Raw genomic sequence first — 57,671 nt, 5'->3', positions numbered from 1 at the left:
GTCGCTTTCGCTTGTGCCAACTCCAGGTCTTTTACCGCACGATCAGCATCAGCTAGACCGTCAGCAATCCTTTTTTGGCGCTCTTCGATGGCATTCATCAAAGGGGGCCATACAAACTTCATGCAAAACCACACGAAGATGATAAAGGCGACCGTCTGACCGATTAGGGTAGCGTTGAAATTCACAACAGCCTCCTATTTAGAGTTAAGACAGAAGCGTTTTTTACAGCATTGCACCCAGTGGGTTGGTAAATAGCATAAATAATGCGATACCAACACCGATCATAGTTACGGCGTCAAGAAGACCCGCTACGATGAACATTTTAACTTGTAGCATAGGAGCCATTTCTGGTTGACGCGCAGCGCCTTCCAAGAACTTACCGCCTAATAAGCCGAAACCGATTGCAGTACCAAGAGCACCCATACCAATCAGCAGAGCAACAGCGATAGCTGTCATGCCTAAAATCGTTTCCATCTGTATCTCCAGTATCTAAATCTATATTAGTTGATGATTTAGTTTAAAATTTCTTCAGCAATCCTTAATGATCTTCATGCGCCATGCTTAAATAAACAATGGTCAACATCATGAAGATAAACGCCTGCAGCGTGATAACCAAAATGTGGAATATTAACCAGCCCAGTTGCAGAGTCACACCTAGGGTAGATAATAACAAGTTGGTACCATACATCAGCGCAATAAGGATGAAGATCAACTCACCTGCGTACAAGTTACCAAAGAGTCGCAATGCCAATGAAATTGGCTTAGCAATCAAAGTAACAGTCTCTAATAGGAGGTTGACGGGTATCATTGCCTTATGGTTAAAGGGCTGTAGTGTCAATTCTTTAACAAACCCAGACACACCTTTGACCTTAATGCTGTAAAAAATAATCAGCACGAACACACCAATAGCTAAGCTAAAAGTAATGTTAACGTCAGTCGTCGGAACCGCTTTTAGATAGGGAATACCCATTAAACTTGCTGCGTGAGGCAGCCAATCTACAGGGATCATATCCATGAAGTTCATCATGAATACCCATACAAAAATGGTCAGAGCTAAAGGCGCGATCAGAGCATTGCGACCATGAAAACTTTCTTTCACGCTGTTATTTACGAACTCGACGATAATCTCAACAAAACATTGCAGTTTGCCAGGAACACCGGAAGTCGCTTTTTTACCAACGCTGCGGAAAATCCACAGGAACAGAACACCAAGACCAACCGAAAAGAACAACGAATCAATGTGCCATGTCCAAAAGCCTTCACCAACACTTAAGTTGGTAAGGTGATGTTGGATATAGCCCTGCGGTGTTAACGCTTCACCAGTTGCAGCCATGATTCATCCCACTTAACTTTGCTTGAAGTATAAAGGAGCTGTCCAATGCACGATTAGCGTCAGCACATAACAAACAAAAAGCGGCATAAAAGCGACCTTAAGATTGATAAACACAAACGAAAACATTGCGATGGTTAACAGCAACTTTACCGCTTCCCCCCAGTAAAAAGTCTTTATGACTTTTGCAGCTGAACTTGCTCCCGTGTGGGAGAAAGCGAGGGTTGCGAATACAAAATTAGGGAGCACAGCGATTGAACCACCTGCTAATGCAGAATAGCCAAACTGAACTCCCCACACGGCGAAAAAGAGAATTGAAGCACCCCCAGCGACCGCCGCCTGCATCATCACCAATTTATAGGCTGACCACCGGCCACGACGCGCTAAAACCTTACTCAATTCATCCTCTCCGCATTCATACTTTTTGTTTCGATGACCGGATGACAAATACCCGTATTTATGTCGATGCACAAAAAGCTTGCGAAAGTATACCTTTTCACGCCTTCATTGCAACTTTGAGATAAGGAAAAACAACACTTTTAACGTGATCTCGCGCCAAACGAGTTAAAACGTAAGATTAGCATCTGTCACAAATTTACATTAAAAACTGTTAATCTACAGACATTAATGAATTTTACTAAGAATTCCGTCTAATTCAGCCAGATTCTGATAGTTAATTACAATTTTACCCGTGCCCTTACTGCTATGAGCGATCGAAACCTTGGCACCTAATCTTTCAATTAACTGCTGCTCTAAACGACAAACATCTTGATCTTTAGTCGTAGTTTCGGCTTGTTTAGGCGGATTTAAGGTTTGATTAATTAATCGTTCAGTTTCGCGAACGGTTAATTCCTTAGCGGCCACTAATCTCGCAAGATTTGTTTGTTCTTCTCCCTCAATTGCCAACAAAGCGCGAGCATGACCCATATCAATGTCGCCATACTCGAGTAGACGCTTAACCGGCTCATTTAAGCCGTTTAAACGTAACAAGTTAGATACACTCGCTCTGGATTTTCCCACAACATCGGCAACCTGTTGGTGAGTCAGTTCAAACTCTTGCATTAAACGTTGCAATGCAATGGCTTCTTCCATGGCATTTAAGTCTTCACGCTGGATGTTTTCAATCAAAGCAATAGCAACAGCGGCTTCATCAGGTACTTGCTTTACTATGCAGGGGATTTTATTCAAGCCAGCAAGTTGCGCAGCACGCCAACGACGTTCACCCGCAATGATCTCATACATGTTATTCGTCACTTGTCTCACAACGATAGGCTGAATAATGCCTTGGTTGCGGATAGAGTGTGCCAGTTCTTCCAACGCTTCGGGGGACATGTCTTTACGAGGTTGATACTTACCTGGCTGTAATAAGTCTAAATCGAGATGGATAAGCTCTTCTTTTTTATCGACAACATCAGCTTCGTCAGTGTGCTTTTTACTGGCGGCATGACTGTTACTCAGTAGGGCATCTAACCCTTTGCCTAATCCTCTTTTTTTCAACGTCATGGTGATCCTTTACGCTTGCTTAGCCTGAGTTTGTTGTTCTGAACGACGGATCATTTCACCCGCAAGCGCTAGATACGCCTTAGCGCCAGCACTCGATTTATCGTAATACATAGCAGGCGCTCCAAAACTTGGTGCTTCTGCTAGCCTCACATTACGTGGGATAACGGTACGATAGACTTTGTCACCAAAATGTTGTTTTAGCTGATCGGACACATCATTAGACAAACGATTACGCGGATCATACATAGTACGTAAAATGCCTTCGATGCCAAGTCCAGGATTAACCATAGCAGCAAGCTTAGTGATGGTATCAATCAGCGCAGTTAAGCCTTCGAGGGCATAATATTCACACTGCATAGGCACGAGTACAGAGTCGGCCGCAGACATAGCGTTTACGGTCAACATGTTCAATGAAGGAGGGCAGTCGATAAAGATATAATCATATTGATCTTTGATCGGTGCGAGCGCGTTACGCAAACGGATCTCTCGGGCAAAAAACTCCATCAATTTGATTTCTGCCGCAGTGACATCGCCATTACTGGCGATCAGATCATACTTACCCGCAGTGTTTTTAATGACGATCTCGTCGAAGGATTTTTCTTCAACCAATAATTCATAGGCTGTATTAGCTACGTCATACTTATCGACACCGCTCCCCATGGTGGCATTACCTTGAGGATCGAGATCGATCAATAATACTTTACGTTTTGTTGCTGCTAACGAAGCGGCGAGGTTAACGCAAGTAGTTGTTTTTCCTACGCCACCTTTCTGGTTAGCCACGGCAATCACTTTACCCACAATATCACCCTGTATGTAAATGCTGGTTTATTGCCCTTGCTTATAAATGATTTATTTATCACTTTTAAGCCTGTTATCCTTTGATTATCTTCAATAAATGTCTTTTTTCATCGAGTTTAGGCACCTTAAGCTCGATAACTTCTTTCACCACAAATCCACTTGGAATATGTTGCATCTCTTCATCATTCAACTGGCCTTTAAGTGCATAAAACTGTCCGTGTTCAGCGGGGAGATGATGGCACCAAGTCAGCATATCTTGGATTGAGGCAAATGCACGACTTAATACGCCGTCGAATTTATCCTCCGGTTGATAAGCTTCTACGCGGCTTTCAACTGAGCTGATGTTATGTATGCCTAATTCAAAAGACACTTGTTTTTGAAAACGAATACGTTTACCTAAGCTATCCAATAACACAAATTTTTTATCGGGATTCATAATGGCTAACGGGATCCCAGGTAAACCCGGTCCAGTGCCTACATCGATAAAACGTTCACCTTGCAGGTGTTTTGAAACCACTAAACTGTCCATGATATGACGGATCAGCATAGCTTCGGGATCTCTCACCGATGTCAGGTTATAGGCTTTATTCCATTTGTTGAGCATACCAACAAAATCAATTAGTTGTTTTTTCTGCTCGACGGTTGCGGGCAAATTAATTTCGGCTAAATAAGCCTCTAACTGGGCAGATAACACTGAGCAACCTCAACAAAGATACGATTATGAACGTGAAGGCTATTATGAAGCCCGAAAACGATGAAGGGAAGCCTGAATGCTTCCCTTCTATGACCTAAGCAGCGATTAAGCTAGCTTTTACGCACTCTTACGTAATAAACCACGCTTTTTGAGGTGAACCAACAAAATTGAAATAGCCGCAGGCGTAATACCAGAGATCCGTGAGGCTTGGCCTATGGTTTCTGGTTTATGGTTATTTAACTTAGCAATCACCTCGTTCGATAAGCCCGGTACTTCTTTATAATCGAGCGTCAAAGGTAAACCAGTGTTCTCATTACGCACAGCTTTGTTGATCTCTTCCTGCTGACGTTGAATATAACCAGAATACTTAACTTGGATCTGAACTTGCTCAGCCGCCTGTGGATCTTCAAGCCCAGGACCAAAACCTTCGATCTGCATCAACTTGCTGTAATCCATTTCTGGACGACGCAGTAATTCTTCAAATGATGCTTCGCGAGAGATCGGCGTATTCAAGTGTGGATTTAACGCATGGATCAAAGGTGAATTTGGATGCACCCATTGGGCGCGCAAACGTTGTAACTCAAGTTCGATCGATTCTAACTTCTCACTAAATGCCGCCCAGCGAGTATCGTCAACTAAACCTAATTCGCGACCTTTTGCCGTTAAGCGAATATCAGCATTATCTTCACGGAGTAACAAACGGTATTCGGCACGGCTAGTAAACATGCGATATGGTTCTTTGGTACCCAGAGTTGATAAATCGTCAACTAGTACTCCAAGATATGCTTCGTCACGGCGTGGACACCAGGCTTCTTTGCCTTGTACTTGCAGTGAGGCATTCATGCCTGCTAATAAACCTTGAGCACCAGCTTCTTCATAACCTGTAGTGCCGTTTATTTGGCCTGCAAAGAATAAACCGTTGATCGCTTTGGTTTCTAATGAGTTTTTCAGATCTCTCGGATCGAAATAATCATATTCTATCGCATAACCTGGACGCATGATTTCTGCGTTTTCCATGCCTTTGATCGAACGTACTAAATTCAACTGTACATCAAAAGGTAAGCTAGTAGAGATCCCGTTAGGATAGATCTCATTGGTATTTAAACCTTCTGGTTCGATGAAGATCTGATGCGAAGATTTATCCGCAAAGCGGTGGATCTTGTCTTCAATCGATGGACAATAACGTGGACCAATACCTTCGATGACGCCTGAATACATAGGGCTTCTGTCTAAACCACCACGAATAATTTCATGGGTTTTTTCATTGGTGTGAGTGATCCAGCAAGATATTTGTTTTGGATGATGACTGACATCCCCCATAAATGACATGACAGGTAACGGAGAATCGCCTTTCTGTTCAGCCATTAGAGAAAAATCGATCGTGTTTGCATCGATACGTGGCGGTGTACCTGTTTTTAAACGTCCGACTCGGATCGGTAATTCACGTAATCGATTTGCTAAAGCAATCGCTGGTGGATCGCCTGCACGACCACCGCTGTAGTTTTCTAAGCCTATATGAATTTTGCCGCTTAAGAATGTACCTGTTGTTAATACAACAGCTGGAGATTCAAAAGCTAAACCCATTTGGGTAACTACACCAACTACTTGATGATTTTCAACAATTAAGTCATCTACGGCTTGTTGGAAAATACGTAAGTTAGGTTGGTTTTGTAATATATTTTGGATTTTTTGACGATACAGTGCACGGTCAGCTTGTGCACGTGTTGCTCGTACTGCTGGGCCTTTACTTGAATTTAAGGTTCTAAATTGGATCCCTGCATAATCGGTTGCGATTGCCATTGCACCACCTAAGGCGTCAATTTCTTTCACTAAATGGCCTTTGCCTATGCCACCGATCGCTGGATTACATGACATTTGTCCTAACGTATCGATATTGTGCGTTAGTAATAATGTTTTTGATCCCATTCTTGCTGCTGCCAACGCGGCTTCAGTTCCGGCATGACCACCACCAACAACAATAACATCAAACCGTTCATGAAAATGCATGCCACTACCTTCAATTGCTAAGAGACTCAGTACGAGCCGAGCATTTTAGCATTTGCTTCGTCTTAGGTGAATGATCATTTTACGCTGTTCGATCGAGATGATCCGGACTAATAGATCTTAAGATCTTTATATAGATCTTCTTATTATGTTTACTATTAGGATCGCGTTTTTCTGTGCATAACCCAAATTCATTATATAAATCATTAATTAGCGCGATCTTGATCCTGTGATCTGATCGCGATCTAATGTCATTAAACATGGGGATAGATCGCCTACTTATCCACAAGGCGGATCATTAAGCAGATCGGACTGTGAATAGTACAGAGGTTAATCAGATCTAAATAATAGCTTATCCACATGTTTATACTTTAAATAAGTAAATTGTGGATAAATAGGATCTAAACTGTACATAGATCGGGACCTTATCCAATAAGCGATCTTAAATGTCCTGTTGCCATTGTGCTAACCATGCAAGGGCTGGGTCTTCCGGCACAGGATCAAGCTGTACATCGATCTGGATCTTATCCACAAAGGCTTTTGCATCGCAGTCTTGAATGGCCGAAATTAATTTTTCTGGGCCTTGGCAAAAGGTATCGTAACTTGAGTCACCAATTGCACATAAGGCAAAGTTTACTTGGCTGAGATCCGGTTTTTGCTCGGTAATTTCGTTGAAAAAAGGCTGAATATTATCTGGAAGATCACCAGCTCCATGAGTTGATGACACGATAATCCACAGTGCATGGGTGTCTATTTCGCACAATGTTGGGGTTAAATGAACTTGAACTTGGTGTCCTTGCTCCGTTAATTGGGCCATCATTTCGTCGGCAACATACTCTGCACTGCCCAATGTTGTACCAACGATTACTTCAATCTTTGCCATTATGATTTCTCAGTGTGTTGTTGTTTTTAAAACTAATTTCAATTAAATAGATAGCTGAATGGCTATTATTATGTTCATCATAAAGGAAATGTGGATAGGACCACAGAAGCAATACGTGATTTTTGCAGTTTTTGCATCCTTTATATAAGGTTGGTTTCGCTTACATGTTACCTTTAGCTTCTTGATACATAATTAATATATTTAAAAAGTTAATTTCATTTAAAATCAAATAATTATAATAGGATGGTCCATGACAACACCCGTAAATGCGCCCCAGTGGCCACGGCAAATTCCTTACATCATAGCCAGTGAAGCTTGTGAACGTTTTAGCTTTTACGGTATGCGGAATATTCTTACCCCATTCTTGATGACAGCACTTTTGTTGTCTATTCCAGAAGAACTGCGCGGAACTATGGCTAAGGATGTGTTCCATTCCTTTGTCATTGGAGTGTATTTTTTCCCGTTACTCGGTGGTTGGATTGCCGATCGTTTTTTCGGTAAATACAATACTATCTTATGGTTAAGTTTAATTTATTGTGTTGGCCATGCATTTCTCGCTATTTTTGAACACAGTATTCAAGGGTTTTATACGGGATTATTTTTAATTGCGCTCGGATCGGGTGGGATTAAGCCCTTGGTTTCTTCCTTTATGGGAGATCAATTTGATCAAACCAATAAAACATTGGCGCAGAAAGCGTTTGATCTGTTTTATTTTACGATTAACTTTGGCTCCTTCTTTGCCTCGTTATCTATGCCATTACTATTGAAATATTATGGTGCTGCGGTCGCATTTGGGATCCCTGGTGTCTTAATGTTTATTGCAACTGTGTTCTTCTGGTTAGGTCGAAAACGTTATGTGCATATGCCACCCGAGCCGAAAAATCCCCATGGTTTTTTACCCGTTATTCGTACCGCATTGCTCACTAAAATCGCTGGTCAAGCCAACATAGGTTTAGTGTTAGCTTTAGTTGGGATAATTTCTGCAGCGTATGCCTTAGTGAATATTCCAACCTTAGGTATCGTTGCTGGTTTGTGTTGTGCGTTAGTGCTAGTGATGGGATTTGTTGGCGCTGGGGCTTCATTGCAACTCGAACGCGCTAGGGGGATCCATCCGGATATCGCCGTTGATGGGGTGCGTTCAGTACTACGGATCTTAATCTTATTTGCGTTAGTGACTCCTTTTTGGTCTTTGTTCGATCAGAAAGCGTCCACTTGGATATTGCAAGCCAATGACATGTCTAAACCGGAATGGTTTGAACCCGCTATGATGCAAGCTTTAAACCCATTATTAGTTATGTTACTGATCCCATTTAATAACTTTGTGTTATATCCGGCGATTGAGCGCATGGGTATAAAGTTAACTGCTTTGCGTAAAATGGGGGCAGGGATTGCCATCACGGGCGTGAGTTGGATAGTCGTTGGTAGCATTCAATTGGTGATGGATGGCGGCTCGGTATTATCAATCTTTTGGCAGATTGTGCCCTATGCTTTGCTCACCTTTGGTGAAGTATTAGTCTCTGCCACTGGGCTAGAGTTTGCCTACAGCCAAGCGCCTAAAGCCATGAAAGGCACTATCATGAGTTTTTGGACCTTATCAGTGACCGTCGGTAACTTATGGGTGTTACTGGCGAACGTCAGTGTGAAAAGTCCGGCTGTGACCGAACAAATTGCCCAGACGGGGATCAGCATTACCGCATTTCAGATGTTTTTCTTCGCAGGTTTTGCCATCTTGGCGGCATTGATGTTTGCGCTTTATGCAAGATCCTATCAAATGCAAGATCATTACCGCCACGTCGAATCATGAGGATGGGTGGAAATATTCGGTTGTAGATAAAAAATCAGCCCATATCGTATGGGCTGATTTATATGAAAATAATATTAAGGTTAGTTATTTTCCAATACAGAAAGAGCTAAAAATTTTGCCTAAGAGATCATCTGAGGTGAAGCGGCCAGTGATTTCTGATAGTGCTAATTGGCACATGCGTAACTCTTCTGCCAGCAGTTCTCCTGCTAGATATACTTCTAATTGTTCTTTACCCAATTGCAGATGGTTTGCGGCGAGTTCAAGGGCTTCTAAGTGACGACGCCGGGCGATAAAGCCACCTTCGAGGTTACTCTGGTAGCCCATGAGTGATTTTAAATGCTGCTTTAACTGTTCAACACCTAAGCCTGTTTTCGCCGAGATCCGGTAAACACTATAACCTTGTTCCTCTGTCATCATTAAGTCTTCGCCAGTGAGATCGGCTTTATTGCGGATCACTGTCACACCTAAATTTGAGGGCAGGCGATCGACAAAGTCAGGCCAAATATCATGGGGATTAACGGCGGCTGTGGTGGTGCCATCAACCATAAATAACACCCGATCGGCACTGTTTATTTCATTCCAAGCGCGTTCTATACCAATTTGTTCAACGGTATCTGTCGTATCACGTAGACCTGCGGTATCGATAATGTGCAGTGGCATGCCATCTAAGTGGATGTGCTCGCGTAATACATCCCTTGTTGTACCGGCAATTTCGGTAACGATAGCCGATTCTTTACCGGCTAAAGCGTTTAATAAGCTGGATTTTCCGGCGTTAGGACGACCCGCGATCACGACTTTCATGCCTTCGCGGATGATAGAACCTTGTTTAGCACTGGCTTGCACTAGGTCAAGTTTGTCGATGATTTTGTAGAGTGCATTGGCAATTTTACCATCACTTAAAAAGTCGACTTCTTCATCGGGGAAATCAATCGCAGCTTCTACATATAAACGTAGGTTAGTGACTTGATCCACCAGCTCATGGACTTCCTTAGAAAATTCACCCTGGAGTGATTGCAGCGCGCTTTTAGCCGCTTGCTCACTGGTGGCATCGATAAGATCGGCAATCGCTTCGGCTTGGGTTAAGTCTAGCTTGTCGTTCATAAAGGCTTGTTCGCTGAACTCACCGGGTTTGGCTATTCGAATACCACCGACTTCCATTACACGTTTGATCAGCATGTCTAGAACGATTTGGCCGCCGTGGCCTTGAAGTTCCAATACATCTTCGCCGGTAAAGGAATTGGGTCCTTTAAAAAACAGCGCTATGCCTTGGTCGATTACTTGGCCTGTTGCACTTTTAAAGTCGCAATAATCGGCATATCTCGTTTTAGGAAGATGACCCAATACGGCCATAGCGACATCACTGGCCTTGTTGCCTGAAATTCGGATGATGCCAACGCCGCCACGTCCGGGCGCGGTGGCTTGAGCCACGATAGTGTCAGTTGTCACGGAAATACCCACCAAACTAATATCTACCAAATCATGTAAAGGAAAAGGCGGCTAATTAAGCCGCCTTTAGTATTATTTTCACTTTATGCTTTGCTAAAGGTAGGGCTTATTTTAAGCCTTTTTTCTCAAGACCTGCATAAATAATCTTCTGCTGCGTGATGGCAACTATGTTACCTACTAACCAGTACAGTACTAGACCTGATGGGAACCACAGGAAGAATACGGTAAAGATTACTGGCATCCATTGCATCATTTTCACTTGCATTGGATCCATTGTCGGCGCAATTGGTTGCATCTTCTGCATTACAAACATAGAGACGCCCATCAGCAGCGGCAGTATGTAGTAAGGATCTTGTACCGATAAATCGTGGATCCACAGCATAAATGGTGCATGACGTAATTCGAAGCTTTCTAGCAATACCCAGTATAAAGCAATGAAGATTGGCATCTGTAAAATAATAGGTAAACAGCCACCCATAGGGTTAACTTTTTCTTTCTTATACAGTTCCATCATGGCTTGACCCATCTTTTGACGGTCATCACCAAAGCGTTCTTTTAAATCTGTCAGCTTAGGTTGCAGATTACGCATCTTCGCCATTGAGGTGTACTGTGCTTTTGTCAGCGGGAACAGTAAACCACGAACGGTTAACGTGATTAGAATAATTGCCACACCCCAGTTACCGACGAATGATTGATAGAACATCAATAGCCAGTGAATAGGAACCGCTAACCACCATAAGAAACCGTAATCGACCACTAGGTTTAAGGTTTCAGAAATCGCTGACAGTGCCGCTTGATCCTTAGGACCTACATAGAACTGTGAGCTAATTTCTTGGCTGGCACCAGGTGCAATATCGTATACCGCGCCGCGGAAACCAATATTAGCTAGACCGCCAGCACTGACACTAGAAAAAATGGTGTTACTGTCAGTTGCGGGTGGCACCCAAGCTGAAACGAAATAGTGTTGTAACATGGCTGCCCAACCGCCTAAAGTGGCTTGGTTCAGGTTACTTTTGGCCATGTCGTCAAAGTTGTATTTTTCATAGCGCACATCATTCGTTGAGAACGCACCACCACGATAGGTAGGCATCATCATGCTGCTTTCAGATGGCTTGATCGTTTGTTTAATCTGACCGTACATTTGAACTTGCAGTGGTGCTGCTGAAGTGTTGTTGATTTTATAGTCAACATCTATGTTGAACTTACCGCGATGGAATACGAACACTTTAGTGTAAGTCACACCATTGTCAGCGATATAAGTTAACGGTACTTCTAAGGTATCTTGGCCTTCGGCTAAGGTATATTCAGTTGCCGTTGTGCTAAATGCGGCACGGCCTTTTGCGCTGCTATCAATACCATCGCGACCAATTAGGCCACTTTGAGCGATATAAGTGAAATCATTCGTTTGCTCAAGCAATACGAATGGTTGATCTTTCTCTAGTTCTTTTTTGTGCGAAACTAACGCAGCAAAAACGATGTCACCACCCACTGGATTGATCTGAATGTCTAACTGATCTGTTTTTACCGTAATCAGTTTGCTGTTTGCAGTAACTGCTGCAGCAGGAACACCTGTATCAGCTTCTGGAACATCGGCACTGTGCGAGCTTGCCGCGTTCGCCACTAAGGACGATTCGGTTGCAACGGGTTTAGGAGCTTTGTCTGCTTGCCACTGTTGCCACAGCAAAAAGCTGACAAACAGTAGTCCTATGAGCAATATATTGCGTTGAGATTCCATAGCCTATTTATTACACCTATCATTTTTAGGGGGGACGGGATCACTACCGCCGGGATGTAAAGGGTGACATTTTAATATGCGTTTCAATGCAAACCAACAACCTTTCGCGGTTCCATGCACTTTTATTGCTTCAATAGCGTAGTGAGAGCAGGTGGGATTGAAACGGCATCGAGGGCCCAGTATAGGGCTTATGAATACTTGATAGCCACGAATTAACGTGGTCGCTAGCCATTGTAGCGGCGACTGAGTTTGCGCCATAGCTTTTCTATCAATTTGTTGATTTCAGCGTTTTCCATTTCCATCACGCCATTTCTGACAAGCACAACAATATCAAGATGAGGAATGTCGTGTTGATTTAAGCGAAAACTATCTCTGATCACGCGCTTAATACGGTTACGTTGATTGGCGCGTTTTACATAGCGTTTAGCAACAGTAAGGCCCATACGCGGATGTTGTTCCGTGTTAGGAATAGCGAGCAAGGTAATTTCAGCAGAAGATGCTTTGATGGGATTGGAAAATACAGATTTAAATTGCGCGGGAGTTAACAAACGTAACTCCCGCGAAAAGGTATAGCTAGTCAACTAGTTACCCACTTATTAAGCAGATAAACGAGCGCGACCTTTCGCACGACGACGTGCAAGCACCTTACGGCCGCCTACAGTAGCCATACGAGCGCGGAAGCCGTGAGAACGCTTGCGCTTCAGGTTGCTAGGTTGAAAAGTACGTTTACTCATGATGGCAATCCGTCTTTGTTATTAGTGAACATATCCTTATCTCTAGGATAGAGGTAAGGGCAAAAAAGAGGCCGAATTGTAATCACAATACTTAGTCACGTCAACAACGAAAGTAAGTAAGTGCTTTATTTCTGCCAGCGTATCCTTAGATCAATCCCCAGAATACACCATAAGATGTGGATAACTCTGTGCACGGACACTACATGTAGTAGTGCAGGGGATCTTCGAGCCGATCGAAGGGGCGCCATTATAGATCAATGTGGATCGCTTAATAAAGCAGGATTTGCGGTTAGTGCTGAATAAAAGGATCGTTTTGGATCTTTGATGATCGAGGATATCCACATAGAATGATCTCGCTGGGGATAAATATTTTTTAAGGATAGCGATCCTTGAGATCTCGCTATAGAATACACCTCTTTTTTGATGATCTTTTGGGGATAACTAAGTGGCTGTTTCACTTTGGCAACAATGTATCGGACGACTGCAAGATGAGCTTTCTGCTCAGCAGTTCAGTATGTGGATCAGACCGTTACAAGCCGAAATGGATGGAGATACTCTGGTGCTTTATGCGCCCAACCGCTTCGTGCTTGATTGGGTCAGAGATAAGTACATCAATATCATTAATCAGTTCTTTACTGAGCAAATGGGTAGCGACGCGCCTAAATTGCGTTTCGATATCGGTAGTCGTCCTTCGGCGAAAAAGCCAAGTGTACCGGCACCGATTGCGCCAACTCGAGCACCCAATACCCAAACGAAAGCGACGGTAGGCACGACGTTTAATGTCCAAGCCGAGCCTATGGCGAACGCGAATCACCGCAGTAACATCAATCCTAGCTACCAGTTTGATAACTTCGTAGAAGGTAAGTCTAACCAATTAGGTAAGGCTGCGGCGTTACAAGTGGCTGAAAATCCGGGTGGTGCTTATAATCCACTATTTTTATATGGCGGAACAGGTCTAGGTAAGACTCACTTGTTGCACGCTGTAGGTAATGGGATCATTAAAAATAATCCGAATGCCAAAGTGGTTTACATGCATTCCGAGCGTTTTGTTCAGGACATGGTTAAAGCGCTGCAAAACAACGCGATCGAAGAATTTAAACGTTATTACCGTAGCGTCGATGCCTTGTTTATCGATGATATTCAATTTTTTGCCAATAAAGACAGATCCCAAGAAGAATTCTTCCATACCTTCAATGCGTTGCTTGAAGGGAATCACCAAATTATTTTGACTTCAGATCGTTATCCAAAAGAGATCGACGGTGTTGAAGACAGATTGAAATCGCGTTTCGGTTGGGGTTTAACTGTGGCGATTGAGCCACCAGAGTTAGAAACCCGCGTGGCGATTTTGATGCGTAAAGCTCAAGAGAGCGGCATTAATTTACCCGATGAAGTGGCTTTCTTTATTGCTAAGCGTTTACGCTCAAACGTGCGTGAGCTAGAAGGGGCGTTAAACCGCGTTATCGCCAACGCAAACTTCACGGGTCGGCCAATTACCATTGATTTTGTTCGTGAAGCCTTACGTGACCTCTTGGCACTTCAAGAAAAATTAGTCACTATAGACAATATTCAGAAAACCGTAGCTGAATACTACAAGATCAAGATGGCTGATATGTTGTCTAAGCGTCGTTCACGCAGTGTCGCGCGCCCAAGGCAAGTGGCAATGGCGTTATCCAAAGAATTAACTAACCAAAGCTTGCCGGAAATTGGTGATGCTTTTGGTGGTCGAGATCACACCACAGTGTTGCATGCCTGTCGTAAGATTGCTCAGCTACGGGAAGAGAGCCACGACATTAAAGAAGATTATGCTAATTTGATTAGAACCTTATCTTCTTAAAACAAGGAATTTGGACACTATGAAATTCTCAATTGATAGGGATGCCCTATTAAAGCCGTTGCAATTGGTGTGTGGTGCGGTAGAAAGACGCCATAATTTGCCCATTTTGTCTAACCTCCTTGTAGAAGTAAGTGGTCACTCACTTAAGCTGACCGGAACAGATTTAGAAGTCGAACTCGTGGGCCAAGTTGTGGTTCACGGTGATATCGAAGAAGGTCGTACTACGGTTCCGGCTAAAAAGCTGCTCGATATTGTTAAGTCTTTGCCAGAACAAAGCGAACTGAAAGTCGAACAACAAGATAATAAATGGTTGCTGCGTTCAGGCCGTAGCCGTTTTTCCTTAGCGACGTTGCCCGCAGAAGAATATCCCAACGTTGAAGCCTTCCAAGCTGAGATTGAATTTAGCTTGAAGCAGGGCGTATTGAAGTCGATTATCGACTCAACGCAATTTTCTATGGCTAACCAAGATGTGCGTTATTACCTCAACGGTTTATTGTTTGAAACTGAAGGTAATGTGTTGCGCGCTATTGCGACCGACGGCCACCGTTTAGCCTTAAGTCACCGTACGATTGAAGCACAATTACCTGAAAAACAAGTCATTGTTCCACGCAAAGGCGTAATGGAAATGGCGCGTTTATTGGAGTCGGATGATCTTGATATCGCGATTGCCATTGGTGATAATGCCATTCGTGCCACTACGGCTAACACTGTATTTACCAGCAAATTAGTCGATGGCCGCTTCCCTGATTATCGCCGTGTATTGCCAAAGGGCGGTGATAAAATAGTGATTGCGAGTCGTAATCACCTGAAGCAAGCGCTGACCCGCGCATCGATTTTATCGAACGAAAAATTCCGTGGTGTGCGTATTCAACTCGAAAATGGTCTGCTCAAGATCACCGCTAACAATCCTGAACAGGAAGAAGCGGAAGAGATCATCGATGTGGAATACAACAACCAAGCCTTAGAAATTGGTTTTAACGTCAGTTATTTACTCGACGTGCTCAACAACCTTAAGTCCGATGATGTGCGTATCACGCTCATTGATGGTAACTCCAGCGCCCTAATCGAAAACCATTTGGAAGAAGATTCCATGTATGTGGTTATGCCGATGCGCTTATAAACTATCGATTTTTACCTTACCCGTGTTTGTACCTCTGTCTTCGATGTCTATGCCGCTTAACGGCGGCATAGTGTTTAATACGCAGCATTGGCCATTCCTTCACTCATTTACCGATAGCCTTAGCCTGTTAAGTGTTATGAATCCTTGCCTTCGCCGTTTACGCGGCTTAATGAGTAATGCATGAGCCTGACCCGTCTTAATATCGAAGCGTTTCGCAACATTCAGTCCGCACAGTTAATCCCTGCACCTGGGATTAACTTGATTTATGGCCAAAATGGCAGCGGCAAAACCAGTATTCTTGAGGCGATTTATTTCCTCGGTATGGGACGTTCGTTTCGCAGCCATTTATCCCAACGAGTGATTAATAACGATGACGATAAGTTAACACTCTTTGCGACCTTAAATTTAGCGCGCGGTGACAGCAAAATCGGTTTGCGCCGATTTCGTAGTGGTGAGACTGAAGTGAGAATCGACGGCGAAAAAGTCAAACGTCTGTCGACATTAGCCGAAACCTTACCTATTCAAGTGATCACGCCTGAAAGCTTTTCTTTACTGTTTGAAGGTCCAAAATCCCGCCGACAATTTATCGATTGGGGCGCATTTCATGCTGACCCACAGTTTTATGGCGCTTGGACGAATGTTCGCCGCGTTCTTAAACAAAGAAATCAATTACTTAGAAATGGCTCAGCCTACAGTAATATTCAATTTTGGGACCAAGAGTTTGTGCGTTATGCCGAGCAGGTTACAGAAATACGAAACCATTATGTAGACTCGTTAAATGAGCTACTTAAGGGTATAATCGGGGAGTTTTTACCGAGTGTAGATGTGAAGGTTTCATTTACGCGCGGCTGGGATAGTAAAACGGATTTTGCAGAACTACTCGAAAACCAATATTCCAGAGATTTGGCCACAGGTCATACCGTCAGCGGTCCCCATAAAGCTGACCTTAGACTTCGTGTAGGCACTTTGCCGGCGCAGGATGCCCTGTCCCGTGGTCAATTAAAATTATTAGTCTGTGCACTGCGTATTGCACAGGGAAAGTTGCTCAAACAACAAATAGATAAACACAGTATTTATCTTGTGGATGATCTTCCGTCCGAGTTGGATGCACAGCATAGGCAGCTATTGCTTAAGCAGTTAACGGATACCGGAGCACAAGTTTTTGTGACCGCCATCGATCCTGCTGCAATAGTCGATTCGTTACACACGCCTCCCAGTAGGATGTTTCATGTGGAACAGGGACGTGTAACGGTAATTGAATAACCATTGAGAGAATAATATGTCAGAGAATAGTTACGATTCTTCGAGTATTAAGGTCCTTAAGGGCCTTGATGCAGTACGTAAGAGACCTGGGATGTATATTGGTGACACCGACGACGGTACGGGTCTACATCATATGGTGTTCGAAGTAGTCGATAACTCTATCGATGAAGCCTTAGCCGGCCACTGCAGCGATATTACCATTACTATCCATGTCGATGGTTCGGTTTCTGTTAAGGATGACGGCCGTGGTATTCCGGTCTCTATCCATGAGGAAGAAGGCGTATCGGCAGCAGAAGTTATCATGACGGTATTGCATGCCGGCGGTAAGTTCGACGATAACTCCTATAAAGTGTCTGGCGGTCTCCACGGTGTGGGTGTATCGGTTGTAAACGCTTTATCTAAAAAGCTGCAAATGACTATTCGTCGTGCAGGCAAAGTGTACGAGCAGTTTTATACTCACGGTGTGCCTGATGCGCCAATCAAAGAGATTGGTGATGCGACTAAAACCGGTACCGAAATCCGTTTTTGGCCAAGTGAAGATACCTTTAGCGATGTTGAGTTTCACTTTGAAATTCTGGCAAAACGCGTGCGCGAACTGTCATTCCTTAACTCAGGCGTAGGTATTCGTCTGGTTGATGAACGTGACAACAAGAATGAATTCTTTAAATACGAAGGCGGTATTAGCGCGTTCGTAGATTATTTGAACCGTAATAAAACCCCCGTCAACAAAGACGTATTCCACTTTATGCAAGAGCGTGAAGATGGCATTACCGTTGAAGTGGCTATGCAGTGGAATGACGGTTATCAAGAAAATATTTTCTGTTTTACCAACAACATTCCACAGCGTGATGGTGGTACTCACTTAGTCGGTTTCCGTAGTGCGTTGACACGTAACCTCAACAGCTACATGGAAAACGAAGGCTATAACAAGAAAGGCAAAACTAGCGCGACTGGCGACGATGCCCGTGAAGGTTTGACTGCCGTTATCTCTGTTAAAGTGCCTGATCCTAAGTTCAGCTCGCAAACCAAAGATAAACTGGTTTCTAGTGAAGTGAAAACCGCGGTTGAACAAACCATGGGTGAGAAGCTGAACGATTATCTGCTGGAAAACCCAGCCGATGCGAAGTTGATTGTCGGTAAGATTGTCGATGCAGCCCGTGCCCGTGAAGCGGCGCGTAAAGCCCGTGAAATGACCCGTCGTAAAGGCGCACTCGATTTAGGTGGTTTGCCAGGTAAGCTGGCCGATTGCCAAGAAAAAGATCCTGGTCTTTCAGAAATTTACATAGTGGAAGGTGACTCTGCTGGCGGTAGCGCTAAGCAGGGACGTAACCGTAAGAACCAAGCGATTCTGCCATTGAAAGGTAAAATTCTAAACGTTGAGAAAGCCCGCTTCGATAAGATGTTGTCTTCTCAAGAAGTGGCCACACTGATCACGGCGCTTGGCTGTGGTATTGGTCGCGACGAATATAACCCAGATAAAACTCGTTATCACAACATCATCATCATGACGGATGCTGACGTCGACGGCTCGCACATTCGTACCTTGCTGTTGACCTTCTTCTTCCGTCAAATGCCTGAATTGATTGAACGTGGTTATGTGTATATTGCTCAGCCACCACTATTTAAAGTGAAAAAGGGCAAGCAAGAACAGTATTTGAAAGACGAGCCAGCATTGACTCAATATCTCACGACTCAAGCATTGGATGGCACTGTTGTGTACCCAACGCAAGGTGCGATTGGTATGTCAGGTGAGCCGTTAGAGCGTTTAGTGACTCAGTATCGTGAAGTGGAAGCCATTGTTGCCCGTTTAGAGCAACGTTATCCGACACACATTACTAACCGTATGCTTTACCATCCAATGATCACCAACGATATGTTGGCCGATGAAGGCAAGATGAAAGAGTGGATCGATGCCTTTATCCATGAGCTGGTGGAAATGGAAAGCAGCGGCGTACTGTATTCTGCTGAGCCGATTCTCGATCCTGAGCGTAAAGTGTATCTGCCTAAGATCACCATTCGTAAACACGGTATCGATACTAACTATCTGTTTACTTATGACTTCTTCCAATCAAGCGATTATCAACGTATCGGTAAGTTAGGTGCGGCCTTGGATGGCATGATTGAAGAAGGCGGCTATGTACAACGCGGCGAACGTGTTAAAGAAGTCGGTAGCTTCCTTGAAGCGCTAGATTGGACGATTTCTGAAGCCAAACGCGGCTTATACATTCAACGTTATAAAGGATTGGGTGAGATGAACCCTGAGCAATTGTGGGAAACTACAATGGATCCTGAATCACGCCGTATGTTGCAAGTCACGATTGATGACGCCGTGGGTGCCGATCAGTTGTTCACTTGTTTGATGGGTGATCAAGTTGAACCTCGTCGTGAGTTCATCGAAGCGAACGCATTGAACGTGGCTAACTTAGACGTATAGTGCTAGATGTATAATATTAGACGTGTAATGCGCGTTAAGTGACTCGCATTAGTATGTGAATGATTAAGGGAAAGCCAAGGCTTTCCCTTTTTATCTCTATGATTTATCTCTTCTATCGATCAATACCCGCTTCATCCGCTGCAACAATTTCAGTCTCAGCTTTAGCCGCACTCATCCACGCCTGCATTTCCGGACAGCTGATCACATGCTGCATATAGGCACTGCTTGCCTGCGAGACTTCAACACCGTAGGTGAGAAAGCGCATGACCACAGGCGCAAACATCATGTCGGCAATCGACCATTGGCCAAATAACCAAGTACCTTCAGCATGTGATGGGGCAAACTCGGCCATTTGTGCTGACCAAATTGCATCGATGCGCTCAATGTCTTTGCGGACCGCATCAGTGAGCTCAACATAACGGCTCGCGCGTATGTTCATTGGTAGAGCGTTACGCACGGCATTAAAGCCAGAATGCATTTCACTGGCAATCGATCTGGCTTTGGCTTTTTGTTTAGGATCTTGCGGCCATGCACTACCGGCAAGATAGGTGTCGTTGAGGTATTCGCAAATCGAGAGTGAATCCCATACCGTGATATCGCCATCGACTAATGTCGGTACTTTTAACGTCGGCGAAATGGCTTTGAGTTGCTGATAAAAGCTGTCGGTATCGAGTTGCAGTAATACTTCGTTGAACTGCACGCCAGATTTCGCGGCCATTAACCAAGCCCGCAGTGACCAGCTAGAGTAGTTTTTATTGCCAATATAAAGATCCATTGTTTGTCCTTGAGTGAAATGCCGAGTGTTTCTGCAAAGCTACTATATGGACTCATTTCACCTATGACTAATGAATATTTTACCCTTTCTACATCCGCTAATACGCGTCATTTCTCTTGAGCTTATGAGTCACTTTTATTGAATTTAAACCACTAACCGCATTGGGATAATTTAAGCATATCTTAATTACTTCGTTCGATGGAACTCGTCGGGATGAAGACTAACTGATGAGAACAGTGGATGTGGCTGCGAGTGATCTATCCGGCGAGCGTGCTGATATTAATGTTACCAGCTGTGGTAAACGCCGATGAGGCTAATAAGTTATTGAACATGTGTAAGGCCTGCCATGGCGAGTCTGGCATGAGTCGTTTTGAGCATATTCCTAATATTGGATGGCAAAACTCGGATTACCTGTTGAAGCAGCTTCGAGCCTTTAAGACGGGAAATCGCCAAGATCCCACTATGACTAAAGTCGCCCTATTGTTGAGCGAGGCTGATATGCAGCAGATGGCGGATTACTTTTACCTCGTAAAGGACAAATAACATGGATCTTAATCGTCGGATTTTTATTAAAGGAGCGGTAGCGACGTCTGTGTTATCAGCTTTACCCGTTAAGTGGGTATTTGCCGATCAGCTTCCCGCAGCCGTTACTCCTCTGGATATATCAGCATTAACTTGGACTAAAGCTGAGGACTTGCCGCGTTATTTCAAAGTGTTAAACACTCATCCACTGAATGCGTTTCCGCCGGAGCATAAACTTGCTCCTGCTGTGACGCCAGCAGATGCCTCATTTATCCGCTGGAATGGCATAGTGCCTGATTTTAAGGCGCTGGATGCTAAGACTTGGACTTTTAAAGTGGATGGCGAGTCCGTTGCTACCCCGAAAACCTACACAATCGATGAGCTCAAGCGCCGCTTTAAGCATTACACATTACAGTTACTGATTGAATGTGGTGGCAATAGCCGTTCAGGCTTCTTTCCTAGCACTAAAGGCAATCAATGGAATAATGCTGGGGTATTTTGCTCCGAGTGGACGGGTGTGTTAGTGAGTGACGTGCTTAAGGATTGCGGTATTAAAGCTGATGCTATTTATACGGGTCATCACGGTGTTGATCGGCATTTGAGCGGTAAAGGTGAGGCGATTTCACGCGGTGTGCCAATAAAGGCGGCGCTCGAAGAGCTTGGACTCATTGCATGGTCGATGAACGGTGAGGACATTCCGTATCTACATGGATATCCCTTACGTATTGTGTTTGGTGGCCGGCCAGGATCCGTTTCGCAAAAAGCCGCTACGGGGATCAGTGTGCGCAATAAAGTGCATGATGGACATAAAATGCAAGCGCCAGCATATCAACTCCCTAAGTATCCAATAGCGCCAGGTGAGTCCGTTGACAATAAGGACTACCGAATCATTGAAGAAATGATAGTGAAGTCCTTGATTACCGAGCCTCAATCCGGAACCGAATTAGCTGTGGGTCAGAAGATAGCCATCGCAGGCCATGCTTGGGCGGGATTGCGGGAAGTCGTTAAAGTGGAAGTGAGTTATGACTATGGAACCCGCTGGTTTACCGCTGAGTTAGAAAAACCTAAAAACGTAGCGGCATGGCAGCAGTGGAAGATTGAATTGCAATTACCGTCGCAGGGATATTATGAAATCTGGGCCAAAGCGACCGATAGTGAAGGTGATAGTCAGCCTGTCGTACAACCGCAATGGAATCCTAAGGGATATATGTTTAATGGTTGCCATCGTATTGCCGTTAGAGTGGTGTAATGAGAGTACTGAACAAGCTATTTATTATTCTTGGGCTAGTGGCATCCAGTATTTCGCTAGCCGCTGAGTATCCAGTGGACCCTAAATCGGGTTTGATCATGGCTCCTGGCTGGGAGTTAGTGAATTATCAGTGTAATGCTTGCCATACCAGCATGATAGTCGTGCAAAATCATGGCGATAAAGCCTTTTGGAAAGAGACTCTGCAGTGGATGGTTGACACTCAAGGCCTGTGGGACTTGTCGGATACTTGGGAGCCAACCTTGAGTTATCTAAGCACTTATTATGGCCAAGTTGAAATGGATATGACGCTTTTTAGGCGTCTTCCCTTAGAACCTAGCCTGCAGCCTGCGCTAGTTAAACCTTTCCCTAAGGAGCCAAAATGAAAGCAATTATCATAAGTTTGATTGCGCTATGTGGCTTATCCACAGAGGTCTTTGGAGAGGTTTATCAAGCAGATATAGAGCAAGGTCAGGCATTGGCTACGGCACAGTGTGAGTCATGCCATGGCAATGCGGTGATCGCTATGGCCAAGCAATTCCCAAACTTAAAGGGACAGAAATTAGCTTATCTCAATAAACAGCTTGTCGATTTTAAAGCAGGTTTACGACTCGATCCTTTGATGCAAGCACAGGTCAGCGCGTTAAGCTCTGAGCAATTGCAAGATGTGGCACTATTTTATAGCCAGCAAGTTACACCGAACCTAAGTGCGAATTAGCGTTATTGTGGGGACTATTTGAATGAAGTCGAATGTAGGTTGCTAGGAATGCGGGGTGATGTTTCTTGGCCGCGATGATTAAGCGGCCTGTTAACCTAGACTGCGTTGTAAGCGATAGAAGTAGTCATGCCATTCTGCTTGCGCCGTTGCGGCTTGTTCATCGTCGACTAATTCGAATTTAACTGTTTGCCCTGGGCGAGTTTGGGCAAGCTTCCAAAGATCGGCTTCAATAATCACGGCTATTTGCGGATGACTGCTGGTGGTCTGCGCATCGGCAAGTAACACGAGTGGTTGCCCTGAAGCGGAGACTTGAACCACTCCGGGCGTGACTGTGTGTGATTGCACAGGGAATGGCTTCGCCAATGTTAACGTATCACCTTTGAGTATTGCACTCGCACGATCACTTTCAGCTGAAAGTTGCCACTGTGTTTGCCAGAATGTTTGCTGAGATTTCAACGAGAAGGCTTGAGTGTGCTTGGTCGCGAGTGCGCGAATATGCCCATCCCAACTTTTTTGAATTGCGCCAACTTGCCTTCTTAGTGGATGAGCTGAACCTAAGGTCAGGCGATCGCCCGCTTCTAATGCGCGGCCATGAAATCCACCGATACCTGAGGTTAAATCGGTAGCGGCAGAATTCATCACTAGCGGTACTTTAACGCCGCCATCAACGGCAATATAAGCACGCATGCCTTTATTTCCCCCTCTAAGACTGAGTTTTTGCCCTGCCTTAATGGAGTAACGCCAGCCGCAAACTATGGGCTTATTGTCTATACGAGCATCGAAATCGGCACCGGTTAAGGCAATCCAAGCGTCGCGTTTAAACAAAAAAATCGATTGGCCGAAGGTTAATTCCAATACGGGTGTATTGTCTGGGTTTGATAATAGGCGGTTTGCTAAACACAGGGCAGGCCTATCTAAGGCGCCAGCTTGGGTTACACCTAAATGTCGGTATCCCATGCGTCCGAGATCTTGAACTGTGGTTAGTGCACCCGCTTTTATTACCTCGATCATCAAATATTCCGTCGTTAGCTGGCGAGTATGTCGTGAATGACTTAAAGGGAGACGAAATACGTATCACTTTATGAAGGGTGGACATATTGTCAGCTAAATGCTGCCAGAATGTAAGTTTTTTGAGGTTTCAAGTTGTAACCAAGATTGTCTTTATAAAGGCAGCAATAGCGGGATTGTAGACGTCAGAAATGAATTGAATATGTTACACTTAAGCAAGCCATTAGCATGTCTGCAACGTGTTTATATATAGCTTTAGCGGATCAAAATGGATTTATTATGGGCAATATTTAACTGACTTTTTAACAATTATTTATAATGATAGGTTGATGCTTCTTGATTAAATCACTTTTTAATAAGCTCTTTAATATTCGCGATACAGCGACGGTTGAGAGACCCAAAAGTTTTTCAACCACTGACTTAGGTAAGTCGCTTGAACCTGCGCGAAAGCCAGCTAAACCTCTCGAAGACATTAGTGTGGTATCAGTGGATTTAGCCGCACTCTTTTATAGTTTGTTGTTTCCGACACGGGTTAAGGACACTGGCGGTGTAGCTAATAATCTTGAACGCCGAGTCATGGCGGAGATAGAGCAGGCCCTGGCATCGCCACAAGTGATCGCCGAAAAAGTGCTAAAGCTGCCGTCAAAGGTATTGGAGCTAGATCGTAAGCTGGCCGATCCTCAGTTTGATATTAAGGATCTATTAGCGCTTATTGAGCGAGATCCTTTACTGAGTATTGAGGTACTTAAGCTATGTAATTCACCTGCGTTTAAACGTAGCGATAGGGATATCACCAGTTTGCAGCAGGCTTTGGTACAGCTTGGTCGTGAACAGTTGAGAAAGTTTGTCACCACTTGCCTAGTGCGTGAAATGTTGGATATCAAACCAATCTATTTTCGTCGTTTCGGCGCTGAAATTTGGCGCCACTCGATGCAGGTCGCCTTTCTCGCCAGTGAGTTAAGCGATGAAGATCAAGATACGGCTTTTTTATTGGGCTTATTGCATGATGTCGGCAAGCTGGCCATTTTCAAAATGCTCCTCGATGCGTTTGTGCAGGCAGAGCCGGGAGAGCAGCCTAATTCTGGGTTATTTAGACAAGTGATGACGACGAAATCGTTAACCTTAAGTTCATTGCTCGCTAAGCATTGGCAGCTACCCAATACCTTTGAAACAGAATTAGACAAGCTCGCCAGTGTGAACTCGCGCCCGCAAGCTGGGCTCGCCGCTGTGGTATGGCGGGCGAATGTGATCAGCGAGATTTCTATGCTGCATCAAGCAGGGCAATTATCTCCTGAAATACTGGCGAATTTACTGCAGCAAGTTAACTTAGATCAAACTCAATTTGATGGCTTACATCAAAAACTGACGCAGTTCTGATTGGGCAGCTTATGAAATCAGGACAATAAAAAACGCGCTATTTAGCGCGTTTTTTATAAAGCGATAATTTTAAAAGCTTTAGTATCATTATTGCAGTAGTGATATATCCGCGACGTGCAGGAACTGCTCGCGTAGATTATTCAACAATGCTAAACGATTGTTTTTCAACGCTTCATCATCTGCCATTACCATCACATCTTCGAAGAACTGATCCACGCTTTCACGTAGGCCAGCTAACAAGGTTAAGGCTTGTTGGTAATCGGCATTGGCAAACAATGGTGCCAGCAGTGGTTGTAGCTCGTTCAACTTGGCCGCTAATGCTTGTTCTGCGGCTTCGGTTAACAGACTCGCATTGATCGTTGTCGGTAAAGCACCTTCAACCTTAGCCAGAATGTTGGATACACGTTTGTTCGCTGCCGCAAGTGCGCTAGAAGCTTCTAGGCTTCTAAAGTGTGATACCGCATTGATACGGCTATCAAAATCAGCTGGGCGTGTTGGGCGACGTGCTAGCACGGCTAAGATCACATCAACACCAATGCCTTTATCTTGATACCAAGCGCGGAAGCGTGCCATTAAGAACTCTAACACTTCGTCGCTTGCATTGGCGTTGCTTAAGTTAGTGCCATGCAGAGCTTGTGCTTTAGCAATAAGATCAACTAAATCAAGTGGTAGCTTGTTTTCTACTATGATACGTAGTACGCCAATTGCTGCGCGGCGTAGGGCAAAGGGATCGGCTGCACCTTTAGGCGCTTGGCCAATACCAAAGATACCGACTAAAGTATCGAGCTTGTCTGCTAATGCAACTGCGCAAGATACACCTGCACTTGGCACTGTATCGCCAGAGAACTTAGGCTTGTATTGCTCTTCCATCGCAACTGCAACGGCTTCGGTTTCACCATCGAGGCGGGCGTAATGCATGCCCATAGTGCCTTGAGTATCGGTAAATTCCATCACCATATTGGTCATCAAATCGGTTTTAGATAACAAACCTGCACGGGCTGCATCAACCGCATTCGCGCCAGTTTGCTCGGCAATAAAGGCGGCTAGGGCAGAGATACGATTTACTTTGTCTTTTAATGTACCCAGCTGCTGTTGGAACAAGACTGTTTCTAAGCTAGGTAAACGTGATTCCAGCGTGTGTTTTTTATCGGTATTAAAGAAGAATTCGGCGTCGGCAAGACGTGGACGAACGACTTTCTCGTTACCAGAGATAATTTGCGCAGGATCTTTAGATTCTATGTTGGTCACAAAGATAAAGTTTGGCAGTAACTTGCCCGCGTCATCAAAGACTGGGAAGTATTTTTGATCGCCCTTCATGGTGTAGACCAAAGCTTCAGACGGTACACTTAAGAATTTTTCTTCGAAGCTGGCGGTCAATACCACTGGCCATTCAACCAAAGAGGCGACTTCTTCAAGTAGGCTATCTTCGATATCGGCTGTACCACCAATCTTAGCGGCGGCTTTTTCGGCATCGGCTTTGATCAATGCTTTACGGCTTTCGTAATCAGCGATGACTTTGCCTTTTTCTTTCAGGTCGGCAAGGTAGTGATCAGCATGAACTAATTCAAACTGTTTGAGTCCCATAAAGCGGTGACCGCGAACAGTGCGTGCCGATTTGATACCCAGCAATTCACCTTCAATCAACTCACTGCCTAACAACATAGTCGCGGTGTGCACAGGGCGAATAAATTGGGTTTTATTATTACCCCAACGCATTGGCTTAGGAATGGGCAATTTATCGAGTGCACGTTGAGCCATAGCAGCGATCAAACTTTTCGTTTCGACGCCTTCTACTTTGGCGTTATGGACTAACCATTCGCCTTTATCTGTGACTAAACGTTCTGCTTGCTCAACAGTAATACCATTCCCACGTGCCCAACCTTCGGCGGCTTTCGTCGGTTTGCCTTCAGCATCGAAGGCTGAACTCACGGCGGGGCCGCGTTTCTCAACCACTTTGTCGGCTTGTGCAAGGGCCAGTTCAGTGACGTTAATCGCCAGACGACGTGGCGCTGCGTACCAAACGGCAGAGCTAAATGCTAAATCGGCTTTGGCGAGTTCTTCGGTAAAGTTAGCTAAAAAGGATTCAGCCAGTTTACGCAGTGACTTAGGTGGTAACTCTTCTGTGCCTAACTCTATGAGTAAGTTTTCAAAATTCATGTTTTTACCTCTACTTACACATTGGGAAGCCAAGCGCTTCGCGTGCCTGATAATAAGATTCAGCGACCGCTTTCGCCATAGTACGAACGCGTAAGATGTAGCGTTGGCGCTCGGTCACTGAAATGGCATGGCGGGCATCGAGTAAGTTGAAGGCGTGCGAGGCTTTCATCACTTGCTCGTAGGCGGGCAGAGGTAAAGGTTTTTCCAGTGACAATAAATGCTGACACATTTTTTCGCACTGATCGAACAGGGTGAACATAAAGTCCACATCGGCGTGTTCGAAGTTATAGGTCGATTGTTCGACTTCGTTTTGATGGAACACATCGCCATAGGTGATGCGCCCCAGTGGACCATCGGTCCAAACAAGATCATAAACGCTATCAACACCTTGGATATACATAGCCAGACGCTCTAGGCCATAGGTGATTTCACCTGTGACTGGGCTGCATTCGATGCCGCCAACCTGTTGGAAGTAAGTAAACTGAGTTACTTCCATACCATTAAGCCAGATTTCCCAGCCTAAGCCCCAAGCACCTAGTGTTGGTGATTCCCAGTTATCTTCTACAAAGCGGATATCGTGGATTTGCGTATCGATACCCAGCGCTTGCAGTGAGCCTAAATACAGCTCTTGAATATTGTCAGGTGAAGGCTTCAACACGACTTGGAATTGGTAGTAGTGCTGCAGACGGTTAGGGTTTTCACCGTAACGACCGTCCGTAGGGCGGCGCGATGGCTGCACATAGGCACTGCTCATAGGTTCAGGCCCTAGAGAACGTAGGAAAGTTTGTGGGTGGAATGTTCCCGCGCCGACTTCCATATCTAGAGGTTGAACGATTGCACAGCCTTGCTGTGCCCAATATTCCTGCAGGGTGAGAATGAAACCCTGAAATGTTTTTACGTCGTGTTTTGTCGTCATGTCTACTTGTCTACTGCCGTCAGCCTGAATAGAAAATGGGTTCGATTATACCTTGTAGATATCTGCTTATGTAGGTTATTTTTTACCTTCTTAATTAAAACAATAAGGTTATATACCATGGAAGAGATCCGTTGTGGCTGGGTAAGTGATGATCCCTTGTATCGTGAGTATCATGACAAAGTGTGGGGGCGGCCGGTTCGAGATCCTAAGGAGCTGTTTGCTAAGTTGTGTTTAGATGGTCAACAGGCTGGATTATCGTGGATTACGATCCTGAAGAAACAACAAAACTATGAGCAGGCCTTTGCCAATTTTGAACCAGAAGCGATTGCTGGCTTTGATGAGGCAAAAGTGGAGGAACTTATGTTGAATCCCGGCATAGTGCGCAATCGCTTGAAGGTGAACTCTATCATCAAGAATGCCAAAGGATATTTGGCCTATACTGCCGATGGGAAGGATTTCTCTGCATTCTTATGGAGCTTTGTTGGGGGTAAGCCCATAGTTAATCAGTTTATTGCTATGTCGCAGGTTCCAGCGCAAACGCCAGAATCTGAAGCCATGTCAAAAGCGTTAAAGAAGCTTGGATTTAATTTCGTCGGCCCAACAATTTGTTATGCCTTTATGCAGGCGGTGGGGATGGTGAATGATCATCTAGTTGATTGTATTTCCTATCAGGCCTGTGTTGACTCCTGTGCCGGTCAGCATCACTGCTAACATCAGTAATCGTTCATCTTGCTGATGTGATGTAGGACAGTACTCATAGCAATATTCGAGTTCTTGTCCATATACACAATAAACAATGCACAAAATGTAAAAAAGCATGTTCCACGTGGAACATGCTTTTATCTTCATTGGTGATATCTGGTTAAACCAAATAATTAAAACAGGAAAGCAACTCTCCCATTCTAGCCTTGAGGATAGAGTTTAGATTTTCTCAAAGAAAAATGGCTTACGTTTTTCCTTATCCCCATTAAGCTCATTCATCGTCTCAGCATTAAAAAGCTTACCGTTGACCATGGTATAAGTGACTTTATCTGTGACGCGTATGTCGGTTAATGGATCACCATCAATAACGATTAAGTCTGCGAGCTTACCTGCTTTAATCGAGCCTAGCTGTTGTTCCATACCAAAGGTCGTCGCCGGATTAATGGTGGCCGTTTTCAATACCTCCATATTGCTCATGCCGCCTTGGGCGAACATCCACATTTCCCAATGTGCCGCTAAACCTTCACGCTGACCGTGGGCGCCAATATTTGGGTGGACTCCTAACTTATTGAGCTCGTTAGCGACTTTTGCAACATTGAAATGATTATAGTGGCCATCTGGAGCATGCGGGCGTCGCATTGATCTCGCCTGCAAGATATCGGCGGGGACATACATCGACAGGCGTGGATGCGCCCACACATCGGTTTTGTCGTACCAGTAGTTTTCGCCTGAAATGCCGCCATAGGCGACCACTAAGGTTGGGGTGTAACCGACTTTAGTCTGGCTCCAGAATTGTTTGATATCATTATAAATCGCTGCCACTGGCAGAGAGTGCTCAACCGTTGTGTGGCCATCGGCGACCATAGTGAGATTGTGCTGTAGCAAACTGCCACCTTCAGGCACGACCATCATTTCGAGTTCACGTGCGGCTGCGATGACTTGCTGCCTCTGATTTCGGCGTGGTTGGTTATAGCTTTTTACGCTAAACGCCCCGACTTTTTTCAGACGTTCAAGATGGAATTTAGCGTCATCCAGTGAGTCTATGTGTGATGTGTAGCCCGGCGCATTGGCACCATACAATATGGTACCAGTAGAGAAAATACGTGGGCCAACTATGTGTCCTGCTTTTTGTTGTTCGGAAGCGGCAAAAATCTCTGTCGTGTCATTCGAGGGATCGTGAATAGTGGTGACACCCAAAGATAAACCGGAATACAGCGCCCAGTTCTGTTGTGGCACAATTTCATCATCTGCTTGCGGTCCATGGGCGTGGGCATCGAATAGCCCTGGCATGATCGATTTTCCTTTGATGTCGATGATCTGTGCATCTTTAGGAATCCCGATATTGGCATCACCTACGGCGACAATATGATTATCTTTGACTATGACCACGCCATTGTCGATGACTTGGTCATTTTCCATTGTAATCACTTTGCCACCGACGAAGGCGATTGTTCCACGTGGAACATCGGCCTTTTCGGTAAAGCCTAAATTGATAATACTTGGTTGAGCCTTTTCTTCTTTATTGAGATATTGAGTATCAACCTTGGCTTGATAAAGTTCTGGGCCAAGCGTCCAATACAGTTGGTTGCTTTTACTGTTCCAACTGATACTTTCACCGGCGCGGACACTCAATTGACTTACGGGTAGATTGTTGGCATTGGGTCCAATCTCAACGGTTTCACCGTGTTTAGCAAAAGGCGTCACCCAAACCTTAAAGCGTTCAGCGAAGGCGAGTTGCTCACCATCGGGTGAAACCCTAAACTCAGTTGCATGTTTACTACTGTAATGAACTCGCTTATCGAAGCCATCTAAGTTGATAGATGATAACTGTGGCGTTTCATCTTCGCTGCTATTCATAAAAAAGACGCGATCGGCATTGACACCGAATTGAGCTTGGTAGCCATCGGCACTGATTTTCTTATTTTGTTTGCCTTTGATATCGACTTTATATAGTCCAGGCTCCTGCGACCAAGTTCTAGGTGTGAGGTTACCGCCTTGGGTTTTTCGATACACCACAAGTTCACCATCCGGTGAAAAGGTGGGTTCAACGTACTTTCCAGGCTCAGATGTTAGCTGCTTAGGTTTGCCACCTTTAGCGCTAATGACTTGCACTGTTCCTTGGTCTTGGTCATTCCAAGTGGTGAAAACAATATTTTTGCCATCGCGGGACCATTGGGGATACAGTTCTTCTATCCCATTATTGAGTTCAGTTAAGCGCGACATTTTTCCATCGGGTAATGATTTTAACCAAATCTTCCCTAGTGCTTCGAAGGCGACTTTACTGCCATCGGGAGAGACCTGCGCCATACGTAGCATTTTGACATCGAAAACATCTTTATCTATATCTTGCTTAAAGCGCACTGAGGGTTGTACAGCTAACTCAGTTTTTACGCTGAAGGGGATATCTGTGAGTGTTTTGCTGGCAACATTCAGGCGGTTAATCTTTCCCTTCGCCCAGAAGAAAATATCCTTGTTATCTTGAGTCCATGCCATTGTTGGATAGACGCCATGAATCGCCCAAGTCTCTTGCATATCACGGTCTAGTTCGCCAAACAGTTTAGTGGTTTCACCAGACTTGAGGTCGAGCAGGTAGAGTGACGAATTAAAATCATCGCGCTTTATATAGGCGAGCTTAGTGCCATCAGGACTTGGTGTTGGTCGAATTGCACCACCGGTACCTTCAATCAAAATTTCAATGTCACCGGTTTGGGTATCATAACGTTTGATTTTGTAGATACCGTTAACTGAGTCCTTTGAATAGTGGAATGTTTTGCCTGGCGTATCATCTTGGCTAAAGTAGATATAACGGCCATCGGGCGAGTACGCGGGTTCGCCTAAATCTTTCTGATCATTTGGGCGTTCAGTTAGTTTGACGCCTTCGCCGCCCGCTACGTGGTATAGCCACACTTCACCCGCACCTAAACTGCGGCTGGCGGTAAAATGCTTACGTGCAACAAGATACTGAGAGTCAGGGCTCCAAGCGGGACTGTTTAGCAGCCTGAATGTTTCTTGGGTGACAGTTCGTGGATTGCTGCCATCGGCATCCATGATCCAAATGTTGTCGCCGCCATCGCCATCCGAGGTAAATGCGATGTGTTTACCATCTGGGCTATAGACGGGCTGCATCTGCCAAGCAATACCTTGGGCTAATGGCCTAGCTTCACCGCCTGATACAGGGATTTGATAAATGTCGCCGAGTAAGTCGAAGACGACATGCTTGCCATCTGGACTGATACTAAGGTTCATCCAAGTACCTTCATTAACATCAATTTTGACTTGCTCTAAGGGAGCATTTGCTGGAGCGTTAACATTCCATTCGGCCTCCTTCGTTTCTGCTGCGTTAACGGCGAGGGTATTCATCCCTAGAGCGAGGGCGATATAAAGCGGAGTAAGTTTAGATTTCAACATGTCACTTCCTGTTATCGTTCTTATGGACTGCTTGAGTGGTATTAATATTAAGATGAACTTTTGTTAATACTCAGTCTAGTTATCGCATAAATAGATAAGAAGGAACACGTAAATACTGTTTCAATTGATGACCGAGCGAGGGATAAGTATGGCTATATGGAATGAGAGTTGGCGCAGCAGAAATAGAACCAAGTCACTTGGTTCTATTTACTGAGGAGTATGGATAATTAACTAAGAGTGGTCGACTAGCTGGGAATAAAATTAGCTTGGATTAACCAGAGTGATCTCATCACCTAAGTGGATCATGGCATCATTTAATACTCGGCAGGTTACACCGCCTCGCCAATCTGGCGTGAGCGCGGCCTCTAAACCGACATGTGCTATTTCCATTTTTTTACAGGGGTCGGTCTCACCCGTTATTTCAAGTCGCAACTCGCCGATCTGTAAATGTTTACCAACATCGGCACTGCTAAATACGAGATCATCAACGAGCAGATTTGCTCTGCGAGTCGTCCAAGGTAAATCTGACTCGATACTATGGCAGGCCTGTTGCCACTGAATTTTAGAAAGCACAGTGACTTGGCGTTTGCCTGGGCGACCAAACACATCTTTCTCTACGCCACTGAGTTGGGTGACATTGGCACAGAGAACTTCATTCATTGGGCCGCGTTTTACAGTTTTATAGGCAATCGCCAGCAGTTTTGGCATAGTTTCTCATATCCTTTGTTTTATGAGTAAGTCGTTAACGATACGACTTAAAGTCCTTTTTTGATCAAATATTGATATGGCGTTTGCGTGGTTTCACTGGCAATTAAGGTGTGATCCATAAACTCACAAAAGCTCGGAATATCGCGCGTCGTCGCAGGGTCATCGGCAATGATCAGCAGTGTCTCGCCGGCAGCCATTTGTCTTACCGTTTTACGCACCATCATTACAGGCTCTGGGCAGCGTAAACCAAGTGCATCGAGTCTATGCTGTGCGGTTGAGAAAGCGTCGTTCATATTACCTCTACTGAACGGTTAAGCAGAATTAGCTAATGTTACTCCAGCCCCCATGATAAACCAAGTTGGCGGTTTCAATTTGTGATCTAGTTTTATTGATGTGTTCTATCAATACGAATGTTAGATATTTAATGTTCCACGTGGAACATGATGACGAATGGGTTTAAAAATTACTCGACGGCTTTATCAACGCTTTGAGATTGAGAGATTGAATGGACATCAGCGGTACTATTCTCAGGTGCTAAATCATTTGCTGCCGCCATAGTTTGTTGCTGCTGTTTGGACGCACGTTTGTAGCTATACATTCGCTGATCGGCTTTATGAATTAAGCTATTGGCTTCTTCGTACTCATAGGGTCCAGTATCAATAATGCCAAAGCTTAAGGAAATATTGTTTAAACTGAGTTTTATTTTTTGATTGAATCGAGTGATGAAATTATCCCGAGCTTGTTCTTCACGGCAGTTAGGCATAATGATACAGAACTCATCTCCACCATATCGAAAGCAATGATCCTCGGCACGAGTGATTTCTTTAATCGCTTTTGCTACAGCGCGCAGTACTTCATCCCCAGATCTATGGCCTTGGGTGTCGTTGAATGATTTAAAATCATCTACGTCTAAGTAGATCACGCTGACGGGTTCGGCACGCCTTTGGGCGGCCCTTAGTATGCGCGTTGCGGTCTCTTGTAAATGCCTAACGTTGAGCAGGCCTGTTAAGGGATCGGTTTGCGACAGTTCTTCAAGCTGCTGCGTCCGCTCTTTGACTTTGCTTTCCATGCTTTGGGCATATTTTTCGGCTTTATCCTTAGCGTTCTCAATCTCGGATACTAAGCTGCGAATATAAGTATCAAATACCAGCGTGACATCAAACAGCACCAGTTTATCAATCGCGACACGGATACATTCGCCTTGATGTGTATCTTGCACTGAACAGTTGATCACGGCGTAGATAAGCTCTTTTAGTGTGTGTACCGCAGACAGGTAAAGCTTAGGCTCAACACCAATGCGTTTATGGACCAACCCAATCCGCAGGCGATTGTTTACGTACTCAAGATCATAAACACCATTAAATAAATCGAGCACATATCTTCTCTGTGCGGTACGTAAGCGTGCAAGGGTGTCTGAGTCTCCGATCAGCAGCGCAATTTCTGACACGCTGGTTTGTAAGCCATAAAAGTCATCGACGATTTTATCTATGTTTTCTTCAATGATGGGCTTAAAGGATTGCAGGGCCTTTACGTCCGCCCCAGTAAAAGAGAAGAGCGCCTTACGAGACTCGATCTCCAGCTCAGTGATCCGCATTTGTTCGAAAAGGGTCTGTTCCGTTTGTAGCATCAGGCATTCCTCTTGTAAAACAACGAATTGCATCCTTGCACTACACTGCCTAGATTTGGCTGATGATTGCTTGCCTGTTGTCGTCCACAATAGCCAGTGATGCCCTTGTAGTTAAGTTGATAACGGACTGATTTTCAAATGAACAGCAGAAGAAATGAGAAATATTAATATTTACGCTGGCAGAAAATTTGGCATAAAAAAGCCGGAACAAGTTCCGGCTTTGAAATTATTCGAGTAACGAATTAAACGCGTTCGAATACAGTGGCGATACCTTGGCCTAAACCAATACACATGGTCGCTAACCCTAAGGTCGCGTCTTTGTCTTCCATTAAGTTGATCAGCGTCGTAGAGATACGAGCGCCTGAACAACCCAGTGGGTGACCTAGTGCAATTGCGCCGCCGTTGAGGTTGATTTTGTCATCAACCACATCTGCTAAACCTAAATCTTTCACACAAGGTAAAGACTGAGCAGCAAACGCTTCGTTAAGTTCAATCACATCTAAATCGGCAACGGTAATACCGGCACGAGCCAGTGCTTTTTGCGTGGCTGGCACTGGGCCGTAACCCATGATAGCCGCGTCACAACCTGCAACCGCCATAGAGCGAATACGTGCACGAATCGGCAAGCCAAGTGCACGCGCTTTAGATTCTTCCATGATCAACATGGCTGAGGCGCCATCAGACAGTGCAGAAGAAGTACCAGCAGTCACAGTACCGTTTACTGGATCAAATACGGGACGCAGTGCAGCCAAAGATTCCATGGTAGTTTCTGGGCGGATCACTTCGTCTTGCAGTACTTTAATTAAGGCACCGTTAGCATCGTGACCTTCAATGCCATAGATTTCTTTGGCAAAGCGGCCTTCAACCGTCGCAGCATAAGCGCGTTGGTGTGAACGTACCGCAAAAGCATCTTGCTGTTCACGGGTAATACCGTGCAGTTTACCCAGCATTTCAGCCGTTAAACCCATCATGCCAGAGGCTTTTGCCACGTTGTTAGCAAGACCTGGGTGGAAGTCGACACCATGGCTCATCGGCACATGGCCCATGTGCTCTACGCCACCAATAATAAAGGTGTCGCCCATGCCAGTCATAATTGCACGTGCAGCTTGATGGATAGCATCCATTGATGAACCACATAGGCGGTTAACCGTCACAGCGCCAGCAGTCTTTGGAATGCCCGCTAATAGCGAAGCGTTACGGGCGATGTTGAAGCCTTGCTCTAGGGTTTGTTGCACACAACCCCAAATCACGTCTTCAATCAGGTTTGGGTCGAGTTGCGGGTTACGCAGCAACAGACCTTTCATTAATTCGGCAGACAGAGTTTCTGCACGCACATTACGAAATACGCCAGCCTTTGAGCGGCCCATCGGAGTACGGATGCAGTCTACGATAACAGCTTGTTTCATGATTAAATTCCTTTCCCGCTAATTAGGCTTGGTAGTAGCTACCGTTATTGGCTGCTAATGTGCGCATCGCATCTGTGACTTGATACAGACCGCCCAAGTGAGCGTATTTGTCTGCTAAGGCCACAAAGTTTGCGACACCCATGGTATCCAAGTAACGGAACACACCGCCTCTGAATGGCGGGAAACCTAAGCCATAAACTAGGCCCATATCCGCTTCGGCAGGCGATGCGACAATACCTTCTTCTAAACAGCGCACGGTTTCGATGATCATAGGGATCATAGTACGGGCAATAATGTCATCGGCTTCAAAGGCTTTTAACTCGCCAAAGGCATCTTTCAATAGACCGTAGCTTGTTGGATCGACATCTTTCTTCGGCTTGCCACGGCTATCGACTGAATAGACATAGAAACCTTTGCCATTTTTCTGGCCAAGACGTTTGTTCTCAAACATCACATCAATCGCGTCAGTACCAGATTTACCCATGCGATCAGGGAAACCTTCAGCCATAACGGCTTGGGCGTGATGACCTGTGTCTAAACCGACTACGTCGAGCAGGTAAGCTGGACCCATTGGCCAACCGAATTGTTTTTCCATCACTTTGTCGATTGCAGCAAAGTCGCCACCTTCGGCAAGTAAGCCGTTAAAGCCTGCAAAGTAAGGGAATAGTACGCGGTTAACGAAGAAGCCGGGGCAATCATTAACAACGATTGGGGTCTTGCCCATTTTGCTGGCATAAGCCACAACAGAGGCGATGGTTTCTTCAGAGCTGTGTTCGCCACGGATAACTTCGACCAACGGCATTTTGTGCACTGGGTTGAAGAAATGCATACCGCAGAAACGCTCAGGTTTCTTCATGCTCTTAGCGAGCAAGTTGATTGAAATTGTTGAAGTGTTTGACGCGATAATTGCATCTTCACTCACATAGCCTTCAACTTCGGCTAAAACCTGTGCTTTGATTTTTGGATGTTCAACAACGGCTTCAACGACAACATCACTGTGTTTAATCGCGGCATAATCTAACGAAGGCGTGATGTTGTTCAGCACTTTGGCCATTTTTTCTGGCGTTGAACGGCCACGGGCTACTTGGGCAGACAGCAGTTTAGCGGCTTCATTGAGGCCTAAATCTAATGCTGGCTGGGCAATGTCTTTCATGACAATCGGTGTGCCTTTACTGGCGCTTTGGTAAGCGATGCCGCCGCCCATAATGCCTGCGCCTAATACGGCCGCGTTGTTTACTTCTTTTGCTAACTTGCCGGCTTTCTTCGCTTTACCTTTAACAAATTGATCATTAAGGAAAATACCGATAAGTGCCTTAGCTACGTCAGTTTTAGCCAGCTTGATAAAAGCTTGATGTTCGATTTGTAATGCTTCAGCACGACCTTTAGTCGATGCTTGCTCAATTACGCTTACAGCAGCCATTGGTGCAGGGTAGTGTTTACCCGCAACCGCAAACACCATGCCTTTGGCTGTGGTGAATGACATCATAGCTTCAAGTTTTGGCAGTGTTAGCGCAGACAGTTTACGGTTACGACGTGCTTGCCAATCCAGCTTTTCAGCAACAGCATCTTTCAGCATTTGAATCGCAGCAGCTTCTAACGCTTGTGGTGCAACCACGGCATCAACAGCGCCGACTTTCAGTGCATCTTCAGCGCGTTGGTCTTTACCGGTCGTGATCCACTCAAGTGCGTTATCTGCACCAATCACACGTGGCAGACGAACTGTGCCGCCAAAACCTGGGATGATGCCGAGTTTAGTTTCAGGTAAACCGATTTTGGCTGTGGTGTCTGCGATACGGAAATCGGTTGCCAGAATGGTTTCACAGCCGCCACCTAAGGCAAAGCCTTTGATTGCTGATGCGGTTGGGAAAGGCAAGTCTTCGAGTTTGTTGAAGACTGCGTTAGCTTGTTCAACCCAAGAGAGCAATACGGCGTCATCTTGTGCGAACAGGCCTAAAAATTCGGTAATGTCGGCGCCCACAATAAAGGTATCTTTACTTGAGGTCAGCACTAACGCTTTGATATTGGAATCTTGCTTGATGCTGTCTAATGCCGCATCGAGCGAGGCGAGGGTTTCTCTGTCGAATTTGTTCACCGAACCGGGTGCGTTAAAGCACAGCTTGGCAATATTATCCTCGAGTAACTCAACCTGAATTGTAGGACTTTGGTAGATCATTGCTTGCTTCCTTTTGGCTTAAAAGTGATACCCACCATTATGTGTTGGTGCTAGTACGACTCTCTATCTCACAGCAGCTTCGGCCATCATTTGACCAGTTGTGTGCCAGTGTGCTTCGAAATTCGATAAATTACAACACCCAATTTAAACGACTGTTTAATTTCTTGTCGGCTAGAGTGATTTTTCACCTTTGTGATACACTGCACAGAGTGTAGAACACCTAGAATGCGTTAAATCACTTTGCGGATAAATAGGTCTTTGTGGCTGTTTACCTTAGACGTTTAAACGCTGCAGCCATGCTAGGGTTGAACATAACTCTTAAAGATAATCATGATGTTATCGCTTTAATGTTCTTTGTTCCGCGGCCATGTATTTTAGATTGAGTGACAGTTTAGTGTTTTGATTGAATCTGTTGTTCATGATCAGATTAAGAATATGTGAGCAAATTCGGCTCATATTATTAACTTTTATTCATTGCAGGAGATGACAAATGGATCAGTTGGCTCATCACTATCGTGCCCATATTGCCGAGTTAAACCGTCGAGTCGCAGAGATTTTGTCTCGAGAAGCCTTGTCTGGTTTAGTGATCCATTCGGGTCAGCCGCATCGGATGTTTTTGGATGATATCAATTATCCCTTTAAGGCAAACCCGCACTTCAAGGCATGGTTGCCTGTGTTGGATAATCCGAATTGTTGGTTAGTGGTCAACGGCCGTGATAAGCCGCAGCTGATTTTTTATCGTCCTGTGGATTTTTGGCACAAAGTGTCTGATGTACCTGATATGTTTTGGACTGAGTATTTCGATATTAAGCTGCTGACTAAGGCTGATAAGGTCGCTGAGTTTTTACCGACAGATATCGCTAATTGGGCCTATTTAGGTGAGCATTTAGATGTGGCCGAAGTGCTGGGTTTTACCAGTCGTAATCCCGATGCTGTGATGAGTTATTTGCATTACCACAGAACCACTAAAACCGAATATGAGCTGGAATGCATGCGCCGCGCGAATCAAATTGCGGTGCAGGGACATTTGGCTGCTAAAAATGCCTTTTATAATGGTGCGAGCGAGTTCGAAATCCAGCAGCACTATTTATCTGCAGTTGGCCAGAGCGAGAATGAGGTGCCCTATGGCAATATCATCGCCCTTAACCAAAATGCGGCGATTTTGCATTACACCGCACTTGAACACCAAAGCCCTGCGAAACGTTTGTCATTTCTTATCGATGCCGGCGCGAGTTACTTTGGCTATGCCTCTGATATCACCAGAACCTACGCATTCGAGAAGAATCGTTTCGATGAATTGATTACTGCGATGAACAAGGCGCAGCTAGAGCTTATCGACATGATGCGTCCGGGTGTGCGTTATCCCGATTTACACTTGGCCACCCATGCTAAAGTCGCGCAAATGCTATTGGATTTTGATTTAGCCACAGGTGATGCCCAAGGTTTGGTCGATCAAGGCATAACCAGTGCTTTCTTCCCACATGGCTTAGGCCACATGTTAGGCCTACAAGTACATGATGTTGGTGGCTTCTCCCACGATGAACGCGGTACTCATATCGCGGCGCCAGAGGCCCATCCATTCCTACGTTGCACCCGCATTTTAGCGCCAAACCAAGTGCTGACCATGGAACCTGGGTTATACATTATCGATACTCTGCTCAATGAGCTTAAACAAGATAGTCGTGGCCAACAGATCAACTGGCAAACGGTTGATGAGTTAAGACCTTTTGGCGGTATTCGTATCGAAGATAACGTCATAGTGCATCAAGATAGAAACGAGAACATGACCCGTGAACTCGGCTTGACCGATTGATCATAGGGTAAAGATTAGGGCGGATGTGTGCTCGAAAGTTATAGCGTTCCCTGTGAAGATATCGTGATTGAAGAAGAGATAAAGCATAGCCGCTTTATCTCTTTTCTGTTTCATTGCGATAGCTTTGATAAATTTAAGTTAGTACTCACTGACATAAAGCGTGACTATCCCGGCGCAAGCCATTATTGCTCTGCTTTTGTGGCTGGCGCACCGGATGATAGCGTCTTAATTGGTTCGAGTGATGACGGCGAACCTGCCGGCAGTGCTGGTCGCCCTATGTTAGCTGTGTTGCAAGGGGCGAATATCGGCGAAGTGGGCGCTGTTGTGGTGCGTTATTATGGCGGCACTAAGCTAGGCGTTGGTGGATTGGTTCGAGCTTATACGTCAGGCTTAAGGCAAGGTTTGGTTCAATTGCCGACGCGACTAAAACAGTTACGTTATCCCGCCAAGTTGCATTGTGATTATGCGCAGCTGCGCGATGTTGAGCATCTATTACTGCAAGTCGATGCCGTGATAATCGATAAGCAATTTGCCGAAGCGGTCGATATTGTGTTCGAGATAGGCAGGCAGCAACAGGCATTACTGTGTGAGTCGCTGGCGACGCTCAGTCAGGGAAGTTTGAGGCCTGAGTTTGAGCTGTGATGCCTGCGTAAATTATGCCAAAATAGCCCAAATGCTGAAAATACCTTTGCAGCCAATGGAATGATTGAACTCGCTTAATGCAATATAAAACCATAATACGAATCATAGGGCTGCTGATTGGTTTATTTTCAATCACTATGCTGCCACCAGCACTGATCGCTGTTTGGTATAACGATGGCGGCGGCACGGCGTTTATGCAGGCATTTTTTGTCAGCCTATTTATTGGTTTCTGGCTCTGGTATCCCAATCGCCACTGTAAAGAAGAATTGCGTACCCGAGAGGGTTTCCTAATTGTGGTCCTGTTCTGGACCGTACTGGGTTCTATCGGTGCTTTGCCGTTTATCTTCTCGAGTCAACCCGACCTTAGCTGGACCGATAGTTTCTTCGAATCTTTCTCTGCGTTAACCACCACCGGAGCCACAGTGATTGTCGGGCTCGACTTCTTACCTAAAGCCATTCTGTTTTATCGTCATATGCTGCAATGGCTCGGCGGTATGGGGATTATTGTGCTCGCCGTGGCGATTTTACCTGTGCTTGGCGTCGGGGGAATGCAGCTCTATCGCGCTGAAATTCCGGGCCCAGTGAAAGACAGTAAGATGACCCCGCGGATCGCCGAAACCGCTAAGGCACTGTGGTATATCTATTTATTGTTAACTATTTCCTGTGCGACCGCCTATTGGCTGGCGGGCATGAGTGTGTTCGATGCGGTTTGCCATTCATTTTCAACTATCGCTATTGGCGGTTTTTCGACCCACGATGCTAGCATGGGGTATTTCGATAGTTCAGTGATCAACCTTATTTGTGTATTCTTTTTAATCGTTTCTGCGGTTAACTTTAGCGTGCATTTTGCGGCATTTTCGCGGCGAGGGATTAACGTTAGAGTCTATTTTAAAGATGCCGAATTTAAGATGCTGGTGGCGATTCAACTCATTCTTACCGCGATTTGTTTCCTCACGCTTTATCATTCGGGCATTTATGATTCGCCGGAAGAAACCTTAGATCATGCCTTATTTCAGGCGGTTTCCGTGGCCACTACCGCAGGGTTTGGTACTGAAAGCTTCCACATGTGGCCGCTGTTTTTACCTATTCTATTGATATTTTCGAGCTTTATCGGTGGCTGTGGTGGCTCAACTGCGGGTGGGATTAAGGTCATTCGAGTAATTTTACTGCTGCTACAGGGTTCACGTGAATTGAAACGACTTGTTCACCCTAAGGCAATGTTTTCGATTAGGATTGGCTCTAAAGCCTTACCCGACCGCGTGGTTGATGCTGTTTGGGGATTCTTTTCTGCCTATGCGCTGGTGTTTGTGATTTGTATGCTTGCACTCATGGCGATGGGATTAGATGATATTACGGCTTTTAGTGCCACGGCGGCATGCTTAAACAACCTCGGCCCAGGTTTAGGTGAGGTAGCGAGTAATTATGCCAGTATTGGTGATGGAGCCAAGTGGGTATTGGTCGTGGCTATGCTGTTTGGTCGCCTCGAAGTATTTACCTTACTGATTTTGTTTACGCCAACTTTTTGGAAGAATTAATCATGCAGACGTTAATAATCTATTCGACGATAGATGGCCAAACATTGGCAATTTGCCAAAAAATGAAGACGATTGCTGAACAGGCGGGAGAGCAGGTTTCGCTCGTCACATTAGAGCAGGCGGAAGCGTTGAGCTTAGTGGATTTTGATAAAGTGCTGATTGGTGCCAGTATTCGTTATGGTAAGCATAGACCAGAGCTTTATCAGTATGTGAATCGCCACCATGCAGTGCTAGATACTAAGATTAATGGTTTTTTTACCGTTAACGTAGTGGCGCGCAAACCCTTAAAAAATACGCCGGAAACCAATCCTTATATGCAAAAGTTTCTCAAGCTTTCACTGTGGCAACCCCAGCGGTTAGAAGTGTTTGCGGGCAAGATTGATTACCCTAAATACGGTTTCTTCGACCGGACCATGATACGTTTTATCATGTGGTTGACTAAAGGGCCAACGGATATTACAGGCACTTTTGAGTTTACCGATTGGGCAAAAGTCGATGCCTTCGGTAACCGTTTTAGCCAACATTAAAAACCATTAAGCCCTAATCACTTGCAAGAGGTTAGGGCTTAAATTTAGGCTAATTTTGCAGTGTTAGGCTGCGCAGTAGCGGCTATGCAGAATCGAAATCACTTGGGTGACTTGCTCGTTCTTGAGTTTATAGTAAACAATCTGCGAGCTCTTACGGGTATCCACGAGATCTTCTGCGCGTAATACGGCTAAATGCTGGGATAGGGCCGACTGGCTTAATGGCACTGTGGCGTTGAGCTCGGTTACGCTCAACTCTTTGTCTAGTAATAGACATAAAATCATTAGGCGATAAGGGTTCGCTATGGCCTTGAGCCATTTAGCCGCACTTTCCGCATTAGTTACCATTGCATCTACATCTATGTCATTTTGCATAAGGTCACTCACTTTATCGCTTTTGATTAGATAATTCTAATTGAACACATGTGTTTACGCAATCATACTGCTCGGCAATGCAGATCTCAATTTTTGCATCTCAGAATATGAGATACGACTGATTTGTGATCCTATCAGAGGTTTATTTAACGTAACCTTGCCACAATGGTGGTATTACTCAGTGGATCGGGAATTGTCTATGACACGCGTCCTCGTACTTTATTTTACCCGTGGTGGCCATACGGCCAAGATTGCCAGTGCAATTGCCGAGCAATTAAGATTTCGTGACGCTAAGGTTGACCTCATCAATATCAACAGTGCTGCCGCGACTTGTATTAATTGGCCTGATTATGATGTCGTTGCCTTAGGTGCCTGCGTGCTCTATGGCACCTATGATAAGAGCGTTTTTCAATTTATTGAGCAGCATGCACAGGCTCTGGGCGCATTGCCAAACAGTTTTTTCTGCGTCAATGTTGTGGCGAGAAATCCTGAAAAACGTATCCCTGCAAATAATAAATATCTGCAAAAGTTCATTGCGTTATCGCCATGGACGCCTGCTGATCTTAAAATTTTTGCGGGCAAAGTGGATTATCCTTCATGGCCTTGGTATGACAGATTGGCGATTCAGTTGATTATGAAGATGACTAAGGGTCCAACTGATCCTAAGTCAGTTATCGATTATACCGACTGGGCAGATGTGAAAGTCTATGCTGATCATCTGCTTGAATTAGTCGACGTTACCGCTATTTAGGACGGGTCAGGCTTAATAAAAAAGGCGCTTAACAAGTTAAGCGCCTTTTTAGTATTCAAGCTCTATTGAATTAGTACTTCCAGAAACTCGGGTGGAACAATACTGCCACGGTTAAGATTTCTAAACGACCGAGGAGCATGCCGAGTGACAACGCCCATTTAGCGACATCGGGTAGCGTTGAGAAGTTACCTACAGGTCCAATAATCGGGCCTAAACCAGGGCCAACGTTAGTGACTGCCGTAATCGCGCCAGTGAAACTGGTCATAGGATCGAGACCCGTGAGCACTAAAATCACTGACAAGCCTACAATCACCATCACAAACAGCAGTACGAAAGTGATCAGAGAGCGCACGATATCATCACTGATGATGCGGTTGTTGTAACGTTCCCTAAAGATACCGTTTGGATGACATTGCTGTTTCAATTGCTCGCGCATAATGGCCCCAGCAATTTGAAAACGGAAGATCTTAATCCCGCCCGAAGTGGAACCAGAGCAACTACCGACAAACATTAAAAACAGGAAGGCGATATTGGCAAAGGCGCCCCAAGCACCGTAGTCCGTTAAGCCATAACCTGTAGTGGTGACTACCGATACCACGTTAAAGCTGGATAAACGCAGTGCATCTAGAAGCTCAATGTCGCGGGTTTGCCACAGCCAGAAGCCAATAGAACAAGATACAAATGTGAGGAAAAATAAGAAGCCTTTGACCTGAGCATCGTTCCAAATCCGTAGATCCCTTTGCTGTATGGTTTGTACAAACATGAGTAGTGGCAAGCCACCTGCTGCCATAAAGAAAATCCCAACCCAGTGTGCAGAGTTGGAGAACGCCGCCATTGAGCTATCTGAGGTCGAGTAGCCACCAGTCGAGAGGGTGGTCATTGCATGATTGATGGCCTGAAACCAAGTCATTCCTGCCAGATGATAGGCAACACAGCAGATACTCGTTAGTAAAATATATATAAAGAATAAATACTTAGCCATGCTTTGGGTGCGAGGCACTGCTTTATCGCTCCAATCGGATGATTCAGTGCGGAATAGCCGCATCCCGCCAACGTTTAAGAAGGGCAGAATCGCCACCGCCATTACGATAAAACCAATCCCACCTAGCCATTGCAATAAAGAGCGCCAGATTAAGATACTGTGATCCATAGTATCCAACCCTGAGAGTACAGTAGAACCTGTGGTCGTGATGCCGGACATGGTTTCAAAGAAGGCGTCGGTATAACCAATACCGTGATAAAGGGTAAATGGCATGGCCGCGAATAGGCTTACGATCAACCACGTTAGGCTGGTTAGCAGGAACATATCGCGGATATTGAGGTTAATGCTTTTGCTTTGGCCATTGTGTAAACACAGGCTTGAGCTAATGCCTGTGACTAATGCCGACACCATAAAAGAGCCCACAGTTTCCTCACCTTTGTATGCGGCGAGGAGCAGTGGGATCAGCATGAAAGCTGTCAGCATGGACAAAAACAGCCCTAAAATAAACAATAGCGGTCTAAAGTTCAGCATAAGTTGGCTTACTAAGGTTCTTAGAAGAAGAAAGCACTTGGTTGGAAAAGCTTCTCGACTTCGCCGACAAACTTTTTATTCACTAAGAACAAGATCACGTGATCCCCTTGCTCTATCACGGTTTTGTCGTGGGCCATTAGCACTTCATCATTGCGGACAATGGCGCCAATCGTTGTCCCCGGTGGTAACTTAATATCACCAATGGCTTTGCCAACGACTTTAGAAGTGCTGGCATCTCCGTGGGCAATGGCTTCAATAGCCTCGGCCGCCCCACGACGTAGAGAGTAAACGTTACAGATATCACCCTGACGAATATGAGTTAATAGTGCCGAAATCGTCGCTTGTTGTGGTGAGATAGCAATATCGATGTTGGCTTCTTGCACTATATCCACATAGGCTTCGCGTTGAATAAGCACCATGACCTTTTTCGCGCCCATACGTTTTGCTAGCAGGGCGGACATAATATTGGCTTCATCGTCATTGGTGACCGCAATAAATACGTCAGTTTGGTCTATGTGTTCTTCGAGCAGTAATTCTTGATCTGAGGCATCACCGCAGAACACTGTGGTATTTTCCAGCTGCTCCGATAAGGCTTCTGCACGTTCTAATTTATGCTCAATCAGTTTGACCGAGTGGGTGCGCTCAAGGCGTTTTGCTAAGCCTAGGCCTATGTTACCGCCACCGGCGATCATAATGTTGCGGTAGGAGTTATCGAGCTTTTGCATTTCGCTCATGACAGCGCGAATGTGGCGACTGTCTGCAACGAAGAAGACTTCATCATCGGCTTCGATAATGGTCGTTCCGCGAGGCATAATAGCGCGGCCTTGGCGGAAAATCGCCGCGACCCGGGTATCAATATTGGGCATGTGTTCGCGAAGTGCCGCTAATGCATTACCCACCAGTGGGCCGCCGTAATAGGCTCGAACAGCCACTAGGCTCAACCGGCCTTCAGCAAATTCAAGCACTTGCAATGCGCCTGGATATTCTACGAGTCGCTGGATGTAAGCGGTCACTAACTGTTCAGGGGCGATTAATTCATCGATCACGAAGCCGCCACGGGGACGACCATCGCTATTTTTGGTTTCACTGTCGATAAAGAGTTTATCGCGCATCGCCAAATACGGTTCTGAGCGGATACGGGCAATTTTAGTCGGCGTACCAAAAAGGGTATAGGCAATCTGGCAGGCAGCCATATTGCATTCATCACTATTGGTTACTGCGATAAGCATGTCGGCATCTTCTGCGCCTGCTTCTCTGAGCACATCAGGGTGAGCGGCATGGCCCGCTACGACGCGAAGGTCATATTTATCTTGCAGGGCGCGTAATCTGGATTTGTCATAATCGACAATGGTGATGTCATTGTTCTCACCCACCAAATTTTCGGCCAAGGTTCCCCCAACTTGACCCGCACCTAATATGATAATTTTCATGGCCTTGCTTACTTCCTAATCAGTCGCTTTCAATAAACGGGCATAATAAAACCCATCCATATTGTCTTGTCCTGGCGTGATTTGCCAACCTATATCCTGTGGCGAATTTTGCTGGGCAAGTGTGTCTAGCTTAGCATCTACCGTTCTATCTAAAAACGCACTGATCTGGTCGCGGTTTTCCTGCGGTAAAATCGAACAAGTGGCATAAAGAAGCGTGCCACCGGGTTTTAGCCACTTCCAGCAATGATCGAGAATTTGCTGTTGTAGTTCAGCCAACTCTTCGATGTCATGGTTTTTTCGCAACCATTTAATATCGGGATGGCGGCGGATCACTCCTGTGGCTGAGCAAGGCGCGTCCAGTAAGATACGATCAAATTGTCCGCCTTGCCACCATGAGTCTATGTTGGCCGCATCACCATGGATAAGCTCCGCTTTTAATGATAAGCGGTCAAGGTTCTGTTGCACACGCTCAAGGCGTTTGGCATCAAAATCAACAGCCACTAATTTGATACTCGGCTCAAGTTCGAGTAAGTGACAACTTTTGCCACCGGGTGCCGCGCAGGCATCGAGTATTAATTCATTCGCTTGCGGGGCTAATAAGGTCGCCGCCCATTGTGCCGCGCCATCTTGCACTGATGCTGCACCTTCATGAAAGTGTGGCAGTGTGGCGACATCCTTTGGATGCGCTAGGAGAATGGCATCGGCACTGCTGCCTTCGCTCGCTTCAATGTCGATTTCGGCTAGGGCTGCGAGGTATTCGGCACGGCTCTGGGATAAGCGATTGTTACGCAGCCACATGGGCGGGCGTTCATGGTTTTGTTGAATGATGTCTTGCCACTGCTCGGGATAGGCTTCTTTTAAGCGCTTAATTAACCAAGCGGGTGTGTTATAGCTTAAGGTATCTGATCCAGTACTTAGCGGCGATAGCTGGCGCTGAATATTGCGCAGTACACCATTAACCACTTTGACCATGCCTTCAAATTTTAATTGGCGACAGGCTTCGGCGGTTTCTGAAATTGCGGCGTGGCTTGGAATACGAGTGAAGTACAGTTGATAGCAACCTACGATCAGGAGCTGGTGGATAATCCTTTGCTTACCTTTGAGTGGTTTCGCTAGGCATTCACTGATGCGTTTTTCTATTTGCGGCAGAGTGCGCATCACGCCATAGCAGATCTCGGCAAGTAGGGCTTTATCTTTGCCGCTGGCAAGATGTTTTTGTTGATCAGGCAATGCCACTGACAGTGACACGCCTTTTTCTAATACTTCGAAGATGGCTTTCGCAGCTAGCGCGCGCAAGTTCATGATTATTGTGCCTCGTTTGCGAGGCGAGTATTCGGGCTAAACCATTCACCTCGAGCATTGAGAATATCGGCAACATTGAGTGGCTTTTTCCCCGGAAGCTGCATACTCAGCAGGGTTAACACACCATCAGCGGTGGCGACGTCTATGCCTTTTTTGCTGGCGCTGATAATAGTACCTGGAGCGGCTGTGCTGGTGATTTCGCTGACTTGAGTTTGCCACACTTTTATAGTGTTACCTTGGTGCTCAAAGTAACTCACAGGCCAAGGATTAAAGGCGCGGACTTCTTGCCAGAGTTGTTTGGCAGATTTATTCCAATCGAGTCTGGCTTCTTCTTTACTGAGTTTTTCTGCGTAGTTCGCTAAGGCTTCATCTTGTTTTTCAGCGGCTAAGGTGCCATTTGCCAAACCTTCGAGTGCTTGCAATAGGGCAACGGGACCTTGTTCTGCCAGTTTCTCGTAAAGGCTGGCTGACGTGTCGTTATCTTCGATTGGCAGATAGGTTTTAAGCAGCATATCACCAGTATCTAAACCCACATCCATCTGCATAACGGTTACGCCAGTTTCTTTGTCGCCGGCCCAAAGTGCGCGTTGGATCGGTGCGGCACCACGCCAGCGTGGCAAAATAGAACCATGAACGTTAATACAACCTAAACGCGGTGTATCTAACACGACTTTTGGCAAGATCAGGCCGTAGGCGACGACCACCATGATATCGGCGTTGAGTGCGGCAAGTTCTTGTTGCGCGGGTTCTTTACGTAATGAGCCGGGTTGAAACACTGCAATACTATTGGCGATAGCGAGTTCTTTTACTGGGCTGGCGGTCAGTTTCTTGCCGCGGCCAGCGGGTCTATCGGGCTGAGTGTAAACGCCAATCACATTGTGGTGTGAGTTTAAAAGTGCTTGTAAGTGGCGAGCGGCAAAATCCGGTGTTCCGGCAAAGATGATGTTGAGTGGTTTCAAATCTGATCCTATGCTTCTTTGGCGTCCAATCGGGCCGCTTTTTCAAGTTTTTGTTTGATCCGCTGACGTTTTAGCGGCGACAAATAATCGACAAACAATTTGCCTTTGAGGTGATCCATTTCGTGTTGAATACAAATGGCAAATAGCTCATCGGCCTCAACTATAAATTCGTTACCGTGCCTGTCTAAGGCTTTTACCGTGACAAATTCGGCGCGATCGACTTTGGCGTAAATCCCCGGAACCGACAGGCAACCTTCTTCATTGCAGAAGTCACCGCTGCTGGTGATAATTTCGGGATTGATAAACACTTTGGGTCGTTCGACTTCATCCTGTAAGTCCATGACAATAAGTTGTTTATGGTAATCAACTTGGGTCGCGGCCAAGCCGATACCTTTTTCTTGGTACATGGTTTCGAACATATCATCAATTTGAGTCTGCAGCTCGGCATTAAACTCTGTGATGGGTGTGGCTTGTGTTCGTAATCTTTCGTCAGGGAATTGTAATACTTTTAATAGTGTCATACATAAACTCTTAACAAGTCTGTCAAATCTCTGCCAGTTAGTTATACTGACTGATGCTAATGAGTTAATTTTAATCTTTAGTGCCTACCAATAACAGTAAAAGCTCAAACTAAGAGTTAAACAACATGGAAATACCCATGAAACGGTTAATTTTACTCGCGTTAATGACATTCAATTGCACGTTTGTTGCCGCAGATACCCTGACGCTTAAGGCGGGGCATCCTGAGTCATATGTAGTGAAAAAGGGCGATACTCTTTGGGATATCTCCGCCGCGTTTCTGAATGACCCATGGAAATGGCCGAGTCTTTGGGATGTAAACCCACAGATTGCTAACCCCCACCTTATTTACCCTGGCGATCAACTCACTCTGGTATTTATTGATGGTCAGCCCCGCCTTGTGCGTAATGGTGCTACTGTTGATAGTGCTAAACCCCATGTAAGAAAGAGTCCCGAGGGACGTGTCATTGCTAAGAGTAATGCTATTCCTGCCGTTGATTTAGCCTTGATTGAACAATATTTAGTGCAGAATCGGGTCGTCGAGACTCACTGGCTTACTGAGCAACCTATGGTGCTGGCAGGTGAAAGTCCATCGCGTCACCATATTGTGGGTGATGTGATTTATATTGATGCTGAACTGCCAATAAACCAAAAGTATGGTATTTACGAACGTGGTCGCGAGTTTTTCAATAAAGAGTCAGGCCAAGCGTTAGGACAAGAAGCCATTTTGTCGTCTACTGGGCAAGTGATTGAGTCTGGTAAGGTTTCAAAAATTAAGTTGCTAACGAGCTTTCGTGAAACCAAAGCGGGCTTCAGAGTATTGCCGATGGAAAGTGATTCCTTGATGTCAGCTTACTTTACTCCTAAACCTGCGGAATTAAAGATACCGGCTTTAGTGTTAGCGACAGAATCAAATTTGCGTGAAGCGGGTAAGTTGAATGTCGTGTACTTAGATAAAGGTACTCAGGATGGCGTCGAGCCTGGGGTGGTATTTTCTATTTACCGTGATGGTGAGGTTATTGTTATCAACAATGATGGTATGCCGGTTCCTGCAATTGAACGTACTGCCTATGATAACCTAATGGCGTCAGTCTCTTCGGATCGTGCAGTTAAGATGCCGGATGTTTATCATGGTAAGTTGTTAGTGTTTAAAGTGTTTGATAAGGCGAGCTTAGGTTTGATTGTCTCCACCGAGCGGCCTGTTCGTGTCGACGATAAGTTAATCGCCCCAGAATCTTTAGCCTTAAGAGGTCTATAATCTCTGAAAATTTGGTCGATTGGTTAGTTGTTTGTGCTGTATCTGGGCTAGGACCCGCTCGGATCCAACAATTATTAACGCACATGGAAGTGGACGACCTCAGACAAAGGTTAGAGCATGAGAGACAAGCGCTACCTTTATCAGATCATCTGCTCCATAGCCTTGTTATTGATTATCAAAAAGTGGATGTCGCCCTCGAATGGCAACAGCAAGCCGCCGATCATCATCTGCTTTGTTTCTCTGATCCGCTTTATCCCCCATTATTAAAACAACTCTCAGATCCGCCCGCCGTCCTGTTCGTTAAAGGTTGCTTAGAGGTGTTAGCCCTTCCTTATCTTGCTATTGTTGGCAGTCGTAATGCTTCTCCTGGCGGATTGCAGGTCGCTTATCAGCTGGCTGCTGAGATGTCCTCAATGGGATTTGGTATCTGTAGTGGCATGGCGATGGGGATTGATGGGGCGGCCCATAAAGCCTGTGTTGACCATCAAGGGCGCACTATTGCCGTACTAGGAACGGGCATAGAGATCATTTATCCACGAAAACATCGACAGCTTTATCATGATATTCAGCAGCAAGGCTGTATACTTAGCGAGTTTTGGCCCGATACTGGTCCCTTTGCGGGTAATTTTCCGAAACGAAATCGCATTATTAGCGGTCTATCTTTAGGGACACTTGTGGTTGAAGCCTGTCGCAAAAGCGGCTCTTTAATCACTGCTAGGTTGGCGATGGAACAAGGGCGTGAGGTGTTTGCCGTTCCGGGCTCAATCTTAGGTGGTTACCATCAAGGCTGTCATGATTTATTACGTGATGGAGCAAAGCTTGTGGAAACCGCTGCCGATATAGTGGAAGAGTTGGCAAGTTTAACCGCTTTCCACCTTGAAGAATTGAAGTTATGCCACCATATACAGCAAGACGAGATTTGTAATTTGCCATTTTCGTCTCTGTTAGCTAGTGTAGGTTATGAAACTACATCAATTGATGCAGTCGTTGAACATAGTGGAAAAACGATAGATCTGGTGTTAGAACAAATGCTTGAACTTGAGTTGCAAGGTTGGGTAATAGCAGTACCCGGTGGTTACGTCAGAGTAAAGAGGAGCTAGCCATGTTTGATATCCTCATGTATCTATTTGAAAACTATGTTCACAGTGAAGTTGAACTACTAGTTGATGAAGACGAGTTAACCAAGGAACTCACTCGTGCCGGATTTCATCAATCCGAGATTTTAAAAGCGTTAACTTGGTTGGAGCGCTTAGCTGAATTACAAGAAGGGGATAAACCTTATCTTTGTAATCACGATCAGCATTCGTTTCGTATCTATACAAAGGACGAAATGGACAAGCTGGATGTGGAATCCCGCGGTTTCTTGCTGTTTTTAGAGCAAGTTAAAGTGCTGAATGTCGAAACCCGTGAAATGGTGATCGATAGAGTTATGGAGTTGGATGAACCAACCCTGATTTTAGAAGATCTCAAATGGGTTATCTTAATGGTGCTGTTTAATGCTCCTGGCCATGAGTCCGCTTATGAGCAAATGGAAGATTTAATCTTCGAACAGCCCGAAGGCCGACTGCATTCTTAATTGTTGTGAAAGATGAATTATGAGAGAAAGGAGGCTAAGACCTCCTTTTTTGATGCCATAAATTCCTTGATGGCACTGCGCTTGATATCCTAATGCGCTACGACAGGTGGTGAATGATTATGTCTAAGATTGATGAACAATTATTTAGTGCCCACGAACACGCACTGGAAAAAGAATACGAACTTTGTCCCGAATGTGGCAGCGAGTTATCGGTTAAACACAGTAAGCACGGCGGTTTTATTGGCTGTAATAATTACCCTAGCTGTAATTACACTCGACCCTTAGTGCAGCACGAATCTATTGAAACTCAAGTGATTGAAGGTTCTGTATGTCCTGAATGCGGTCACGAACTGGCAGTAAAGTCAGGGCGCTTTGGGATCTTTATTGGGTGTACGCAATATCCTAGCTGCACGCATATTGAAAAACAGGATCAAGCGAGTGATAAGCCTGACATTCCTTGCCCTGAATGCAAAGCGGGTAAGCTTGAGCACAGAACGAGTCGCTTCGGAAAGAGTTTTTATGCCTGCAGTGCTTACCCTAAGTGCAAGTTTATTGTGAATTATCCTCCGGTTGCTGAAGCTTGCCCGAGTTGTGGTTTTGGGATCTTAGTCGAGCGTAAAGGTGCGGCTGGGATGCGTTTAGAATGCCCGCAAAAAAGCTGTAAATACAAAAGACCACTTTAGTTTATTGTGTGACCTGCATCTTAATATTTGGCCGATGAAAGTGGCTTGCGTATAATCCTCGGTTGACCGCTGATGGGGCGGTCAGTATTCGAATTTATCCAATAATTTGATTGTTGAAATCGACAATACTCAAAAGGTGATCCTAAGATGTTGCAGCTGCACCCATCTGACATAAAAGATATTGTGCTTAACGGTGGTGTTATCGCTTATCCAACTGAGGCCGTTTATGGCCTAGGTTGCGACCCCGATAATGACACCGCTATCCAAAAGTTATTGGCGGTAAAACAGCGCCCATGGCAAAAGGGACTGATCTTAGTCGCCAGTGATTTTCAGCAGCTTTTAGCTTATGTTGATGAATCGCAATTAACGGCTGAGCAGCTCGAGTTTGCATTTTCCAAGTGGCCGGGGCCTTTTACCTTTGTAATGCCAATCAAAGCGCAGGTTTCAAAATACCTCTGTGGTGAATTTGACTCTATTGCAGTGCGAGTATCAGCCCATACTGGGGTGCAAGCCCTGTGCCGCGCGCTCAATAAACCTTTAGTGTCGACTAGCGCTAACCTTGCGGGTGAAGATCCTGCATTAACTGCCGATGAAATTCTCGCAGATTTTACAGGTAAAATTGATGCACTCGTATTAGGTGAACTCGGTGAGCAACGTCAGCCCTCGACCATTATCGATGCGCGAAGCGGCAAGATTTTACGAAATGGACAATGAGCAAACCAATAATAAGGATAACAAGATGAGTGTGCCTGATGTTGCAGTGGTAAAAGCGTTTTTAATCGATCTACAAAACCGAATTTGTGCTGGTTTACAGGCGCTGGATGGCCAAGCCACGTTCGCCGCCGATTCATGGACTCGCGCTGAAGGTGGTGGTGGTACTAGCCGAGTATTAACCCAAGGTGCAGTGTTCGAGCAAGCTGGGGTTAACTTTTCCCATGTGACTGGTGCTGCTATGCCTGCGTCGGCTACGGCGCATCGCCCTGAGTTAGCGGGCCGTAGTTTTGAAGCTATGGGCGTTTCTTTAGTGATTCATCCTAATAATCCTTATATCCCAACGACTCATGCCAATGTGCGCTTCTTCATCGCTCAAAAAGAGGATGCCGATCCCGTGTGGTGGTTTGGCGGTGGCTTTGATTTAACGCCTTATTATCCGTTCGAGGAAGATGTGCGCGAGTGGCACCAGACTTCTAAGGATATTTGCGCGCCTTTCGGGGATGAGGTTTATCCCAAGTATAAGAAATGGTGCGATGAGTATTTCTTCCTACCGCATCGTAATGAAACCCGCGGCGTGGGTGGATTGTTTTTCGATGACTTGAATCAAGCAGGATTCGAGCAAAGCTTTAGCTTTATGCAAGCTGTAGGTAATGGCTTCTTAACGGCCTATGCGCCGATTGTCGAGCGTCGTAAAGAGACTGAATTCGGTGAGCGTGAGCGTCAGTTCCAACTCTATCGTCGTGGTCGTTATGTTGAGTTCAACTTAGTCTACGACAGAGGCACTTTGTTTGGCCTACAGACGGGCGGCCGTACCGAGTCTATCTTAATGTCGATGCCGCCATTAGTACGTTGGCAATATGCTTATACACCAGAGGCGGGAAGCCCTGAGGCAGATTTGTACGATAACTACCTCAAACCCCGTGACTGGGTTTAGCCATTAATCTTAAAGAGTGGATGCGATGTCCACTTTATTGATTACGCATATGATCAGCCAGAGTTGAAATCGCCTCAAAGATGGCGGCTCGATGCTCTGGCTTATTAATGTTTTCTTCAATCGCAAATTTCATACAAAACAGCCATTGATCCCGCATCGCCTCATCGACGGCGAAATGCATGTGCCGTGCTCGCAATGCGGGATGACCATATTTCTGCTGATAGAGCTGCGGCCCGCCGAGCCAACCACTTAAAAATTCGAACAACTTCTGCTCTGATTCCGCAATTGGCGCTCTATGAATGGCAAGCAGTGTTGTCGTTTCTGCAGAGCTTGCCATCTTCTGATAAAAACATTTGGTGATAGCGCGGATCACTTTTTCGCCGCCGATTAAGTCGTAAGCGTTAGATTGGCTCGGATCGCGATCATCCTGCGGTGGAGTGTGTTTGCTAAAAATCTTTTTAAGCCAGTTCATTGAAATAGTCGTTCACTAAAATAGAGAGTATTGAGCCGATGGCGCATTATAGCGTGAAACCCAGCGTAAAATTTAGTTGAACATAATTCGTCTTGCCTAGGCTCAAAAGCGCGGTAGACTGCAAAGCCATTGAACCTAAAATTTAATATCGCTATGACAGACAGATACGCAGTGTTTGGCAATCCAATTAGCCACAGTAAATCGCCGTTCATTCATGGACAATTTGCCGCGCCCACCCAAGAGTTATTAACCTATGAAGCCATTCTTGCTCCGGTCGATGGTTTTGAAGCCTCACTGACGGCGTTTTTCAATGCGGGCGGCAAGGGCGCGAATGTGACAGTGCCTTTTAAGGAGCAAGCTTTTGCGCTGTGTGACAGTCTCAGCCCAGAGGCCAAGCTTGCTGGCGCGGTAAACACCTTAAGTATATTGGCCGATGGCACTATTCGCGGTGATAACACCGATGGTTTAGGGCTGGTGGCCGATCTCATCGCTAACTTAGGCAGCCTGCAATATAAGCGCGTGTTACTTATTGGTGCTGGTGGCGCGGCGCGCGGTTGTATTCTGCCGTTATTAAATGCGGGAATTGCGCAGCTGATCATCAGTAATCGCACTCACACTAAGGCACAGCTTCTGGTCGATATCTTTACTTCGGTGGATAACGGTGCTTTCGCAAATAGAGTCACCGCCGTAGAAATGAATGAGCTTGTGGGCGAGTTCGATGTCATCATCAATTCAACCTCGGCGAGTCTTGCGGGCGAGTTGCCAATTTTGCCTGCGCATATTATCACCACCCAAACTGTTTGTTACGACATGATGTATGGCGCTTCGGTCACCGCGTTTAACCAATGGGCGCTATCTCAAGGTGCAGCTAAGGTTATTGATGGGCTCGGCATGTTAGTCGGACAAGCGGCTAAGAGTTTTACCCTATGGCGAGGTATTGAGCCCGACACTCAAGTGGTATTAAATCTTTTGAGGGATAAACTCATGGCCGAGCCTAAGTAGGAAGCATGAATCAAAGTATTCTTTTTCCCGAACTGCAATATTGGGACGACGCCCACAAGCGAGTCTGCTTTATCGCGCAGTCACAGGGGATGAACATCAAGTGCTATATCAGTGTGAATAAGTTAGCCGAGCTGAATGATTTCTCTGAACAGCCGAGTGCCAATGAAGCCGCCGCTATGCTGGCATTGTTTGATGCGGTGAGATTTGATGCCGAAGAAATGGCGGAAGACTTAATTGAAGCCGAAGAGTTTGATGAGTTTGGGGCAGTACACTTAGGCTAAACTTATCGAACTCAGATAGTTTTCTGAATCAGCGAATAGCAAAAGGCGGTAGAGACTCAATGAGTCTCTACCGCCTTTCTTATATAGCTATAGTGACACTAAGCGACTAACTATAAGAGATTGGCTATAAGTGATTAGATGTTTTGTAACTCAACTAAGTATTCGTTTTTCAGTCTGACATAGTTGTCGGCAGATTCTGGCAAAAAGGCAATTTCGGCTGGCGTTAATGGGCGAGCCTGCTTAACTGGGCTGCCTACATATAAATAGCCACTCTGTAATACCTTGCCCGGTGGCACTAAAGAACCCGCACCTAAGATCACATCATCTTCTAAAATCGCACCGTCGAGAATTATCGCACCCATGCCTACTAATACTCGGTTACCGACTTTGCAACCGTGAAGCATAGCCTTGTGACCAATAGTCACATCATCACCAATAATCAGTGGATGACCATCGGGACGAGCAGCTGACTTACGCGTTACATGCAATATGCTACCGTCTTGTACGTTCGAGCGTTTACCAATACGAATATGGTTAACATCACCACGCGCCGCCACCATAGGCCAAATACTGGCATCAGTATCTAACGCAATATCGCCAACAAGCACCGAAGCTTCATCTACATATACGTTATTGCCTAATTGAGGATGAATACCTTGGTAAGTTCTGAGTGGCCCTGACATAGAAAAGTCCCTAATTGAGTGGTTTTTAGCATTATAAAGGTTAAAAACTAGCGGGTCAGGTCAAATATCCAACGAACAGTGAGAAAATGACAATTATCTTAAAAATAGGGGTTGCGGACTTTCTCAATCTCCCTATAATGCGCATCCACTGACACGGCAGACGGCGTTAAGCAGCTGACGAGTTAGGTTGAATTGAGTCGCTTTTAAGCACTTAATTCAAGCGCAGCAAGAAGTTGTAAAATACTCCTTGACGCGAAACGGGAAATGCGTAGAATACGCAGCCCTAGCCAACTGGAAGCGTTCGGCGCTCAGTGTGGTACTCAAGTTCTCTTACGAATATTGAGTTGCTCTTTAACAAGATAAAACAAGAAATCTGTTGT

Annotated in this window: 56 protein-coding genes (1 of these 56 running past the window's edge); 24 read left to right on the top strand and 32 right to left on the bottom strand. The window is 45.4% G+C overall.

The genetic code is table 11. From position 1 onward, the window contains the following. From atpF to mioC, 9 genes are all read right to left on the bottom strand, one after another. Positions 1-185 carry the start of a F0F1 ATP synthase subunit B gene (gene atpF, locus L5L98_RS19225; RefSeq protein WP_006083841.1) on the bottom strand. 286 nt of this gene lie to the left of the window's left edge, so the window shows 185 of its 471 coding nt (coding positions 1-185); the start codon lies at positions 183-185; the stop codon falls past the left edge of the window. Positions 186-222: 37 nt separating this feature from the next. Further along, positions 223-474 (bottom strand): F0F1 ATP synthase subunit C, encoded by a 252-nt coding sequence (gene atpE / locus L5L98_RS19220; protein WP_006083840.1) that lies wholly within the window; start codon positions 472-474, stop codon positions 223-225. Between the two features lie 64 nt (positions 475-538). Further along, positions 539-1,333: a F0F1 ATP synthase subunit A gene (gene atpB, locus L5L98_RS19215; RefSeq protein ID WP_105250793.1), complete on the bottom strand. Its 795-nt coding sequence runs from the start codon at positions 1,331-1,333 to the stop codon at positions 539-541. Between the two features lie 12 nt (positions 1,334-1,345). After that, entirely contained in the window at positions 1,346-1,729 is a 384-nt protein-coding gene (locus L5L98_RS19210; RefSeq protein ID WP_105250794.1) for an ATP synthase subunit I, read from the bottom strand. 225 nt (positions 1,730-1,954) lie between these two features. Further along, positions 1,955-2,833 carry a ParB/RepB/Spo0J family partition protein gene (locus tag L5L98_RS19205; protein ID WP_131524523.1) on the bottom strand — a complete coding sequence of 293 codons (879 nt, stop codon included), beginning with the start codon at positions 2,831-2,833 and terminating at the stop codon, positions 1,955-1,957. A gap of 9 nt (positions 2,834-2,842) precedes the next feature. Beyond that, on the bottom strand, positions 2,843-3,631 hold the full coding sequence (locus tag L5L98_RS19200) for a ParA family protein (RefSeq protein ID WP_105250796.1): 789 nt from the start codon (positions 3,629-3,631) through the stop codon (positions 2,843-2,845). A gap of 73 nt (positions 3,632-3,704) precedes the next feature. Continuing rightward, positions 3,705-4,325 (bottom strand): 16S rRNA (guanine(527)-N(7))-methyltransferase RsmG, encoded by a 621-nt coding sequence (gene rsmG / locus L5L98_RS19195; RefSeq protein WP_263142890.1) that lies wholly within the window; start codon positions 4,323-4,325, stop codon positions 3,705-3,707. A gap of 117 nt (positions 4,326-4,442) precedes the next feature. After that, positions 4,443-6,332 (bottom strand): tRNA uridine-5-carboxymethylaminomethyl(34) synthesis enzyme MnmG, encoded by a 1,890-nt coding sequence (mnmG, locus tag L5L98_RS19190; protein ID WP_263142889.1) that lies wholly within the window; start codon positions 6,330-6,332, stop codon positions 4,443-4,445. Between the two features lie 439 nt (positions 6,333-6,771). Further along, positions 6,772-7,212 (bottom strand): FMN-binding protein MioC, encoded by a 441-nt coding sequence (gene mioC, locus L5L98_RS19185; RefSeq protein WP_105250799.1) that lies wholly within the window; start codon positions 7,210-7,212, stop codon positions 6,772-6,774. A gap of 250 nt (positions 7,213-7,462) precedes the next feature. On the opposite strand from mioC, the gene L5L98_RS19180 reads away from it, so the two are divergent. Continuing rightward, entirely contained in the window at positions 7,463-9,016 is a 1,554-nt protein-coding gene (locus tag L5L98_RS19180; protein WP_131524519.1) for an oligopeptide:H+ symporter, read from the top strand. An 84-nt stretch (positions 9,017-9,100) separates the two neighbouring features. Here L5L98_RS19180 and mnmE read toward each other — a convergent pair whose 3' ends face one another. The 5 genes from mnmE to rpmH form a co-directional block, all read right to left on the bottom strand. Further along, complete coding sequence (mnmE, locus tag L5L98_RS19175) at positions 9,101-10,462, bottom strand: tRNA uridine-5-carboxymethylaminomethyl(34) synthesis GTPase MnmE (RefSeq protein WP_198573711.1); 1,362 nt, start codon at positions 10,460-10,462, stop codon at positions 9,101-9,103. Positions 10,463-10,568: 106 nt separating this feature from the next. Further along, positions 10,569-12,197 (bottom strand): membrane protein insertase YidC, encoded by a 1,629-nt coding sequence (gene yidC / locus L5L98_RS19170; protein ID WP_105250801.1) that lies wholly within the window; start codon positions 12,195-12,197, stop codon positions 10,569-10,571. 3 nt (positions 12,198-12,200) lie between these two features. Further along, complete coding sequence (yidD, locus tag L5L98_RS19165) at positions 12,201-12,455, bottom strand: membrane protein insertion efficiency factor YidD (protein ID WP_006083829.1); 255 nt, start codon at positions 12,453-12,455, stop codon at positions 12,201-12,203. Continuing rightward, entirely contained in the window at positions 12,422-12,778 is a 357-nt protein-coding gene (rnpA, locus tag L5L98_RS19160) for a ribonuclease P protein component (protein WP_105250802.1), read from the bottom strand. Before rnpA ends, yidD begins: the two co-directional genes overlap by 34 nt. Positions 12,779-12,793: 15 nt before the next feature. Continuing rightward, positions 12,794-12,931: a 50S ribosomal protein L34 gene (gene rpmH, locus L5L98_RS19155; protein WP_006083827.1), complete on the bottom strand. Its 138-nt coding sequence runs from the start codon at positions 12,929-12,931 to the stop codon at positions 12,794-12,796. Positions 12,932-13,376: 445 nt separating this feature from the next. Here rpmH and dnaA point away from each other — a divergent pair, with 445 nt between their 5' ends. The 4 genes from dnaA (at position 13,377) to gyrB (ending at position 19,582) form a co-directional block, all read left to right on the top strand. After that, the gene (gene dnaA, locus L5L98_RS19150) at positions 13,377-14,765 is read left to right on the top strand and encodes a chromosomal replication initiator protein DnaA (RefSeq protein ID WP_113941415.1); all 1,389 of its coding nucleotides are present in this window, start codon (positions 13,377-13,379) and stop codon (positions 14,763-14,765) included. Positions 14,766-14,784: 19 nt separating this feature from the next. Beyond that, positions 14,785-15,885 (top strand): DNA polymerase III subunit beta, encoded by a 1,101-nt coding sequence (gene dnaN / locus L5L98_RS19145; protein ID WP_006083825.1) that lies wholly within the window; start codon positions 14,785-14,787, stop codon positions 15,883-15,885. Between the two features lie 180 nt (positions 15,886-16,065). Next, complete coding sequence (gene recF, locus L5L98_RS19140) at positions 16,066-17,148, top strand: DNA replication/repair protein RecF (protein ID WP_011845334.1); 1,083 nt, start codon at positions 16,066-16,068, stop codon at positions 17,146-17,148. A 16-nt stretch (positions 17,149-17,164) separates the two neighbouring features. Then, positions 17,165-19,582, top strand: coding sequence for a DNA topoisomerase (ATP-hydrolyzing) subunit B (gyrB, locus tag L5L98_RS19135; protein WP_071939868.1), 2,418 nt, complete (start codon positions 17,165-17,167; stop codon positions 19,580-19,582). Between the two features lie 112 nt (positions 19,583-19,694). Here gyrB and L5L98_RS19130 read toward each other — a convergent pair whose 3' ends face one another. Further along, a complete protein-coding gene (locus L5L98_RS19130) occupies positions 19,695-20,357 on the bottom strand; it encodes a glutathione S-transferase family protein (protein WP_071939869.1) in 663 nt (220 codons plus the stop codon). A gap of 240 nt (positions 20,358-20,597) precedes the next feature. Between L5L98_RS19130 and L5L98_RS19125 the strand changes: the two genes are divergently transcribed. From L5L98_RS19125 to L5L98_RS19110, 4 genes are read left to right on the top strand one after another with little or no spacing between them, the layout of a single operon-like run. Further along, positions 20,598-20,900: a c-type cytochrome gene (locus tag L5L98_RS19125; RefSeq protein ID WP_263142875.1), complete on the top strand. Its 303-nt coding sequence runs from the start codon at positions 20,598-20,600 to the stop codon at positions 20,898-20,900. A gap of 1 nt (position 20,901) precedes the next feature. Beyond that, positions 20,902-22,128 carry a sulfite oxidase gene (locus tag L5L98_RS19120; RefSeq protein ID WP_263142873.1) on the top strand — a complete coding sequence of 409 codons (1,227 nt, stop codon included), beginning with the start codon at positions 20,902-20,904 and terminating at the stop codon, positions 22,126-22,128. Then, complete coding sequence (locus tag L5L98_RS19115; protein WP_263142872.1) at positions 22,128-22,511, top strand: cytochrome C; 384 nt, start codon at positions 22,128-22,130, stop codon at positions 22,509-22,511. Before L5L98_RS19120 ends, L5L98_RS19115 begins: the two co-directional genes overlap by 1 nt. Beyond that, a complete protein-coding gene (locus L5L98_RS19110; RefSeq protein WP_012586333.1) occupies positions 22,508-22,843 on the top strand; it encodes a c-type cytochrome in 336 nt (111 codons plus the stop codon). Before L5L98_RS19115 ends, L5L98_RS19110 begins: the two co-directional genes overlap by 4 nt. Before the next feature lie 90 nt (positions 22,844-22,933). On the opposite strand, the gene L5L98_RS19105 is transcribed toward L5L98_RS19110, so the two are convergent. Beyond that, the gene (locus L5L98_RS19105) at positions 22,934-23,854 is read right to left on the bottom strand and encodes a biotin-dependent carboxyltransferase family protein (RefSeq protein ID WP_006084778.1); all 921 of its coding nucleotides are present in this window, start codon (positions 23,852-23,854) and stop codon (positions 22,934-22,936) included. Between the two features lie 333 nt (positions 23,855-24,187). Here L5L98_RS19105 and L5L98_RS19100 point away from each other — a divergent pair, with 333 nt between their 5' ends. Then, positions 24,188-25,228, top strand: coding sequence for an HDOD domain-containing protein (locus L5L98_RS19100; protein WP_126490841.1), 1,041 nt, complete (start codon positions 24,188-24,190; stop codon positions 25,226-25,228). An 87-nt stretch (positions 25,229-25,315) separates the two neighbouring features. On the opposite strand, the gene glyS is transcribed toward L5L98_RS19100, so the two are convergent. After that, entirely contained in the window at positions 25,316-27,385 is a 2,070-nt protein-coding gene (gene glyS, locus L5L98_RS19095) for a glycine--tRNA ligase subunit beta (protein WP_006083815.1), read from the bottom strand. Positions 27,386-27,395: 10 nt separating this feature from the next. Further along, complete coding sequence (gene glyQ, locus L5L98_RS19090; RefSeq protein WP_006083814.1) at positions 27,396-28,301, bottom strand: glycine--tRNA ligase subunit alpha; 906 nt, start codon at positions 28,299-28,301, stop codon at positions 27,396-27,398. Positions 28,302-28,418: 117 nt separating this feature from the next. Here glyQ and L5L98_RS19085 point away from each other — a divergent pair, with 117 nt between their 5' ends. After that, the gene (locus L5L98_RS19085) at positions 28,419-29,012 is read left to right on the top strand and encodes a DNA-3-methyladenine glycosylase I (protein WP_263142867.1); all 594 of its coding nucleotides are present in this window, start codon (positions 28,419-28,421) and stop codon (positions 29,010-29,012) included. A gap of 210 nt (positions 29,013-29,222) precedes the next feature. Here L5L98_RS19085 and L5L98_RS19080 read toward each other — a convergent pair whose 3' ends face one another. The 6 genes from L5L98_RS19080 to fadB all read right to left on the bottom strand — a co-directional run bounded on the left by L5L98_RS19080 (position 29,223) and on the right by fadB (position 38,325). Further along, on the bottom strand, positions 29,223-32,411 hold the full coding sequence (locus L5L98_RS19080; protein WP_263142866.1) for an amidohydrolase family protein: 3,189 nt from the start codon (positions 32,409-32,411) through the stop codon (positions 29,223-29,225). Between the two features lie 261 nt (positions 32,412-32,672). Next, complete coding sequence (locus L5L98_RS19075) at positions 32,673-33,119, bottom strand: MOSC domain-containing protein (RefSeq protein WP_006083811.1); 447 nt, start codon at positions 33,117-33,119, stop codon at positions 32,673-32,675. 47 nt (positions 33,120-33,166) lie between these two features. Beyond that, the gene (gene tusA, locus L5L98_RS19070; protein ID WP_006083810.1) at positions 33,167-33,412 is read right to left on the bottom strand and encodes a sulfurtransferase TusA; all 246 of its coding nucleotides are present in this window, start codon (positions 33,410-33,412) and stop codon (positions 33,167-33,169) included. Positions 33,413-33,582: 170 nt separating this feature from the next. Beyond that, positions 33,583-34,746: a diguanylate cyclase domain-containing protein gene (locus tag L5L98_RS19065; RefSeq protein ID WP_006083809.1), complete on the bottom strand. Its 1,164-nt coding sequence runs from the start codon at positions 34,744-34,746 to the stop codon at positions 33,583-33,585. A 242-nt stretch (positions 34,747-34,988) separates the two neighbouring features. After that, complete coding sequence (fadA, locus tag L5L98_RS19060) at positions 34,989-36,152, bottom strand: acetyl-CoA C-acyltransferase FadA (protein WP_006083808.1); 1,164 nt, start codon at positions 36,150-36,152, stop codon at positions 34,989-34,991. Positions 36,153-36,174: 22 nt separating this feature from the next. After that, complete coding sequence (gene fadB / locus L5L98_RS19055) at positions 36,175-38,325, bottom strand: fatty acid oxidation complex subunit alpha FadB (protein ID WP_063883865.1); 2,151 nt, start codon at positions 38,323-38,325, stop codon at positions 36,175-36,177. 490 nt (positions 38,326-38,815) lie between these two features. Between fadB and pepQ the strand changes: the two genes are divergently transcribed. The 4 genes from pepQ to hemG (L5L98_RS19035) all read left to right on the top strand — a co-directional run bounded on the left by pepQ (position 38,816) and on the right by hemG (L5L98_RS19035) (position 42,842). Beyond that, entirely contained in the window at positions 38,816-40,138 is a 1,323-nt protein-coding gene (gene pepQ / locus L5L98_RS19050) for a Xaa-Pro dipeptidase (RefSeq protein ID WP_011981995.1), read from the top strand. 27 nt (positions 40,139-40,165) lie between these two features. Next, complete coding sequence (locus L5L98_RS19045) at positions 40,166-40,780, top strand: YigZ family protein (protein ID WP_259484080.1); 615 nt, start codon at positions 40,166-40,168, stop codon at positions 40,778-40,780. A gap of 77 nt (positions 40,781-40,857) precedes the next feature. Further along, on the top strand, positions 40,858-42,315 hold the full coding sequence (locus tag L5L98_RS19040) for a TrkH family potassium uptake protein (RefSeq protein WP_263142858.1): 1,458 nt from the start codon (positions 40,858-40,860) through the stop codon (positions 42,313-42,315). 2 nt (positions 42,316-42,317) lie between these two features. Beyond that, a complete protein-coding gene (gene hemG, locus L5L98_RS19035) occupies positions 42,318-42,842 on the top strand; it encodes a menaquinone-dependent protoporphyrinogen IX dehydrogenase (protein WP_263142856.1) in 525 nt (174 codons plus the stop codon). A gap of 63 nt (positions 42,843-42,905) precedes the next feature. On the opposite strand, the gene L5L98_RS19030 is transcribed toward hemG (L5L98_RS19035), so the two are convergent. Further along, positions 42,906-43,214 carry an ArsR/SmtB family transcription factor gene (locus L5L98_RS19030; RefSeq protein ID WP_105250823.1) on the bottom strand — a complete coding sequence of 103 codons (309 nt, stop codon included), beginning with the start codon at positions 43,212-43,214 and terminating at the stop codon, positions 42,906-42,908. A gap of 199 nt (positions 43,215-43,413) precedes the next feature. Between L5L98_RS19030 and hemG (L5L98_RS19025) the strand changes: the two genes are divergently transcribed. Then, positions 43,414-43,965 (top strand): menaquinone-dependent protoporphyrinogen IX dehydrogenase, encoded by a 552-nt coding sequence (gene hemG / locus L5L98_RS19025; RefSeq protein WP_263142854.1) that lies wholly within the window; start codon positions 43,414-43,416, stop codon positions 43,963-43,965. Positions 43,966-44,035: 70 nt separating this feature from the next. Here hemG (L5L98_RS19025) and L5L98_RS19020 read toward each other — a convergent pair whose 3' ends face one another. The 5 genes from L5L98_RS19020 to def are packed head-to-tail and all read right to left on the bottom strand — an operon-like array spanning position 44,036 to position 49,690. Next, a complete protein-coding gene (locus L5L98_RS19020; protein WP_113941395.1) occupies positions 44,036-45,478 on the bottom strand; it encodes a TrkH family potassium uptake protein in 1,443 nt (480 codons plus the stop codon). A 20-nt stretch (positions 45,479-45,498) separates the two neighbouring features. After that, positions 45,499-46,908, bottom strand: coding sequence for a Trk system potassium transporter TrkA (trkA, locus tag L5L98_RS19015; RefSeq protein ID WP_105250826.1), 1,410 nt, complete (start codon positions 46,906-46,908; stop codon positions 45,499-45,501). Positions 46,909-46,923: 15 nt separating this feature from the next. After that, positions 46,924-48,210 carry a 16S rRNA (cytosine(967)-C(5))-methyltransferase RsmB gene (gene rsmB, locus L5L98_RS19010; protein ID WP_263142851.1) on the bottom strand — a complete coding sequence of 429 codons (1,287 nt, stop codon included), beginning with the start codon at positions 48,208-48,210 and terminating at the stop codon, positions 46,924-46,926. A gap of 2 nt (positions 48,211-48,212) precedes the next feature. Then, on the bottom strand, positions 48,213-49,169 hold the full coding sequence (gene fmt / locus L5L98_RS19005) for a methionyl-tRNA formyltransferase (RefSeq protein ID WP_263142849.1): 957 nt from the start codon (positions 49,167-49,169) through the stop codon (positions 48,213-48,215). A gap of 8 nt (positions 49,170-49,177) precedes the next feature. Next, the gene (gene def / locus L5L98_RS19000) at positions 49,178-49,690 is read right to left on the bottom strand and encodes a peptide deformylase (RefSeq protein ID WP_217363072.1); all 513 of its coding nucleotides are present in this window, start codon (positions 49,688-49,690) and stop codon (positions 49,178-49,180) included. Between the two features lie 125 nt (positions 49,691-49,815). On the opposite strand from def, the gene L5L98_RS18995 reads away from it, so the two are divergent. From L5L98_RS18995 to hemF, 6 genes are all read left to right on the top strand, one after another. Continuing rightward, a complete protein-coding gene (locus tag L5L98_RS18995) occupies positions 49,816-50,946 on the top strand; it encodes a LysM peptidoglycan-binding domain-containing protein (RefSeq protein ID WP_263142848.1) in 1,131 nt (376 codons plus the stop codon). Positions 50,947-51,029: 83 nt separating this feature from the next. Next, positions 51,030-52,046, top strand: a complete 1,017-nt coding sequence (dprA, locus tag L5L98_RS18990) for a DNA-processing protein DprA (protein WP_263142847.1) — start codon at positions 51,030-51,032, stop codon at positions 52,044-52,046. Between the two features lie 2 nt (positions 52,047-52,048). Continuing rightward, a complete protein-coding gene (locus L5L98_RS18985; RefSeq protein ID WP_006083793.1) occupies positions 52,049-52,522 on the top strand; it encodes a DUF494 family protein in 474 nt (157 codons plus the stop codon). A gap of 119 nt (positions 52,523-52,641) precedes the next feature. Next, positions 52,642-53,205: a type I DNA topoisomerase gene (locus tag L5L98_RS18980; protein ID WP_105253028.1), complete on the top strand. Its 564-nt coding sequence runs from the start codon at positions 52,642-52,644 to the stop codon at positions 53,203-53,205. Positions 53,206-53,352: 147 nt separating this feature from the next. Then, positions 53,353-53,919: an L-threonylcarbamoyladenylate synthase gene (locus tag L5L98_RS18975; protein WP_105250832.1), complete on the top strand. Its 567-nt coding sequence runs from the start codon at positions 53,353-53,355 to the stop codon at positions 53,917-53,919. A gap of 25 nt (positions 53,920-53,944) precedes the next feature. After that, positions 53,945-54,853, top strand: coding sequence for an oxygen-dependent coproporphyrinogen oxidase (gene hemF / locus L5L98_RS18970; protein WP_105253029.1), 909 nt, complete (start codon positions 53,945-53,947; stop codon positions 54,851-54,853). A 34-nt stretch (positions 54,854-54,887) separates the two neighbouring features. Here the strand turns inward: hemF and L5L98_RS18965 are convergent, their stop codons facing one another. Continuing rightward, on the bottom strand, positions 54,888-55,325 hold the full coding sequence (locus L5L98_RS18965; RefSeq protein ID WP_173248522.1) for a group II truncated hemoglobin: 438 nt from the start codon (positions 55,323-55,325) through the stop codon (positions 54,888-54,890). Positions 55,326-55,478: 153 nt separating this feature from the next. Here L5L98_RS18965 and aroE point away from each other — a divergent pair, with 153 nt between their 5' ends. Both aroE and L5L98_RS18955 read left to right on the top strand, forming a co-directional pair. Further along, positions 55,479-56,327, top strand: a complete 849-nt coding sequence (aroE, locus tag L5L98_RS18960) for a shikimate dehydrogenase (protein WP_263142905.1) — start codon at positions 55,479-55,481, stop codon at positions 56,325-56,327. Between the two features lie 5 nt (positions 56,328-56,332). Next, positions 56,333-56,608 (top strand): DUF1488 domain-containing protein, encoded by a 276-nt coding sequence (locus tag L5L98_RS18955; protein WP_113941387.1) that lies wholly within the window; start codon positions 56,333-56,335, stop codon positions 56,606-56,608. Positions 56,609-56,742: 134 nt separating this feature from the next. On the opposite strand, the gene L5L98_RS18950 is transcribed toward L5L98_RS18955, so the two are convergent. Then, a complete protein-coding gene (locus L5L98_RS18950) occupies positions 56,743-57,291 on the bottom strand; it encodes a gamma carbonic anhydrase family protein (RefSeq protein WP_168827558.1) in 549 nt (182 codons plus the stop codon). Between the last annotated feature and the right edge of the window lie 380 nt (positions 57,292-57,671).

This window comes from Shewanella sp. SM23, assembly GCF_025654295.1.
Taxonomy (GTDB): Bacteria; Pseudomonadota; Gammaproteobacteria; order Enterobacterales; family Shewanellaceae; genus Shewanella; species Shewanella oncorhynchi.
The sequence above is the reverse complement of the archived record's forward strand: the minus strand, read 5'-3'. Positions and strand labels throughout refer to the sequence as shown.

Coding starts and splice junctions, on each gene's coding strand:
- L5L98_RS18980 (WP_105253028.1), top strand. CDS start 52,642: ATGTCTAAGATTGATGAACAATTATTTAGTGCCCACGAACACGCACTG.
- L5L98_RS19115 (WP_263142872.1), top strand. CDS start 22,128: ATGAGAGTACTGAACAAGCTATTTATTATTCTTGGGCTAGTGGCATCC.
- L5L98_RS19080 (WP_263142866.1), bottom strand. CDS start 32,411: ATGTTGAAATCTAAACTTACTCCGCTTTATATCGCCCTCGCTCTAGGG.
- L5L98_RS19205 (WP_131524523.1), bottom strand. CDS start 2,833: ATGACGTTGAAAAAAAGAGGATTAGGCAAAGGGTTAGATGCCCTACTG.
- glyQ (WP_006083814.1), bottom strand. CDS start 28,301: ATGACGACAAAACACGACGTAAAAACATTTCAGGGTTTCATTCTCACC.
- recF (WP_011845334.1), top strand. CDS start 16,066: ATGAGCCTGACCCGTCTTAATATCGAAGCGTTTCGCAACATTCAGTCC.
- glyS (WP_006083815.1), bottom strand. CDS start 27,385: ATGAATTTTGAAAACTTACTCATAGAGTTAGGCACAGAAGAGTTACCA.
- pepQ (WP_011981995.1), top strand. CDS start 38,816: ATGGATCAGTTGGCTCATCACTATCGTGCCCATATTGCCGAGTTAAAC.
- yidC (WP_105250801.1), bottom strand. CDS start 12,197: ATGGAATCTCAACGCAATATATTGCTCATAGGACTACTGTTTGTCAGC.
- mnmG (WP_263142889.1), bottom strand. CDS start 6,332: ATGCATTTTCATGAACGGTTTGATGTTATTGTTGTTGGTGGTGGTCAT.
- L5L98_RS18975 (WP_105250832.1), top strand. CDS start 53,353: ATGTTGCAGCTGCACCCATCTGACATAAAAGATATTGTGCTTAACGGT.
- L5L98_RS19040 (WP_263142858.1), top strand. CDS start 40,858: ATGCAATATAAAACCATAATACGAATCATAGGGCTGCTGATTGGTTTA.
- L5L98_RS19020 (WP_113941395.1), bottom strand. CDS start 45,478: ATGCTGAACTTTAGACCGCTATTGTTTATTTTAGGGCTGTTTTTGTCC.
- L5L98_RS19110 (WP_012586333.1), top strand. CDS start 22,508: ATGAAAGCAATTATCATAAGTTTGATTGCGCTATGTGGCTTATCCACA.
- rpmH (WP_006083827.1), bottom strand. CDS start 12,931: ATGAGTAAACGTACTTTTCAACCTAGCAACCTGAAGCGCAAGCGTTCT.
- hemG (WP_263142854.1), top strand. CDS start 43,414: ATGACACGCGTCCTCGTACTTTATTTTACCCGTGGTGGCCATACGGCC.
- hemF (WP_105253029.1), top strand. CDS start 53,945: ATGAGTGTGCCTGATGTTGCAGTGGTAAAAGCGTTTTTAATCGATCTA.
- tusA (WP_006083810.1), bottom strand. CDS start 33,412: ATGAACGACGCTTTCTCAACCGCACAGCATAGACTCGATGCACTTGGT.
- L5L98_RS18950 (WP_168827558.1), bottom strand. CDS start 57,291: ATGTCAGGGCCACTCAGAACTTACCAAGGTATTCATCCTCAATTAGGC.
- L5L98_RS18965 (WP_173248522.1), bottom strand. CDS start 55,325: ATGAACTGGCTTAAAAAGATTTTTAGCAAACACACTCCACCGCAGGAT.
- L5L98_RS19085 (WP_263142867.1), top strand. CDS start 28,419: ATGGAAGAGATCCGTTGTGGCTGGGTAAGTGATGATCCCTTGTATCGT.
- def (WP_217363072.1), bottom strand. CDS start 49,690: ATGACACTATTAAAAGTATTACAATTCCCTGACGAAAGATTACGAACA.
- atpE (WP_006083840.1), bottom strand. CDS start 474: ATGGAAACGATTTTAGGCATGACAGCTATCGCTGTTGCTCTGCTGATT.
- mioC (WP_105250799.1), bottom strand. CDS start 7,212: ATGGCAAAGATTGAAGTAATCGTTGGTACAACATTGGGCAGTGCAGAG.
- aroE (WP_263142905.1), top strand. CDS start 55,479: ATGACAGACAGATACGCAGTGTTTGGCAATCCAATTAGCCACAGTAAA.
- rsmB (WP_263142851.1), bottom strand. CDS start 48,210: ATGAACTTGCGCGCGCTAGCTGCGAAAGCCATCTTCGAAGTATTAGAA.
- dprA (WP_263142847.1), top strand. CDS start 51,030: ATGGAAGTGGACGACCTCAGACAAAGGTTAGAGCATGAGAGACAAGCG.
- hemG (WP_263142856.1), top strand. CDS start 42,318: ATGCAGACGTTAATAATCTATTCGACGATAGATGGCCAAACATTGGCA.
- fadA (WP_006083808.1), bottom strand. CDS start 36,152: ATGAAACAAGCTGTTATCGTAGACTGCATCCGTACTCCGATGGGCCGC.
- L5L98_RS19120 (WP_263142873.1), top strand. CDS start 20,902: ATGGATCTTAATCGTCGGATTTTTATTAAAGGAGCGGTAGCGACGTCT.
- L5L98_RS18995 (WP_263142848.1), top strand. CDS start 49,816: ATGGAAATACCCATGAAACGGTTAATTTTACTCGCGTTAATGACATTC.
- yidD (WP_006083829.1), bottom strand. CDS start 12,455: ATGGCGCAAACTCAGTCGCCGCTACAATGGCTAGCGACCACGTTAATT.
- atpB (WP_105250793.1), bottom strand. CDS start 1,333: ATGGCTGCAACTGGTGAAGCGTTAACACCGCAGGGCTATATCCAACAT.
- gyrB (WP_071939868.1), top strand. CDS start 17,165: ATGTCAGAGAATAGTTACGATTCTTCGAGTATTAAGGTCCTTAAGGGC.
- L5L98_RS18985 (WP_006083793.1), top strand. CDS start 52,049: ATGTTTGATATCCTCATGTATCTATTTGAAAACTATGTTCACAGTGAA.
- L5L98_RS19065 (WP_006083809.1), bottom strand. CDS start 34,746: ATGCTACAAACGGAACAGACCCTTTTCGAACAAATGCGGATCACTGAG.
- L5L98_RS19105 (WP_006084778.1), bottom strand. CDS start 23,854: ATGATCGAGGTAATAAAAGCGGGTGCACTAACCACAGTTCAAGATCTC.
- fadB (WP_063883865.1), bottom strand. CDS start 38,325: ATGATCTACCAAAGTCCTACAATTCAGGTTGAGTTACTCGAGGATAAT.
- L5L98_RS18955 (WP_113941387.1), top strand. CDS start 56,333: ATGAATCAAAGTATTCTTTTTCCCGAACTGCAATATTGGGACGACGCC.
- L5L98_RS19130 (WP_071939869.1), bottom strand. CDS start 20,357: ATGGATCTTTATATTGGCAATAAAAACTACTCTAGCTGGTCACTGCGG.
- dnaN (WP_006083825.1), top strand. CDS start 14,785: ATGAAATTCTCAATTGATAGGGATGCCCTATTAAAGCCGTTGCAATTG.
- trkA (WP_105250826.1), bottom strand. CDS start 46,908: ATGAAAATTATCATATTAGGTGCGGGTCAAGTTGGGGGAACCTTGGCC.
- L5L98_RS19180 (WP_131524519.1), top strand. CDS start 7,463: ATGACAACACCCGTAAATGCGCCCCAGTGGCCACGGCAAATTCCTTAC.
- L5L98_RS19125 (WP_263142875.1), top strand. CDS start 20,598: ATGTGGCTGCGAGTGATCTATCCGGCGAGCGTGCTGATATTAATGTTA.
- L5L98_RS19075 (WP_006083811.1), bottom strand. CDS start 33,119: ATGCCAAAACTGCTGGCGATTGCCTATAAAACTGTAAAACGCGGCCCA.
- L5L98_RS19030 (WP_105250823.1), bottom strand. CDS start 43,214: ATGCAAAATGACATAGATGTAGATGCAATGGTAACTAATGCGGAAAGT.